We start from the raw sequence: 56,436 nt of genomic DNA, 5'->3' as shown, positions 1-56,436 counted from the left end.
ATCACCGGGGAAAGTGTGCAGATCTACCGCCGCGACGGCCACTCGAGGGTGTGCCTGGCCGCGGTGGAACCCACGTCGGGCCTGCGCGATACGGTCCCGGTGGGGGCCCGGCTGCCGCTCACCGCGGGCTCGGCCGCGAAAGTCCTGCTGGCCTGGGCCGATCCGGAACTCCAGCACGCCGTGCTGGCCGACGCGGTGTTCGGCGAACGGGCGCTGGCCGAGGTGCGCCGCCGCGGCTGGGCGCAGAGCGCCGCGGAGCGGGCCGCGGGGGTGGCCAGCGTGTCCGCGCCGGTCCGCGACTCGGCCGGGACCGTGGTGGCGGCGGTATCGGTCTCCGGGCCGATCGACCGGATGGGCCGGCGGCCCGGGGCCCGCTGGGCCGCCGATCTGGTGGCGGCGGCGGATGCCCTGCACAAGCGACTGTAACCTGTCCCACAGTCGGACATACGCCGTAAAGTACAGTCGGCCCATGGGAGCGAATCAACGCGCACAGATCACGATGTCCGAGGCCGAGATTCAGGATTTCCTCGCCGAGACCCGCATCCTCACGCTGTCCACGCTGGGCAAATCGGGCCTGTCCCACCTGACCGCGATGTGGTACGGCCTGGTGGACGGTGAGATCTGGCTGGAGACGAAGTCGAAGTCGCAGAAGGCGGTCAACCTCCGCCGCGATCCGCGGGTGACGGTACTGGTGGAGGCCGGTCACAGCTACGACCAGCTGCGCGGGGTGTCGATCGAGGGCCGCGCGGAGGTCATCGAGGATCCGGAGGCGCTGTTCCGGGTGGGGGTCAGCGTCTGGGAGCGCTACACCGCGCCCTACACCGAGGAGGCCCGGCCGCTGGTGGCGGCGATGCTCAACAAGCGGGTGGCGATCCGGATCGTGCCGGAGCGGACGCGCAGCTGGGACCACCGCAAGCTGGGCATGCCGGTGATGCCGCCGGGCGGCAGCACCTGGCCGCCGCGGGACTGAGCACGCGCTTCCGGCTCGAATACCGAATACGGAAAAGGCCCTCCGGCGAATGCCGGAGGGCCTTTTCGAGTAGTCCCGACGGGATTTGAACCCGCGCTACCGCCTTGAGAGGGCGGCGTCCTAGGCCGCTAGACGACGGGACCAGGATTTGGAGCGAACTCCAAAGCTGGGGTACCAGGACTCGAACCTAGAATGGCTGAACCAGAATCAGCTGTGTTGCCAATTACACCATACCCCAATGACCGGACCCTCGGCCGCCCCCTTGTGGGGGCTTCCGACCTCGTTCCCGGCCGAGGAGAAGAGTACCAAAGAGATCCCGGTGTTATACAAATCGCCTGGTGAAAGGCTGTATTTTCGGCCTCCGCTGCGCTCCGGCGGGTTCGCGGCCCCGAGTCTCGATCCTTCCCTCCTCCGCTGCTCCGCTTCGCTGCTCCGCTCCGGCGGTCCAGGATCGAGACGGGCCGCGAACACACGGGTCGAGCCTCCCGCGGTTCGCGGCCCGGTGGCCTACAGCGCGGCGGTCAGCACCGAGGCGGCGCGGAGACGGTCCATGGTGATCTCGCGGCCGAGCAGTTCCAGTGATTCGTACAGCGGTGGGCTGATGTGCGATCCGGTCACCGCGACTCGCACGGGTGCGAACGCCTTACGCGGTTTCAGGCCCAGATCGTCCACCAGCGCCGTTTTCAGCACATCTTCGAGGGCGGGGGCGGTCCACTCGGAAACGCCCTCCAGCGCCGCAATGGCGGCCTGCAACACCGGCGCCGCATCCGGCCCCAGATTCTTTTCCGCGGCCGCCGGGTCCACGGTGAACTCGGTTTCCGGGCGGAACAGGAACTTCAGCAGGTCCCAGGCATCCGCCAGCACCACGATCCGGGTCTGCACCAACTCGGCCGCGGCGGCGAAAACCTTCTCGTCCACCTCGGCGCCGATGCGCCCGTGCTCGGTGAGGTACTCACGCAGCCGGTGGGTGAAATCTCCCGGATCCAGCAAACGAATGTGCTCGGCGTTGAGAGCGTCCGCCTTCTTCTGGTCGAAGCGGGCGGGATTCGAATTTACTTTCGATATGTCGAACGCCTCGACCATCTCGGCCATGGAGAAGACGTCACGGTCGTCGGCGAGGCTCCAGCCGAGCAAAGCCAGGTAATTCAGCAAACCCTCAGGGATGAATCCGCGGTCGCGATGGACGAACAGATTCGACTCGGGATCACGCTTGGACAACTTCTTGTTGCCCTGTCCCATCACGAACGGCAGGTGACCGAACTGCGGGGTGAACTCGGAAACACCGATACGCTGCAACGCCTCGTGCAACGCGATCTGCCGCGGTGTGGAGGAGAGCAGATCCTCGCCGCGCAGCACGTGGGTTATCCGCATCATCGCGTCGTCGACCGGATTGACCAGCGTGTACAGCGGATCGCCGGTGCCGCGGGTGAGCGCGTAGTCCGGCACCACCCCGGCCTTGAAGGTGGTCTCGCCGCGCACCAGATCGTGCCAGGTGATATCGCGATCGGGCATCCGCAACCGGATCACCGCCGGGCGCCCCTCGGCCTTGTGGGCGGCTATCTGCTCCGCGGTGAGGTCGCGATCGAAGTTGTCGTAGCCCAGTTTCGGGTCGCGGCCGGCGGCCTTGTGCCGGGCCTCGACTTCCTCTGGAGTGGAGAAGGATTCGTAGGCCTCCCCCGCCTCCAGCAAGCGCCGCACCACATCCCGGTGGATGTCACGGCGCAGCGACTGCCGGTACGGGCCGTACCGGCCGCCGACCTCCGGGCCCTCGTCCCAGGTGAGGCCGAGCCAGCGCAGCGCGTCCAGCAGCGCCCGGTACGACTCCTCGGAATCCCGTGCGGCGTCGGTGTCTTCGATGCGGAAGACGAACGAGCCGCCGAAGTGGCGGGCGAAGGCCCAGTTGAACAGCGCCGTCCTGATCAAACCGACATGCGGGGTGCCGGTCGGTGACGGACAGAAGCGGACTCTCACGTCGGTCATGTCTGCCCTCCTCGATCAGCGTTTGGTGGCAACGGGATTGGTGAGGGTACCGATACCCTCGACCGTCACGGAAACGGTTTGCCCATCTTTCATCGGTCCTACACCTTCCGGGGTGCCGGTGAGGATCACATCACCGGGCAGCAACGTCATGACCGCGGATATCCATTCGATCTGTTTCGGAATGTCGTGCAGCAGAAGGGAGGTCCGGCTGCGCTGGCGGACCTCGCCGTCGAGTTCGGTGACCAGCTCGAGATCCGAGGGGTCCAGGTCGGTCTCGATCCAGGGGCCGAGCGGGCAGAAGGTGTCGTAGCCCTTGCCGCGGGTCCACTGGCCGTCGTGCCGCTGCTGGTCGCGCGCGGTGACGTCGTTGGCGACGGTGTACCCGAGGATCACCTCCTTCGCCCGCGCGGCCGGCACGTCCTTGCACGGGCGGCCGATCACCACCGCCAGCTCGCCCTCGTAGTCCACTCGAGACGAACTGGGCGGCAACAGGATCGGCGAGTTCGGATTGTTGATGGAGGTGCTCGGCTTGATGAAGATCACCGGATCCTCCGGCGCCTCCCCGCCCATCTCGCGGGCGTGCGCGGCGTAGTTCTTGCCGATGCAGACCACCTTGCTGGCAAGGATCGGCGCGAGCAGCCGGACGTCCGCCAGCGGCCAGCTGCGACCGGTGAACGTGGGCGTGCCGAAGGGGTGATCGGCGATTTCACGGGCGATCGTCTCGGCATCGGATCCCTCGATGCTGACGAACGCGAGCCCGTCGGGGCTGGCTACACGACCTAGACGCATGGCTCGCAGTCTATCCACCTGCCCCGATGCGCCGGACCACCCGGTCTGCGCGCCTGCCGCGGCGGTGGGCGGAAATCGGTTGCGGCGGGGGTGTACGGTGAGCAACGTGTTCAAGGAGTAAGACTTGAATCCCAATATATGAGATCTCGAGGTGAGGACATGACCGCCGTGACCCCGATCAGCGCGACCCGCCGGTGGAGCATGCTCGCCCTCGGAGTGTTCGCGCAGACCGCCAGCGCCGTGATCGTCAACGGCACCCCCTTCCTGCTGCCCGCCCTGACCGATCGCGGAATGCCCTTGGCCACAGCGGGTCTGCTGGTCTCGATGCCGACGGTCGGCCTGGTCTGCACCCTGATCGCCTGGGGCTACGCGGTCGACCGCTGGGGCGAGCGCGCCGCCCTGGTGATCGGCCCCGCGCTGACCTGCGCCGCCGCGATCGCGGCGGCCGCGGCCATGGCGGGCTACTCCGCCACCGGCGGGCACGTGCCGGCCTCGCGCTATGTCCTGCTGGGGGCGTTGCTGTTCCTGGCCGGACTGGGCGCCGCCAGCACCAACGGCGCCAGCGGCCGGGTGATCGTCGGCTGGTTCCCCGCCGATCAGCGCGGCCTGGCGATGGGCATCCGACAGACCGCCCAGCCGCTGGGCGTGGCGGTCGGCGCCCTGACGATCCCGGCCGTCGCTGCGGCACACGGGTTTTCCCTCGCCATCCTGATCCCCGCGGTGATGGCCGGGATCGCGACGGTGGGCTGCCTGCTGGGCATCACCGACCCGCCGCGGCCGGCGGCCGCGGCCGGTACCCGTCCCGCCAATCCCTATCGGGGCGACAGCACCCTGTGGCGCATCCACGCCGTCTCGGTCCTGCTGGTGGTCCCGCAGTACACGGTGTGGACCTTCGCACTGCTGTGGCTGCACCGCGACGTCCACCTGTCCCTGGCGGTGGCGGGCGCGGTGGTGACCGGCACCCAGATCCTGGGCGCGGCGGGCCGCATCGGCGCCGGCGCCTGGTCCGACCGGGTGGGCAGCCGCCTGCGGCCGCTGCGCACGGTGGCGATCGCCGCGGTGTTCTCGATGGCGGGCCTGGCCCTGACCGCCTGGTCGCACTGGTGGTGGGCGGCCCTGCCGATCCTGGCGCTGGCGTCGATGATCACCGTCGCCGACAACGGCCTGGCCTTCACCGCGGTCGCCGAGATCGCCGGACCCTATTGGAGCGGACGCGGTCTGGGCATCCAGAACACCGGCCAGAACCTGGCCGGAGCCGCCGTGGCCCCGGTGTTCGGCGCCCTGATCACCGCGGCGGGCTTCCCGTCCGCGTACCTGGCCGCCACCCTCGTCGCGATCGCCGCCATCCCACTGGTCCCGCTGGCCCGCACCCGCGTGCCCGCCGCGGCCTGAGGACACCGTCGCGTCCCGCTCCGCGTCGCCACGCGCGGCGCGGGACGCGACGGTTCCCCGGTGCCTTGGCTAACGTCGAGCGAGCACCGCAAGCGGATGCCACAAGTTCGCTGGCCCCCGAAATTCTTTGTTCCGGACCAGCGGATCGCGGACCCGCCCGGCCCGATTAGTCACGCCGGCGCAACAATTCCGAGATCAGATCGATTCAGATGCCTTCGAGTAGTGGGGAACTCGCCGACCGTCCACCGGCCGCCCGGTCACCCGAACCGTCGATGGTGTCCCAACCATGTTGGTATCGACCATATCCGGCACCCCCGACACGGAGGCCGGGCCCGCGGCCCGGGTGGATGCATCGACACACATACGGTTGGAGCTACAAACATATCCTGCCGCGGACACGCTACCGGATGCCTTGTCCGCCTTGCGCATCCCGCCGGGCTTCGATCCTCAACCGGGACAGTCATACCCGGACCGCATCACCGCGACCCGGACACGGGGTACGAAACCTACACCGAGATAAGGGCTTCAAGCCGCCCCGGCCGGACCGGATCAGAACTCGGCGAGACTCGCCGGATCGAAGCGCACCCGAAACGTCTTGTCCGCCTCGATCTCTGCGCCGAACGCCGCGCCCTTCCCCACCACCGGATCCCACCGATAGCCTGCCCCCTCCAGCACCGCCCGATGGATCCGCACTCCCGGATGCGACTCGATCATCCAGTACTGCGGGATGCCGAGTGCTGCATATTCACGGACCTTCCGCACCCGATCGGTGCGCTCACTACCGCTACCGGGTGAGATCACTTCCATCACGAGCAGGATCTCAACGCCCGGAATGAGTCTCGGCGATTCCTCGACGATCGATGCTCGCGCCACCTCTGACGGCACCACGAACACATCCGGCTTCCGCACCCCCGCGGGCGTACTCACTTCCCATTCGCCGCCGTCCAGCACCACTACCGGTCGCCCTGCCGTCGCATTCTCGATGGTCCGAGCCAGCCTCCGCCCGATCCAGTTGTGCCGAGCCCCCGCCGCCACCTCGATCAACCACCGTCCTCGAGTTCGAACCCCTTGCCGTCCTCCGGCAGTTCATGCAGATCCAGCACGGTGTAGGGCCCGAATCCAGCCGTGGAGATTGCCTGTTCCGGCGTCACAGTGCCTCCGATGTCGCGCTGTCGATCATCCGTCGAACCTGCCGAACAATACCCGGCAGGATGTGTATTCGATGCTATCCGAGCACGTCAGCGGTCCGTCCCGACCGCGCGGCCGGGGCCCGTTGCCGCCCTGTGCCGCCCGGCGGGTACGGTCCTAGCGCGTTTCGTGGTTCTTGCTCCGCTGTCGATCGATACAACGAGTAGGAGGGCGATGTCGAAGTTCATGCGCACGGGCCTGGTGGCCCTGGCGATCGCGTTTCCGATCCTGGGTGCGGCCCCCGCACAGGCCGACGAGCCGACGCTGATCATGCTCGGCGGTGCGGACGACAGTCGGACGATCACCGCCGCCACCGGTGATCTGGTACGGGTGCTGCTCGTCGCGGGGCACGATGAGGAGGGCAGTTGGGCCTGGTCGGACCCGGCCTCGTCCGATACGGGGGTGCTCCAGCGGCGGGCCGGGCGGCCGACTCGGGGCGGTACCGCGGAGTCGATCTTCACCGTGGTCGGGCCGGGGCGGGGCGAGCTGTTCAGCGCTCGCAGCTGCGTTCCGGATCCGGGGCGCGACTGCCCGGCCGATCCGGTGCCGTGGCAGGTCACCATCGTCGCGGAGTGACCGAAAGGCCCTGCCTCCGAATGTCGTTCGGGGGCAGGGCCATCAGGCGGCGGGTTCAGACCGCGGCGGCGATCCGGTCGCCCACGGCCACCGTGGAGGCGGCGCCGGTGCGCGAGGCCAGATCCTTCGCGACCGCAGATTCGATCCGGGTGGCGGCCTCGGTCTCACCGAGATGGTTGAGCAGCAGCGATACCGACAGGATCGCGGCGGTCGGGTCGGCCTTCGACTGACCGGCGATGTCCGGGGCGCTGCCGTGCACCGGCTCGAACATGCTCGGGTTGGTGCCGGAGGCGTCGATGTTGCCGGAGGCGGCCAGCCCGATGCCGCCGGACACGGCCGCGGCCAGGTCGGTGATGATGTCACCGAACAGGTTGTCGGTGACGATCACGTCGAACCGGCCCGGGTCGTTCACCATGTGGATGGTGGCGGCGTCGATGTGCTGGTAGCCCACCTGCACGTCCGGATATTCGGTGGCGACCTGGTCGACCGTGCGCTGCCACAGCGAGCCCGCGAAGGTCAGCACGTTGGTCTTGTGCACCAGGGTCAGCGACCGGCGCCGGGCCTGCGCCTTCTCGAAGGCGTACCGCACCACCCGCTCGATACCGAAGCGGGTGTTGGTGCTGACCTCGGTGGCCACCTCGTGCGGGGTGCCGACCCGGATCGCGCCGCCGGTACCGGTGTAGGGACCCTCGGTGCCCTCGCGCACCACCACGAAGTCGATGTCCGGGTTGCCGCTGAGGGGACTGGTCACGCCGGCGTACAGCTTCGACGGCCGCAGGTTCACATGGTGATCGAGCGCGAAGCGGGTGCGCAGCAACAAGCCACGCTCGAGCACGCCGCTGGGCACCGACGGATCGCCGATCGCGCCGAGCAGGATCGCGTCGTGCTGCCGCAACTCCGGCAGCACCGAATCGGGCAGGATCTCCCCGGTCGCGTGGTACCGCCGGGCGCCCAGGTCGTACTCGGTCTTCTCGACCCCCGGCACCACCACGTCCAGCACCTTCAGCGCCTCGGCGATGACCTCCGGACCGATACCGTCACCAGCGATGACAGCCAGCTTCATAGGACCAGTGCTCCATTCGTTCGTACGGCGAGGCCCACGCCTACGCCCTCCGGCGGATCCAGCGACCGGGGGTGGGCTGCCACGGCGGAGGACGTGTGGCCGTTCCGTCGCGGCGGGTGCACGGCCGCCGCCGTCCACCGTGGTGGGTGCGCGCCAGAGCCCGGTACTTCTCACGCACCCTATCCGGTCCGGCATCGGATGCCGTCAGCAGGGCGAACCGCTCCCGAATGGCGGGACGGACCGGATCAGGCGGGAATTCCCGCGATCCGGCACTGCCGCCGCACCTCGGCGGACTGCGCATCGGACCGATCGGCCACGCTCGCACACCAGGTGCGGGCCTGATCACCGCAGGCCCGCTGCACCCCGCCGCCCATCGAACTCGCGGATTCGACTGCGACACAACCATTCCCGGACCGGTTGTAATCCGGGGACCGATCGAACAACGTCCACGCCGCCAGCCCGGCGGCGACGATCACGGTGACCACCGCGGCCACCACGAGCAGCCGCCGCCGCTCCCGCGTGGACAACGGTTCCGTCGGCGGCGTCTTGCCCTGCATGACATCAATGATCGCCGCTACCCGTGCACCCGGCGGCGAGACGGCGAAATACGGTCCGCCGCAACGACACCGTCCCCACCCGCAGCCGGACCGGCACCAGACGAAGCCGCAGGTGTCCCAGCCACCGGTGCCCACATCGTCACCGAAGGCACAGCACAGCGCCCGAACCACCGACGGCCCACATCGTCACCTGAGGCACAGCACAGCGCCCGAACCACCGACGCCTACGTCATGACCGAAGGCCCGGTACCGCGAGCCACCGATACTCCGCGCCGCGACAGAACCCGCGGCGCACGACCCTCCGGCCGCGCGCCGCGTCCGGCTCAGCTCAGGTCGACCTGGGCGACCTTCACGGCGCCGACGACCTCGGCGATCGCGGCGCGGACCTCGGCCGACACGGGCTCGGCGACGCGCAGGACGACGGTCGCGCCCTCCTTGTCGACGTCCTGGGTCAGCTGCGCGGCCAGGATGTCGATCCCGGCCTCACCCAGCTTGGTGCCGATCTTGCCCAGCGCGCCCGGCCGGTCCTCGTAGTTGAGGATGGCCAGGTTCAGGCCCTCGGCGCGCATGTCGTAGTTGCGGCCGTTGATGTTCACGATCTTCTGCACCTGCTCGGGCTCGGTCAGCGCACCGGCCACGTTCAGGGTGCGGCCGTCGCCGAACACCGCGCGCAGGTCGACCAGGCTGCGGTGGCTCGGGCTCTCCGACACGGTGGTGACGGTGGCCTCGATGCCGCGCTCCTTGGCCATCGCCGGGGCGTTGACGAAGGTGACCTGATCCTCGACCAGCGCCGAGAAGATGCCGCGCAGAGCCGAGAGTTCCAGCACCGCAACATCTTCGGACGACAGCTCGCCGCGCACCTGGACCTCGATGCTGACCGGCAGCTCGTCGGACAGCCCACCGAGCAGCACGCCCTGCTTGCGCACGATCTCCAGCCACGGGGCGACCTCTTCGCCGACCGCGCCGCCGGTCACGTTCACCGCGCCCGGGACGAACTCCCCGGCCAGCGCCAGCAGCACCGACTTGGCGACATCGGTGCCCGCGCGGTCCTGCGCCTCGGAGGTCGACGCGCCCAGATGCGGGGTGACCACGACCTGCGGCAGGTCGAACAGCGGGCTGTCGGTGCACGGCTCGGTCTCGAACACGTCGATGCCCGCGGCCTGGACATGACCGGACTTGATGGACGCGGCCAGGGCGGCCTCGTCGATCAGGCCGCCACGCGCGGCGTTGACGATGATGACACCCGGCTTGGTCAGCGCCAGCTTCTCCGCCGACAGCAGGCCCTTGGTCTCCGGGGTCTTCGGCAGGTGCACCGAGATCAGGTCGGCGCGCTGCAACAGCTCGTCCAGCGACAGCAGCTCGATGCCGAGCTGGGCGGCACGCGCCGGCGACACGTAGGGGTCGTACGCGACGATCTTGGTCTCGAAGGCGGCCAGGCGGGCGGCGAACAGCTGGCCGATGCGGCCCAGGCCGACCACGCCGACGGTCTTGCCGAAGATCTCCACGCCGTTGAACTTGCTGCGCTGCCAGGTGTGCTCGCGCAGGGTGGCGTCGGCGGCCGGGATCTGCCGCGCGGCCGACAGCAGCAGCGACACCGCGTGCTCGGCGGCGGTGTGGATGTTGGAGGTCGGCGCGTTGACGACCATGACACCGCGCTCGGTGGCCGCGGGGACGTCGACGTTGTCGAGTCCGACACCGGCCCGCGCGACGATCTTCAGCTTGCGCCCGGCCTCGAGCACCTCGGCGTCGACCGTGGTGGCCGACCGCACCAGCAGCGCGTCGGCCTCGGGCACGGCGGCCAGCAGTTCGGGACGATTCGGTCCGTCGACCCAGCGAACCTCGACTCCGTCACCGAGCGCATCGACGGTCGACTGGGCGAGCTTGTCGGCGATCAGAACAACAGGACGGCCATTCTGGCTCACTGTGGGGCACTCCTGAGAAAGAGGGGATCGGCAGTTACCGCCGCCCAGCTTAATAGGCGAGTTCCGGGCGCTCGGTCCCACCCGCCAGCCGCACCCCGTTCATCGGGAACCCGCAGGCCAGTACCCCTTATAGGGGTTGACATCGCACTCCGTGCCGGTTTTTCGCATCCGGAGACCGGACCTGCCGGTGGAATGCGGGGGCCGTGAGATCGGCCACCCCGGACCGTCCGGCGATCATGGCGTACTGCACATGGTTTCGTGCCCGGCCGGGAACGCCGCGGTGAACGCATGAACCCGATACGTCGGCGGCGTGCCGAAGGCGCGAAACCTTCGCGAACAGCCGCATTCCGCCTGGATACCGCCGCTTTCCGCAGGGCATTTTCAAGGTATGCCCCTCGACCGGCGCACCTTCTCCACCCTGCTGGCCACCGGACTGACGGCCGTCTTCGCGGACACCGTCGTCCCACGCGCGCGGGCGGTGTCCGGCGATCCGGCGGCCCCGGACACGGCCCGCCACGACCCCGGCGACGCGGTGAACAAGGTGGCCGTGATCGGTATCGACGGCTGTCTCTACACCGAACTGCTGGCCGCGGTGACGCCGAATCTCCAGCGCCTGGCGGCCGAGGGCACCCTGAGCCGGTATTCGCTCGCACCGCACACCACCATCTCCTGCCCGTCCTGGTCGGCGGCGCTGACCGGTTTCTGGGACACCCGCACCGGCATCTGCGACAACGACGGCAGCTGCCGTCCCGAGGTCTTCGCGACCTACCCGACGGTCTTCCATCGCGTAAAAACCGCCGCCCCGCACCGCAGGACGGCGTCGGTGGCGACGTGGGACACGATCAGCACGATCGCCCGGACCGGCGACCCGCACGCGGATGTGATCATCACCGCGGGCGCCAACCGCTACGGCACCTACGGCTGCGAGGCCGATGTCGACACCGCGACCGCGGCCGCGACGGTCGCCGAGATCACCGCGGGCACCGATCTGGTGTTCACCCACTTCGACCAGGTCGACATCGCCGGGCACACGCTGCGCGCGGCCAATCCGCAGGCGTACCGGGACGCCATCAGCCGGGTGGACGTGCTGGTCGGCGGGATCGTGACCGCCGTCGACACCCGTGCGCAGACCCACGGCGAACGCTGGACCGTCCTCGTCACCACCGACCACGGCCACAAACCTCAGGGCGGCCACGGCGGCCAGACCGCCTACGAGACAGCCAGTTTCGTGATCGCCCGCGGACCGGATCTCCCGGCGGGCCGGCACCACAACGGCTTCTCGCTGATCGACCTGACCCCGACCGTCCTCGACCTGTTCGGCCTGCCGCCGGTCCCCGAGCTGGACGGAAAGTCCTTCCGCACAGGCGGTTCCGCCGACCCCTCCCAGCCGGTACCCGATACCCCGGTCATCGGCCACCCGGCCGATCCGGCCACCACCCGGCTCACGGGCCTGCCCGTCCCGATCGACACCGGCTGCGTGATCCGGACGGCCTGACCCTCACCCGGCCCGCATGTCGCCCGGCGCGGAACGGTCCTCCTCCGAGCGCATCTCGTACACCCGCTCCAGGAAGTCGCGGTGCGCCCGCAGGGTGGAGTCGAGCAGTTCCCGCCAGGTGCGGCGGTCGATGCGGGCGTCGCTCTCCAGCGAGGAGCGCGAGGCCGGGCGCAGCCGGTCGATGTGGTCGACGATGAACGTCAGTCGGCGGCGCGGGAATTGGACGCCGATGCGCGGATTCTCGGTGAGGAAGGTGTCCAGCGCGTAGAGATAGTTGATGGCGCGGTTGTACTCCTCGTCGGTGAGGTGGTAGTCCATCCGCTTGATCTCCACGATCCACAGCTCGCCGGAGTCGTGCAGCAGCACGAAATCCGGTTCCCGCTTCTCGCTGCCGATCGAGGTGGTGGTCAGCGTGACCCCGAATTTCTGTGCGTACCAGCGCTCGAAGGCGGCCCGGACCCGCTTCAGCGATTCGTTCATCCCCAGCGGCGTCCATTCCGGGGCCAACAGCCACGGCGCCCGCTCGATCAACTCCTGGAACGGCCGCTCCAGCGAACGCCGGTCGTCGACGAGCCGGTGCAGCCGGCCCAGCACCGCGACCCGCTCGCCGGCGATCTGGCCCAGTGAGTAGATCTCCGCGACCCGGGCCCGCTCGAACAGCGCCACCACCGCGTCCATCCGGGGATCGGTCTCGTCGGCGATCTCCTTCAGGGTCTCCAGCAGGCTGCGCTGCGGGCCGAGCGACAGCGCCAGCCGCACAATGCTTTCCACGTGGCCCGGATCGTCGAGCGCGGCCCGGTCCTTGTTGGCCACCAGGATTCGGGCGGCGTCGACCACCGAATCGCGGAACATCCGGTCGCCGGGCGCGATCGCGTCCAGCGTCTGATGGATGTGCGACTTCTCGACGAACTCGTCCCAGACCCGCCGCCGGACCGTCCGCTCCCCCATCCGGCCGATCTCCCGGATCAGCTCGTGTCCCCACACCGCGAGCGCCTCGCCGCGCGGCGAATTCCACATGATGTCCTGGCGATCGGAGCGGACCAGATCCTCGTCGTCGTCGAGCCAGTCGACGTGGATGGCGCCCACCAGATAGGACCGCAGCTTGAACTCGCCGGTGAATCCGGCCGGAATGCCGAAGTCCCGGGTCTGCGCGACGATCTTGCCGCGCGCGTACAGCCGCACCCCGGCCATCGCCTCGTCCCGATAGGGCTGTTTGGAGTAGGCGACCCAGCCGGACACCGGCAGTTGCCCGCGGCCGTAGCGCACCGGCCGCTCCGCGACGTCGATGCGGGTCTCCTCCATGACGTCGACGGGCAGATCGCTGAGGGTGAAGCTCTCGCCGTCGCCCCCGCTGTTGCGGACCTCGACCCGCCAGTCCGGGCGTTCGATACCGAAACGCGCGGCCAGCTGCCGGTTCAGTTCCGGCCCGGAGTTCACCCGCTTGCGGAAGAACTCGCGCAGGATCACCGTGGTGCCGCGCTCGGCGGCGAAGGTGCCGTCGAGCGGCCCGATCGTCGGGAAGTAGTCGCGCTCGGTATCGGAGAGCATGTCGTGCAGATCCATCACGATGTGCGATACCGGCCAGCCCGCGGCGGTCTCGTCGCCGGGTTCGCTGCCCGCCGTGATCACCTCGATGGTGCGGCAGATGCCGAAGGCCGCCAGCTTCCCGATTCCCTTGCGGCCCATGACCGGTCGCTGCCGCTCCCGGGACAGATCGGAGCCGGTGCGCACCCGCCGGTCGGAGCCGACCATCAGATAGTGCGCGTTCACCTCGCCGGCAGTCATGCCGTGGCCGTTGTCGCGGACCTGGATCTGGTACTGCGGTTCCTCGGCCACCCGGACGTTCCCGGCGAGGGTGACACCCCACGGCAGGATCACCTCGACCACGGTGGCGTCGGCGTCGTAGGAGTTGGCGATCAGTTCGGCCAGCACCGCCGAAACCCGGTCGTAGAGTTTGATTCCCAGTTTGTCGATCGCGAGCCGGCTGACACGCATCGTGTACTTGTGATCGACATGCACGTCGCTGTCCATGTTTTCAGGTCTCCGCCCCGGTCGGGCAGCCGACGCTCAGCTACCGCCGAGCGCCATCCTCGTCCGCCGCGTTGACCAGGGCCTGAACAGCAACCGACCAGCCCGTCACAACCCGATCCCGGCACTCGGCGGATATCTCGAAACGATCACCGACCGTCCGGGACGACCGGCGGAGATTTCACGCCGATCGCGAGAAAACCTGTCTCGACCGCGAATTCGCGGTCATTTCGGTGGAGATGCGGCGGGCCCCGCGCCGTGAGGTGCGGGGCCCGCCGACCAAGTCGTGTGGATCGCCTGTCAGGCGATCACGCGGACCGCCTGAGCCTGCGGGCCCTTCTGGCCCTGCCCGATCTCGAACTCCACGCGCTGTCCCTCATCGAGGGAGCGGAAACCCGACCCGGCCACGGCCGAGTAGTGGACGAACACGTCCGGACCGCCGTTTTCCTGAGCGATGAAGCCGAAGCCCTTCTCGCTGTTGAACCACTTCACTACGCCTTGCGCCATTTCATACCTTCTGTAGAGCGAGCCCGACCGACCAACCTTCCGGGCGGTCAGGTCCCGATGCACTCCAGACTGCCACGCCAGTGACCACATCCGCCACAACTCCCCTCACCAGTGGTGGTTGCCGCGGGGGTGCCCCCCACCGATCACCGCCCCCACCAGCACGTCGTGATCACTTCGTGATTGTCATTACTCGGCGCTGTGAAAATTCTCCGAGAATGCTGCGAGCGAGCTGCGGAGAATTGTTTCCCGAGAAATGCAACCGGCCCCGGGCCGAGTCCGCCCGGGTCCGGTCGGCAGCCACCGCAGTGGGCCGTCAGACCAGATCAGTGACCGAGAGAGCCCGTCCGGAAGGTGTTCGCCGGGCCACCGAAGGCCGCGCCCAGGGGTGTTGAACAGGCCGTTCGCGGCTGCGCTTCCGGTGTCGATGACAACGGGGATCATGAAATACCTTTCGATCGCGCTGCCCAGATGAACCGGCCGACGTTCCGTTATATCTCGGGTTGATAAACACTCGTTACCCGGAATTGCGGAGAGGTGACCGATGCTACACTATTGCCCGGATTGTGTGCTAGGACACACTACAGGTCGAGCATAACACTCACATCGACAGCCTCGGGGCCCGCCTTCGCCCGGCGGACCTCGAACCGCACCCGCTGCCCCGCCACCAGGGAACGGAAGCCCGCGCCGACGACCGCGGTGTACTCGACGAAGACGTCCGGACCGCCGTCGTCCGCGGCGATGAACCCGAAACCCTTCTTACTGTCGAACCACTTGACCGTGCCGTGTGCCATTCGTCCTTACCTCTCGCCGCCCGCTCGCCGCCGATCGAACAGGCGCACCCGGCGAACGATAGCCAGACATCCGCCCGCAGTCCAGACGAGCCGGGCGGCGCTATTCCCCAGTGGCGCGGGCCTTTACCGGTACCGCCGCTGCGCCTGTTTACCGGCCTCGTGCTCGGTGCTCCCGGCCAGATGCTCGGGCACCCCGACCTCCCACCACGCACCGGTCTCGGTCCAGGTCGCCGGCTGGGTGCGGACCACCACCACCGCGGGCCGGGAGCCGGTCCGCGCCGCGACCCTGGCCTGCGCGAACGCCTCGTGGAACCCGACCAGATCGTCGGCGGTGAAGACCGCGCAACCCAGCGCGTGCGCGTGCGCGGCGAAATCCACCCGCGGCGGCACGGCATGGTTGGAGCGGCAATCGGCGTAGAAATTGTTGAACGGCACCCCGCCCTGTTCCTGCTGCAACCGGGCGATCACCGCGTACCCGCCGTTGTCGCAGACGACCGCCACCAACGGGTGCCCCGCGAAGGCCGCGGAGAACAATTCGGAATTCGACATCAGATACGAGCCGTCGCCGAGCAGGGTCGTCACCAATCCGCGCCGATGCGCAATGGCCGCACCCCACGCACCCGCCACTTCGTATCCCATACAGGAGAAGCCGTATTCGACATCCATGGTGGGCTCGCCACCGGTGGCCCGCCAGCCGCCGACCACCTCGCCGGGCAGGCCACCGGCGGCGCTCATCACATAGTCACCGGAGCCGCTGAGATCGTTGACGGCGCCGACGATCTGGGCGTAGCTGGGCGCCCCGGCCGTGGGGGCGCGCAATTTGTCGACGTACCCGTCCCATTCGGCGCGCAGCACCGCGGCGCGGTCGGTCCACTGCCGGTCGGCCTCCCAGCCGTCGAGCAGACCACCCAGATCCTGTAGCGCCGCATCGGCATCCGCGACCACCGGCATGCAGCCGTGCTTCACCGCGTCGAATCCGGCCGCGTTGATACCGATCAACTGCGCCTCGGGCGCGAACATGGTCCACGACGCGGTGGTGAAGTCCTGCAACCGGGTTCCGACCGCGAGCACCAGATCCGCCTCACCGGCAAGGGTGTTCGCCGACGACGATCCGGTGATGCCCAGCGGCCCGGCGTACAGCGGGTGGTCGTGCGGCACCAGGGTGCGCCCGGCGGTGGTCTCGGCGATCGGAATCCCGTGCCACTGGGCGAATTCCAGCGCGCGCGGACCGGCCCCGGAGTAGCGCACGCCCCCGCCGAGCACCAGCAGCGGCCGCTCGGACTCCCGCAGCGCCGCCGCGGCCGTGGCCAGCCGGGTGCGGTCCGCCCGGGGCCGGGCGATGCTGTGCACCACCGGCTCGAACAGCGATTCCGGGAAGTCGAACACCTCCACCTGCACGTCCTGCGGCAGGGCCAGCGTCACCGGCCCGGCGTCGGCCGGATCGGTCAGCACCCGCGCCACCTGCGGCAGCGTGGCCAGCAACTGCTCGGGCCGGGTGATCCGGTCGAAATACCGGCTGACCGGGCGGAAGGCGTCGTTGGCGGTGACGGTGGCGTCCCCGAAGGTCTCCACCTGTTGCAGCACCGGATCCGGCGCCCGGCCGACGAAGGTGTCCCCCGGAAGCAGCAGCAGCGGTAGCCGATTCGCGTGCGCCACGCCGGCCGCGGTGACCATGTTCAGCGCACCCGGGCCGATCGAGGAGGTGGCCACCCCGACCTGACGGCGGTGCGCGGCCTTGGCCAGCCCGACCGCGGCCAGCGCCATGCCCTGTTCGGTGTGCCCGCGCCATACCGGGATCAGATCGCTGCGCTCCTGCAACGCGGTGCCCAGGCCCAGCACGTTGCCGTGCCCGAAGATCGCGAAAACCGCCGGGAACAACGGGACTTCACGTCCGTCCAGAGTCTCCGAGTGCTGGGCGATCAGCCAGGCCACCAGTGCTTGCGCAGTTGTCAGTTCCATCTCGATCGCCCCTCGTGCTCCGTAACGGGTTCAGTGAAATCGACAGTGAGGTCTCACCGCACCCGGCCGGTGTGGTCGGTGACCGGGCAGCGAGGATCGGTCGCCTCGCCGGCCCAGCTGCCGCGCACCCAGCCGTGGGCGGGATCGTCGCAGAAGGCCATCGAACGCTGCGGCGCGGGACCGGCCAGCACGTTCAGGTAGTACATCGGATAACCCGGCGCCGCGACACACGGGCCGTGGTAGCCGCGCGGGATCAGGAACACGTCGCCGTCACGGACGGCGACGTTCTCGTCCACCTCGCCGTCGGCGGTGTAGGTGCGGTGCAGGCCGAAACCCGCTGCCGACGGGGTGATTCCGTCGGGACCGGCGATGCGGAAGTAGTAGATCTCCTCGTTGACGACCTCGCACTCGGTCGCCCGATCGTGCTTGTGCGGTGGATACGACGACCAGTTCCCGTCCGGGGTGAGCAGCTCGCAGGCGTTGAGTCGGTCGGCGTGCTCCCACACCCCGGGCACCCCGAAGTTGGCGACCTGCCGGGTGGCCCGGCCCGCACCCCGGACCTCCACCGGAACCGCTTCGGCGGGACCGTATTTCGGCTCCAGACGCCGGGTGCACCGGGCCGCGGGCAGCGCGATCTCGGCGGCGGCCGCGGCGCTGAGCTCCACCTCGGCGTCGCGCGGCACGTACGCGAAATCCGTCACCCGCGTGAACACCGAATCGCGCCCGGCCAATTCGAACACCTGCCCGTCCACCCGTACCCTGCAACCACCGGCCAGCGGCAGCACGAACGCCTCGCTGTCACCAGTGTGCACGATGCGTTGCTGCCCGGCTGCCAATCGCAGCACCCGCAATCCGGTGTAGGTCCATCCGGCGCGCTGCGGAGTCAACAGCACCGGGTCGTCGCCGTCGGCCAGGGTACCGGCCGGTCGATGCCACGAACTCATACCGGCCTCGCCTCCCTGCTTCCGACCCGACTCCCCAGGACCCGCTGCGGCCTGGGCATTTCAGCGCTTCGGCGCGGCGCCACGCGCCGTGGGCACGGCGGCTGCGGCGTCCGCGCATTCCGACCGAGAGCGTACCCGTCGCACGGCCGGCCCGCCGTCGCACCGGCGCGGTGGCCGGGGTTTCGCCATGGCATCGCCACGGTTGCCGGATTCATCGCGAATCGAGCAGCCGGGCGGCCGCGGCGACCGCGCCCGCGACGTCACCGTCGGGTGGATAGAGCAGCCCGCGGCCGACCACCAGCCCGCGCACCACGTCGTGGCCGAGCGCACCACCCCAGGCGGCCAGATCGGCCGCCGGATCGCCCGACGGCGCACCGCCCAGCAGCAGTACCGGCAGCGTGGTCGAATCGAGGACCGAGATATCTTCCGGCGCCGGTATTTTCAGCCAGGTGTGGGCACTGGTGACTCCGAGCCCCGAGGCGACGGTGACCGCCCGCCGCAACGCGGCCGAATCCTTGTGCATCACCAGCGATCCCGCGGTGTCGCGCCGATACGGCAGCGGCTCCACCATCGCCATCAGCCCGTGCGCGGCCAGCTCCGAGACCGCGCGGGCGCAGGCGTGCAGGGTGGGAATCGTCCGGGCATCCGAATCCACCAGTCGCAGCAGCATTTTGCCGCCGTCGAGCCGGAACCGCACCAGCGATTCGGCGTCGTATCCGGTGAACCGGTCGTCGATCTCCCAGTCCGCGCCGGCCAGCCCGCCGCGGTTCATCGAGCCGATCACGATCTTGTCGTCCAGCGCACCGAGCAACAACAGCTCCTCGACCACGTCCGGCGATCCGAGCACCCCGTCGACCGCCGGATTGTGCAGCGCGATCAGCAAGCGTTCCAACAGGGTTCGCCGATCGGCCATCGCCGTCCGATCCGCGCCGACCCCCAGCGCCCCGCGCGCGGGATGGTCCGCGGCCACCAGGAACAGGGTGCCGCGCCCCGACAACAGCCGCGACCGCCGCCGCCGATCGTCGTAGGCCCGCCGCACCGCGGCCGGCTCCTCCACCCGTACCCGCAGCAGCTCCCGCCACCGCTCGTCGGTCAGATACACCACACCTCCCACACCTCGGTCACGCTCCCGCCTGTCGATTCCACCGTCCGCCTGTCATCCCGCGCAGCAGATCTCCGGATCGTCCCGCGCCCGCCCGCCGACAGCGCCTGCGCAGACACTGCGACGGTCAGTGCCCGCCGGACCACCCGGTCGCCCGCCGCCGCCCTGTCCGATAGCCAGGTCTGGCACTGCGTGCCCGCCGTATCCATCCGCCACTCGGCCTGCGCTGCGCCGACCGCACCCCGTACGGGCACCACAACCGTCATCGCACCGGACCACTCGATCGCACAGCAGGTCTGCTCAGTCGCACAGCAGGCCCTCGATCTCGGCGGCGGTGGGCATGGCGTCGGCGCACGCGAGCCGCGAAGCCACCAGTGCCCCGGCCGCATTCGCGTACGCGGCCAGCCGCTGCGGATCCCAGCCCGCGAGCAACCCGTGCACCAGCGCACCACCGAACCCGTCCCCCGCGCCGAGCCCGCACACCACCTCGACGCGGCACGGCGGCACCGTCCAGCGCTCGGATTCGGTGGCGATGAGCACGCCGTCGGCCCCGCGCTTGACCACCGCCAGCCGCACCCCGCGGCCCAGCAGCCGGTCGGCCGCCGCGTCCGGATCGGCGGTGCCGACGGCCACCTCCATCTCCGCCCGATTGCCGACCACCACGGTGACCTGCTCGATCATCGCGCCGATCTCGCGACGCGCGGTCGCGGCATCCGGCCAGAACATGGGCCGGTAGTCGATGTCGAGCACGGTGTGCCCGCGCCGATCCCGGCGGCGCAGCACCTCGTGCTGGGTGCCGCGCGCCGGTTCGACACTGACCCCGGTGCCGGTGACCCACAGCAACGGCACCTGCTCGACCACCTGCCACGGCACCTCGTCCGGAGTCAGCGTGAGATCCGGCGCGATCGGCGACCGATAGAACAGCAGCGGCGGATCCGCAGGCGGATTCAGCTCGCAGAACACCACGGGCGTCCGAAGATCCGGCGCGGTCGACACATACTGCGGCGAAACCCCGAACTCCCGCAACGCCGTTCGCACATAGTCGCCGAACCCGTCGGGCCCGACCTTGGTCAGCACGGCGGTGCGCCGCCCCAGCCGAGCGGCGGCGACCGCCACATTGGTCGCGGTGCCCCCCAGCGACTTCGCGAACGTCCGCACCCCCGCCAGCGGCACCCCGCTCTGCTCCGGATAAAGATCCACCCCGACCCGTCCGATCGTCAGCGCCTCCAGCCCGGCAGCACTCGCGTCCTCCCGCGCGGCAGCCGCCGTACTGCCCGGCACGGCAGCGCTCATGCCCTCCGACACCGCAGCAGCCGCCTCCTCTCGCACGGCAGCGCTCACACCCGCTGACACAGCAGCATCCGCGTCCTCCCGCACGGCGGCACCCATCCCCGGCAGCACACCGTCGCGCCCGACTTTCCCTGCGGCATCACGTGCGACCTGTTGTGGCACGGCAGCACCCGCGGCCGGCGGCGCAGCCTCGCTCACCCCCGCACCACCCGCTGCAATTCGTGCTGCAACGCTTCCAATTCTGCACCTCCGGCCATCTGCCGGGTCAGCTCGTTCACGTCGATCTCGGATTTCCGATAGGAGCCGAGCATCGCGCCGCGCTCCAGCAGCAGGAACCGATCGCCGACCGGATAGGCGTGGTGCGGATTGTGGGTGATCAGCACCACGCCCAGCCCACGGTCGCGCGCCTGCACCACGTAGCGCAACACCACCCCGGCCTGTTTCACACCCAGCGCGGCGGTCGGCTCGTCGAGGATCAGCACCTTCGCCCCGTAGTGGACAGCGCGGGCCACCGCCACACACTGCCGCTGCCCGCCGGACAGCGTGCCCACCGGCTGCTCCAGATCGGCGATCTCGATCCCCATGTCCGACAGCGCCTTCCGTGTGGTGCGCAGCGCACGGGCCCGGTCGAGCACCCGGACCGGCCCGATCCCCCGGGTCGGCTCGGCGCCGAGCACGAAGTTGCGCCACACACTCATCAGCGGAACCACCGCGAGATCCTGGTACACGGTGGCGATTCCGCGATCCAGCGCCTCCCGTGGCGACCCGAACCGCACCACCGCACCGTCGACCCGCAGCTCACCACGATCGTGCCGGTGCACCCCCGAGAGGATCTTGATCAGCGTCGACTTCCCCGCCCCGTTGTCGCCGAGCACACAGGTGACCTCGCCGGGCTCCACCACCATCGACACATCCCGCAGCGCCACCACACCGCCGTAACTCTTTCCGACACCAGAGGTCTCGATCAGCGCGCTCACCGACGCACCCTTTCCGCTCGCTTGGCGAAGGCGTTGTTCACCAGCACCGCCGCCAGCAACAGCACGCCGAGGAACAGCATGAACCAGTCGTTGTTCCAGCGCGCGAACACGATTCCCTGCCGCGCCATCCCGAAGATCAGCGCGCCGAGCGCCGCCCCGAGCACCGAGCCGTAACCACCGGTGAGCAGGCAGCCGCCCACCACGGCCGCGATGATGTACTGGAACTCCAGCCCCACACCCTGATTCGCCTGCACCCCCGCGAAGCGCAGCACATTCATCGAGCCGACGATCCAGCCCGCGCCCGCCGTCGTCATGAACAACAGGATCTTGGTGCGCACCGCCGGGACGCCGACCGCCCGCGCGGCGGACAGCGATCCGCCCACCGCGAAGGTCCAGTTGCCGAACCGGGTGCGCAGCAACACCACGGCCGCGATCGCGGTGAGCGCCAGCCACCACAGCACCGAGCACTGGTACGCGGTACCGCCGAGGTCGACGGTGGACGCGAACACCGAACCGGCCGAGGAGTATCCGGCCGCCGACCGCATCCCCGAGACCTGCACGGTGCCGGTGAGCTGCCGCGTCACGCCCAGGTTGATGCCTTGCAGCGCAAGGAATGTCCCGAGCGTGACGATGAAACTCGGCAGGCCCGTGCGCATCACGAGCCAGCCGTTGAGCGCCCCGACCGCCAGCGCGAACAGCAGCGACACCGCCAGCGCCGGCCACACGTTCCACCCGGCCCGCGTCGCCAGCAGCGCGGTGACCAGCGCGGTGGAGGCGGTCATCACCCCGGCGGACAGATCGAACTCGCCGCCGATCATGAGCAGCGCCACCGCCACCGCCATGATCCCGAGCGTCGAGGCGTCGTCGAGCCAGGTGGCCACGCCGAGAGCGCTGAGGAATCGGCCGGTGAACAGCGAGAAGAAGACGAAGACCAGCAGCGCGCCGAGCGCGGCCCCGATCTCCGGCCGCGCGAGCAGCCGGCGTGGCGACAGTCCGCGTCCGGTCCGCGACGGCGTGTCGGTGGTGGCGACGGCCATGATCGTCACGTCCTCCGGGTGCGTCAGCGGGTGCCCTGGCCGATGAGCTTGGCGATGGCCTCGACATTGCTCTTGTCCACGAACGCCGGACCCGTCTGCACCGGATTGCCGCCGCCGAGCGTATCGGCGTTCGACTTGTACAGCTGCAACATCACGATCGGCAGGTAGCCCTGCTCGTACTGCTGCTGGTCGATCGCGAACAGCAGGGTGCCCGCCCGCAGCGCGTCCACCACATCGCTGTTGAGGTCGAAGGTAGCGACCGCCGCCTTGGAGTGCGCCTCCCCGGCCGCCGCCACCGCCCGCGCGGCGATCTGCGAGTTCAGCGTGAGCACGGCATCGATGGCCGGATCGGATTCCAGCGCGCCCTTGATCCGGGCCTGCGCGTCGGTCGGATTGCCGATGTCGACCTGCAGGGTGGTGGTGGCGCCGAAGCCCTGGGTGGCCCCGGCGCAGCGCTGCGCGGCGCCGACATTGCCCGCCTCGTGGATCACGCAGAGCAGCTTGGTCTTTCCGGCGTCCTTCAGCCGCTTCCCGGCCTGCGTGCCGGCCAGTTCCTCACTCTGCCCGACGTGCCCGATGGCGCCGAACGCGGCACTGGAGGATTCGCCGGAATTGATGGTGACGACCGGGATCCCGGCGGCGACGGCATTGTGCACCGAGGTCTGCAACGCCTGCGGATTGGCCATCGACACCACCAGCCCGTCGACGTGCTGCGCCACCGCGTTGTCGATCAGCTCGGCCTGCTGCGCCGGATCACCCGAGGCCTGATAGTCGACGTGCACGCCGAGATTCTTGCCCGCCGCCTCGGCGCCGTTCTTGACGACGTTCCAGAACGCGTCGCCGGCGCTGCCGTGCGTGACCACCGCAACGGTGCCCAGCTTGCCCGCGGCCGCGGGCGCCGGCGTACCCGACTGCGCCGCAGGCGATTCGGAGGCGGGCCCGCTGCACGCGGCGAGCAGTGCGGCGGCCGCGATCCACGGCGCCAGGCGCCGCAGGCGGCGCGGGTGCGACTTCGTTGTCATGATTCCTGCTTCCTAGCGATATTCCAGTGGTCGGAGGCCACCGTGCCGCCGGTCCGGCGACAGATATCGCAGGCTGCGCTCGGCGTCACGACTCGGACCGGACGCCGGGTCACCGGGTGCCAGCGCCGTGTCCTGTTCGATCACGTACCAGCCGCGATATCCGGCGGCCGTGGTGGCCGCCACGATGGCGGCGATGTCGATATCGCCCTCGCCCAGCGGCGGATACAGTCCGGCCCGCACGGCCCGGCTGTATTCGATTCGGCCGGAACGGATCTCGTCGGCGACCGCGCGCCGGACATCCTTCAGGTGCAGATGCCCGATGCGGTCGGCGTACCGGCGGGCCAGCGCGACCGGATCGGCGCCGCCGATGAGCAGATGACCGGTGTCCAGGCAGAGGTCGACATCGCTGCCGGCCAGGAACCACTCCACCTCGTCCGCCGTCTCCACGTGCGTGCCGACATGCGGGTGCAGCACCGTGCGCAACCCGTGCGCCCCGGCCAGGTCGCGGACGGCGGCGGCACCGTCCAGCAGCGCCCGCCGGGCCGCCGCGTCGAGCGGGGTGCGGGAGTCGTACCCGGGTGTACCGGTGGCGGCGGCCAGCACCAGCACCTCGGCACCCGCGGCGGCGAACATTGCGGCGGTGTGCCCGGCCGTATCGAGCAACCGGGCCCGATCGCGGTGCAGCGGCAGCGCCAGGAATCCGCCCACCGCGCCGAGACCGTGCCGCCCGAGCAGGGCGCGCCGGGCGGCGGGATCCTCGGGCAGATACCCCGGCGGCCCGAATTCGGTGGCGGTGAAGCCGAGCGCCGCCATCTCGGCCAGCACGGTGTCGGCGTCGAGAACGTGCCCCCAGCCGGGAACCTCGCACACTCCCCAGGAGATCGGCGCGGCGGCGATGCGCAGCGGATGCGGCAACTCGATCATCGGAATCTCCGGCCTGTCGATGCCAACTGACATATCCCCGTCATTGGAGCGCTCCAACTATGTAACCTGGATCACGTCGATGTCAAGGGTCGGCGCGGGTTCGATGATATGCCCTCTACCTCGAATGATAGTTTCCTCCCTGGGAAAATGACGAGTATTTTCGTGGTTGATTTGTCCGATTGGAGCGCTCTATTGAGCGCCCCGGCGCGGACCGGTAGCGTGACCGCCGACGGCCGGCCACCGCAGCACACGAGAGGCATCCGATGACGCGACCGACGATGGAGGACGTGGCCACCCGGGCCGGCGTCTCCCGGGCGCTGGTGTCGCTGGTCATGCGCGGATCGCCGAAGGTCAGCGACCATCGCCGCCGCGCGGTGCTGACGGCCGCGGCGGAACTCGGCTATCAGCCGCACGCGATGGCCCGGTCGCTGGCCAGCCGCACCTCCAGCCTGATCGGCGTGCTGGTCTCCGATCTGCACAACGCCTTCTTCGCCGACGTGGTGGAGGGCATGGACTCCGCGGCCGCGGCGGCCGGGCTGGAGTTGATCCTCACCACCGGCCATCGCAACGCGGTGCGCGAGCGCGGCGCGCTGGACAATCTGCTCGGCTTCCGGCCCGGCGGGACCATCCTGCTGTCGCCGGTACTCCCGGCGGCGGCCATCCGCGCGGCGGCCGACCGCGGCCCGCTGGTGCTGGTGTCGCGCACCTCGAGCGCACCCACCGTCGACACCGTCAACGACGACGGGGAGACCGGTGTCGCCCTCGCGGTCGACCATCTGGTGTCGCTCGGGCATCGGCGGATCGTGCACCTCGACGGCGGCGCGGCCTTCACCGCGGCACCGCGGCGCAAGGGCTACCTGGCGGCGATGGCGCGGCACCGCCTGGAGCCCATGGTGATCGCCAGCGAGCACACCGACACCGCCGGCGTCGCCGCGGTGGCGACCCTGCTGAAGTTGTTCTCCCCCGGCACTTTTCCCACCGCCCTGGTGTGCGGCAACGACTTCAACGCCGTCGGGGCGATGTCGGCGCTGGAGGAGGCGGGACTGCGTGTCCCCCAGGATGTCTCGATCGTCGGCTACGACAACTCGTCGCTGGCGGCGCTGCGGCACGTATCGCTGACGACGATCGATCAGCCGCGGCTGGAGATCGGCCGGCTGGCCGTCGGCGCGCTGGTCGAACGGCTGCGCACCGGGCGCACCCGCCCGGTGCGGCACCGGGTCCCCCCGGCGCTGGTCACCCGCGCCACCACCGCGCCGCCCGCGCACTGATTTCGTTGCCCCGCAAGACTTCCCGAGTCGACCGACAGGAGCGCACATGACGATCACGCTGGGCCTCGCGGGTACGGGCCGCATCGGCACCGCGCACGCGCGCACCCTGACGAAGCTGCCCGGCGTCGGCACGGTGGTGGTCACCGACGTCGACACCGCGCGCGCCCGCGCCACCGCGGCCGACCTCGGCGTCGATGTCGCCCCCGACCTCGACGCCCTGCTCGCCGGCGGGATCGACGCCCTGGTGATCACCAGCGCCACCGATTCGCACCCGGAACTGATCGTCGCCGCCGTCGACCACGGCATCCCGGTGTTCTGCGAGAAGCCGGTCGCCGCCGACATCGACGGCACTCTCGCGGTGCTCCGGCACGTCGAACGGTCGCAGGTCCCGGTGCAGATCGGCTTCCAGCGCCGCTTCGACGCCGGGTACCGGGCGGCCCGCGCGGCGGTGACCGCCGGCGAACTGGGCTGGGTGCATTCGCTGCGCGCCACCACTCTCGACCCGGCGCCCCCGCCGGCGGCGTACCTGCCGCGCTCCGGCGGCATCTTCCGCGACTGCGGCGTGCACGATTTCGACATCCTCCGCTGGGTCAGCGGCCGCGAGGTGACGGAGGTCTTCGCCACCGGATCCAACCGCGGCGACCGGAGTTTCGCCGACGCCGGCGACGTCGACACGGCCGCGGTGCTGCTGCGACTCGACGACGACACCTTGGCGACGGTCTCGCTCGGCCGCTACAACGGCGCGGGCTACGACGTCCGGCTGGAGGTGCTCGGCGCGCACGGCAACGCGATCGTCGGCCTGGACGACCGGGCTCCACTGCGCTCGGTGGAACCGGGTGTCGCACCGGCGGACCGGCCCGCGTATGCGGGCTTCCTGGAACGGTTCCGCGAAGCCTACGCCGAGGAGCTGCGGGCCTTCCTCGCCGTCGCGGCCGGTGAACGTGACAACCCCTGCGGCCCGGCCGAGGCGCTGGAGGCGTTCTACATCGCCGAGGCGTGCGAGCTCTCCCGGCGGGAACACCGCCCGGTCCCGCTCGCCGAGGTCCGGCACTGAGTCGGTGCTGCGCCGATCCAGTGCGGCGCTGATCTGGGTGCTGCGCCGATCCAGTGCGGCGCTGACCTGGGTGCGGCGCTGACCTGGGTGCGGCGCCTGACCTGGGCGCTCCGATGATCCAGTGCCGACCCGGCGTCGCGGCGCTGAGTCGGTGCTGCGGCGCTGACCCGGCGGCACCGCGTCCAGGGGGGTACCACGCCGAGTCAGGCGTCGCCTTCCGGAGCCAGAACAGGTTGCAGCACAGGACGTCTCGCCAGCACACCGTCACCGGAGGAGATACCGCGCACCCGGCGGACCAGCCACGGCCACAGCACCGCCACGAACCACGCGAACTCCCGATAGGTCGCCCGGATCCGTCCCATGCGCAGCGGTTCCGCCAGCGGATCGGCCCAACTGTGGTCGGCACCGGCGAGTCCCAGCGCCTCGGCGGCGGCGAGGGCGAAACGCTCGTGCCCCAGCGTCGAACCGTGCACCCGGTCGGTGGCCCACACGCGGGGGTCGAGCATGGACCGCGCCCCGAACAGGTCGACCAGCCGCAGGTCGTAGCGCTCGGCGCAGAGCCGGATCCGCTCGTTCACCCGATCCACCCGCTCCCCGATGAACCGCGCCGCGGGAATGATCCGCCGGACATCGGGGAAGGTGGTCGTCACCACGATGGCTCCGGCCTCGACCAGGCGGGCGTACATCTTCTCCATCTCGTCCAGCGGCTCGTCCATCTCGGAGGTCAGCGCCATCACGTCGTTCATGCCGACACAGATGCCGACCAGATCCGGTCGCATCTCCAGCGCGAATTCGAGTTGCTCGTCACGGACCTCGGCGATCCGGCGGGCGCGCACGGCCAGATTCGCGTACAACAGCTCCGGATTGTCCTCGGCCAGCCGGAACGCGAGCCGGTCCGCCCAGCCCACGAGCCCGCGCCGGTCGTCCCCGTCCCACAACCCCTCCGTCTGACTGTCCCCCATCGCAACGAATCGACTGAACCGCATCCCAGCATTGTGTGCCGATTGCTGATCCATCGCGCAACCGTGATTCGAACCGAGGTTGTGCACCGGGAAACGTGCGGTTGAACACACTCGGTGCGGGCGCCGGGCACGCGGAGGCGTGCCTACCCGTCGGACCAGGGCTTTTCCGGTAAGTTCGACCGCGATCGACCCGCCTTGCCCCGGTCGGCGTATGCGACGGCGAGAGGAGATCCATGATCACCACCGTCAGCCGGATCACAGCGGCGGCGTTGCTGGCCATCGCGCCGCCGTTGCTCGGCGCGGGCCCCGCCGGCGCCGATCCGGCCGTCATCGGACTGCAAACCGGGGACGACGGCCGCACCATCATGGTGTCGCCCGGCGACGAGATCCACGTCCGGTTCTTCGCCCGCAAGCGAGAGCACGACCTCTGGACCTGGGACATCCCCGTCTCCAGCCGCCCCGATGTGCTGTACCAGACGCACAGCGCCACCGAATCCAACGGCGACAGCTCCGCCACCTACCGGGTGGTCGGCACCGGACTCGGCGACCTCACTGCGCACCGCCGCTGCGGCGTCGACGAGGGCTACACGTGCCCGCCGGTGAACCTGCCCTGGAAGGTGCTCGTCTTCGTGCGATGACCGGCGCTCGCCAGCAATGGGCATACCGCGCAGGTGATTTTCGGACATCGGCGTAGCAGATTCGTACCCATGACCATCGCCACCCGCCGGGCCGCGGCCCGAATCGCCGTCGCCACCGCACTTTTCGCCGCGCCGCTCGCGGCCTTCGCCACAGCGGCGGACGCCGCTGCGGTACCGCTCACCCCGGAGCCGTCGGTGTCCGGCCCGGCCGCCGACCTGGTGTGGCAGGAAGCCGGAAGGATGTGCCCGTCGTGGGGTTGCGGCCGCCCGCCGGGACATCCGGCGCCGCCGCAGCGGCCGTCGAGTGGCAGCGGTAGCGGCAGCAGCACGTATTAGCGGTCAGCCGGCGGCCCCGGTTCCCGCGATCACCTCCAATCCCGGCAGGTCGAGCTGCCCGCGGAAACCGTCGACCAGGTCGGCGCGCAGTCCGACGATCAGGATTCGTACCGACATGTCGTACGCCTCAGAGCCAGCCGTCGAGACCGGCGAGAAAGCCGTCGAAGTCTTCGTTGTGGACGACGTGACCGGTGTCGGGGACCGCGCGGACTTCGAAACCGCGCGTGGCCAATTCGGTTGCGCGCTCCGGTGCGACGGTGAGGCTGGGGTCGGCGAGCAGGAGCAGGGCGGGGACCGTCGGCGGCTTCGGGTCGTAGCCCGGGAAGCCGTCCACGATCGCCAGTGTGCCGGGGTCCCAGTGCGCCAGCGCATCCAGTTTGAGCCGGTGCAGATCCGGCGACCAGCGTGGGTTCGCCACCGCGATTTGTTCGAGGGTCCAGTTCCGCTGTGCCCGAAAGGCTTCGGCGATCGCCGGATGGCCAGGCGACCAGGCCGGATCCTCGTAGACCACCCGTTCGGGCCGTACCCGGTCGACCACGGTGGCGAGCACCAGGCCGCCCAGCGAATGGCCGAGGACAAGCTGCGGGGCGGGCGGAATCGCGGCGGCGACGGCGTCGGCCACCGTGTCGAGCCGATAGTCGGTCCAGCGCAGGCTGTCGCCATGGCCGGGCAGGTCCGGGGCGTAGACGTGGTATCCGCGCGCGGCCAGCTCCGGGCCGACCCGCCACCAACTGGTCGACGCCGCGGTGAGGCCGTGGATCAGCACGGCCGTCCGCTCGCCGTCACCCCATTCACGAATGTTCAGATCCGCCATCGGTTTCCCTTGCTCGAGATCGGTTCGGTCCGTCGTCGCGGGCGGCCGCCAGCAACGGCTCCAGCAGTCCCGGAAAGCGGGCCTCGAATTCGTTGCGGCGCAGTGTGATCCAGCGATGCCGGCCCTGCTGCCTGGTGCGGGTCAGACCGGCCTCCCGCAGCACCCGGAAGTGATGCGACATGCTGGCCGGGGTGATTCCGAAATCGAATGCGACACAGGGGTGTTCGGCGCCGTCGGCCAGCATGGTCACGATCCCGAGCCGCACCGGATCACCCAGCGCGTCCAGCACCGTGACCAGTTCCATGCCGTCGATCGCCGGATGGTTGAGGCCGCGCATTCGTGCAGTCTATTCGATAGTTAGCCAATCATCTAAGGATAGTGTTAAGTGTGACAGATTCGGTACAGTTCTGGGGCTAGGCCCAATACCAGTGACTTAAGGCTCGACCTGGTAGGCTGCGGTTCCGGGAGGTATGTGGATGCCGCGGCCTGGGCAGGTCAAGTTGGAGACCGATGAGCGGTTGTCGGATCGCATCGCGATCGGGTTGCTGACGAGGACCTTTCCGCCGGATTTGGTGGATCGTGTGGTGGACGAGTGTGGCCGGTCGGGGCAGCGGACCCGGTTGCTGCCGCCGCGGGTGGTGGTCTATTTCGTGCTGGCGATGTGCTTGTTCTCCGGTGAGGGTTACGAGGAGGTCGCGCGACTGCTGACCCACGGGCTGGCGTGGGCAAGGCGCTGGTCGGGGTCGTGGCAGGTGCCGACCACGGCGGCGATTTCGCGGGCGCGGGTGAAGCTGGGGCCGGCGCCGTTGAAGGCGTTGTTCGCCGAGGTCGCGCGGCCGATGGCGACGGAGTTGACCGCTGGGAGCTGGTATCGGGACTGGCGTGTGGTCGCGATCGACGGGACGACCTTCGATGTTCCCGACAGCGCCGGGAATGCCGGGTATTTCGGTCGCCCGAAGACCCATCGCACCCAGCGGTGCGCGTATCCGCAGGTGCGGATGGTGGCGTTGGCCGAGTGCGGCACTCATGCGATCACCGCTGCCGCGCTGGGGCCGTTCACGGTCTCTGAATCGGTGCTGGCCCGCCAGCTTTTCGGGCATCTGGGTGCGGGCGATCTGCTGCTGGCCGACCGGGGGTTCGCCGGTGTCGGGTTGTGGCGGGCCGCGTGTGCCGGCGGTGCGGATCTGTTGTGGCGCATTCGTTCTCACCTGATCCTTCCGGTGATCGAGGAGCTGGGCGACGGTTCGTATCTGTCGGAGATCGTCGAGGCGAAAGATCACCGCACACGCGCGGACCCGACCATCGTCCGGGTCGTCGAATACACCCTCGAGGGTCCCGGTTTCCCGGCCCAGCAAGCCCCGTACCGGCTGATCACCACCATCCTCGATCCCGACGCCGCGCCGGCGGCGGAACTGGCGGCCCTGTATCACGAAAGGTGGGAGATCGAGACCACACTCGATGAGCTCAAGACCCACCAGCGCGGCCCGGCGCAGGTGCTGCGATCCCGTTCCCCCGAGGGCGTCGAGCAGGAAATCTGGGGTCACCTGCTGGTCCACTACGCCATCCGCACCCTGATGCACGACACCGCCGATCACGCCCGCATCGACGCCGACCGGTTATCGTTCACCCGCAGCATCCGCCTCGCGCGCCGGCAGGTGACCGCGCAGGCGGCCTTTTCCCCCTGACCACCTCGCACAAGCACTCACCGGAGGCGTGCGGGAAATCGCCCGCCACCTGCTACCCGCCCGACACGGCCGAACCAACCCCCGCGTCGTCAAACGCAAGATGTCCAGCTTCAAGGTCAAACGCGACGAGCACCGCAAACCCGTTCCACGACAACCAGAACCACTCGACGCGGTCACCATCGCCCCGCACTGGCGCACCACACCGACCACCACAACGGCCAAGAACGCTACACGCAGACCAAAACCCTAAGTCACTGGTATTGGGGCTAACCTCGACTGGTATGAACATCGTTTCCAGTGGCCAGGACGGGATTCTGGCCTTCAATGTCTTCACTGTGCGGGCAGAGCGGCAGCAGGCGCTTGTCGACCTGATCGTGTCCGCGGGCGATCCCTCCGATATTCCTGGGCTGCGCAGCATGCAGATCTTGCGCAGTCTGGATGGCACGCAGGTGATCAACTGCATGCACTGGGAGTCGGTGGCAGCGTTGAAGACTGCTACTCGGACCGATCCTCGCATTCTCGGGGCCATGCGCCGGGTCGGGGAGTTGATCGAGAGTGCACAGCCCAACCACTATGAGATCGCTGCGGTGTTGAAGTAGGTGTAGTTGTGGTTTGGGCTTCGCGGGGGTGGGTTGTGGGGGTTGGTGTTCTCTTTTCTGCTCTGTCGGCGGAGGATCGAGTCGGGTTGAGGTTGGGCGGCTTGGTGACGGGGTGGGGTGTGCTGGGGGCGGCGGGAAACGGGGTGTCGGGCTCTGCCGGCCAGTTCTCCGGTCGGGTGGAGCGGACCGGCGTCGGGGTGGGGACACTGAGGGTTTTGCCTTCTCGGTGGTGACCGGCTGTGTTTTTGGCCTCCGCTTCGCTCCGGCGGGTTCTCGGCCCCTCAGTCTCGATTCTTCCCTCCTCCGCTCCTCCGCTTCGCTCCCCCGCTCCGTCAGTCCAGAATCGAGACGGGCCGAGAACATTCGGGGTATGCCTACTCGGGGGTGACCGGGCCCTCAGCGGGCGAGCCGAATGCCGGGGCTGCTCGGGGGTGACCGAATTGGAGAGCTGGGGCGTGAAACGAAGGCGAGTGAGGGTGAGCCTGCGGAACGGTGACCGCTACTGGGGGGTGAGCCGGAAGAGAACCCGAGGGGACCGGGCCTGCGGAACGGTGACCGCTACTGGGGGGAGCCGGGGAGAGAACGCGAGGGGGCTGGGCCTGCGGATCGGTGATGGGTTGGAGGGAACCGGGTGGCGGGCAGGAGGTTTGGGCGTGCGGATTGGTGGCCGGGCCGGGGGAGCCGGAGGTGGGCGCGAACGGGAGTATCCAGCCCTGCGGACCAGTGGCCGGGGCGAGCGGACCGCAGTTGGGCCGCGGATATCGGTGTGGTGTCTGTGTGTTGTGACCGCACTGGGTGAGGTGGGGCGCGGACAGGGCCGGGTCGCGAACCTGTGCACGGGAGGCTTGGACACCAGTTAGGCTGTTTGCTGACTATTTGCCCCCGGACAGGAGTCATCGATGCCGTCGCTCGCCACCTCGCTCGGCCGCCGGGTCCTGCCAGCGCTCGTCGTCGCGACGGCGGTCGGCGGTTGCTCCTCCGGCGGGAGTGGCGGCGGCACATCCAGCACGTCGAGTGGGGCCGGCGCGGCGGCCACGGCGTCGGCGACGAGCGCTGGGCCGACCAGCACCTTCAGCGGCGGCCGACTGTTCGATCCCTGCTCGGACCTCGGGGACAAGGCGCTGCGCAGCGCCGGTCTGGATCCGAAAACCAAGGCCGTCGACGAGACCCAGAGCGATGTATGGCTGGTCTGTCACTGGAAGCCGACCGATTCCGACAAGTATCTGGTCTCACTGCTGTCCACCAGCCGGACCCTCGCCCAGGGTCGCGACAACGCCACCGTCACCGACTATCAAGATGTGAAAATCGGCTCCCGCTCCGGTTTCACCGCCGTCGCCATCGACCCCGATCACCTGCGCTGCTACGCGGCCATGCCGGCGGCGCAGGGCATGTTCGAGGTGCTGGTGGTCTGGCGGGCCGACATCAAGGCGGGCAGCGGCGACCTGCCACCCTGCAAGCTGGCGGTCAAGTACGCCAGCGCGCTGGAGTCCGACCTGCCGAAGTAATCGGCCATGATGCGCGACCTGCGCGTCGATTCCGCCAACCGGAGTCTGCCTGGATACGTGGCGGCGACGCGTCCGGCGACGCCAACCGGGGTTTGCCCGGATGCGCGGCAACAACCTGCTCGGCGATGCCAACCAGGATCCTCCCCAGACACTCGGCAACAACCTGCTCGACGACACCGACCAGGATCTCCCCAGACACTCGGCAACAACGTCGTCCGGCGACGCCGAATCGGGTTTGCCCACATGTGTGGCGACCACGAGTTCGGCGGCTCAACAGGGCGTTCCAACCGGAATGCACAAGCGCGCGGCAGCAACGATTCTGCACAGCGGCGCCGACGGATCGGCCCTGGTACGGCGGCATCTGTGCGCTGGGAGCGTCGTCCGCTGCCGATCGAGATCGCCCTCGCATGCGACGACCCGCGTGGGGTGGTGCCAGCGGGATCACCTCTAACTCGCGGCGACGACCTGTTCGGCGACCCACGCCAGCGCGTCGGCGAACTGCGCTGTCGGGACTGGCAACCACAGCGAATATGCCGTTGCTCCGGCCGCGGCCAGCTCGCCGAGCTCGTCCAGCACACTTGCCGCGGTGGGCCGGGCGCCGCCGAGGTGATGTCCTGGGGCCTCGACCGCGGTATCGAATCCCGGTGGCACCAGGAACCCGCCGACGGTGACGGCCGGTTCGGGGCGGCCGGCCGCGTCGGCGAGGTCGCGGAGGCGAATGTGTGTCTCCCGCAAAGCTTTCGGGTCCAGACCGGAGCCGTGCCAGGCGTCACCGAAACGCACGGCTCGCCGCAGCGCGGCGGTACTGCCGCCGCCCACCCACACTTCGGGGCCGCCTGGTGTGCTCGGCGCCGCCGCGATCTTCACCGTCGCGGAATCCTTCTCCCACAGGGTGCGCAGGGTGGCGAGGTACTCGTCCGTACGACGGCCGCGCTCACCGAACGGCGACCCTACGGCCTCGAATTCACCAGCGTGCCAGCCCGTTCCGACACCGAGGGTGAATCGCCCACCGGAGAGCCGGTCCAGCGTGGCCGCCTGGTTGGCCAGCACGACCGGGTTGTACAGCGGCAGGATCAGCACGCTGGTCGCCAGCCGGATCCGCGAGGTCGCCCCGGCGATCACCGCCAGCATCGTCACCGGCTCCAGCGTCGGGCCCAGTTCGGTGTCGAGCAGGTGGCTGCCCGCGATCAGATGATCGAAGCCCAGCCGCTCGGCGAGCCGGGCGTGCTCGAGCACCCCGTCCAGTTCGGATTCCGTTGCCGCCCAGAGCCGATGCGGGGCGACGCCGATGCGCAGTCCGGTCACGGCCGGGGTCAACGCTCCCCCGGCGCCGGGCATTCCCGGGCCCGGTACGCTGCGACCGGCATCCATCGACAGCCGGCGCACACGCGTGGTGGACCGACTCACGGGCACCGTCGGACCGATGCGCGAATTCGAATGTCGCCACAACTCTTGCCCGGCAGCCCCGGACCGGCGACCATACCGTCATGAGTAAGGTAACCCTAAGTACCACTCTCCCGATATCCGCCGCCACCGCCCGCGCCCTGGCCGCCACCCCCGCGTTGTTCGCATACGTCGTCCACCCGATCCTCACGACCCCCGGCCTGACGCTGCCCGACCTGGTCGAACCCGGCGTCGAGGGCTCGGCCCGGCTCTGGTGGTTCGGTGTCGTGCCGTCCTGGCATCACCATCTCCGCCTGGTCCGGCTCACCCCCACCGAGATCTACACCAATGAATGGGGCGGTCCGGTCCGGATCTGGAACCACCGCCTGACCTTCGAACCGCTCACCGCGACCAGTTGCCGGTACACCGACGAGATCGAGACCGACGACGGCGTCCTCGGACTCGGCGCCCGGCTGTTCGTGCACGTCATGTTCCGCTGGCGGCACCGCCGGTGGCACGAGCTGGCCCGGGTGCTCGCCGACGGTGCCCTGGAGGTCCGTCCAGCCGCGTGATCCCGGGCCGGCCCGCGATCAGCCCGCCTCGACCTCCCGCTGCACGAATCCGCCGATCGCCCGGACGCTGTCGAGGAACTGCGCCGGGAACACGATGGTCGAGTTGTGCTCGGTGGAGATCTCGGACAGCACTTGCAGATTCCGCAATTGGAGGGCGATCGGGTGCGCGGCGATGACATCCGCCGCCTCGGCCAGTTTGGCCACCGACAACGCCTCGCCCTCCGCCGCGATGATCTTCGCCCGCTTCTCCCGCTCCGCCTCGGCCTCACGAGCCATGGCCCGCTTCAACGACTCCGGCAGCTCGATGTCCTTGAGCTCCACCATTTCCACCAGCACACCCCACTTCTCGGTGGTGGCGTCGAGAATGATCTTGATCTGCTCGTTCAGCCGCTCGGTCTCCGACAGCACCTGATCGAGCGTGGTGCGGCCGATCACGTTACGCACGGTGGTCTGCGCGATCTGATCGATGGCCTGCCGGACATCCTCGATCGCCACCAGTGACAGGGCCGCATCGACGCATCTGTAGTAGGCCACCGCGGCCAGCGCGATGGACACGTTGTCCCGCGTGATCACCTGCTGGGACGCGATCGGCATGGTCACCGTGCGCATGCTCACCTTCTCCATGCGATCGACGAACGGGAGCATGAACCGCAACCCCGGCTCCCGCACAGCCTGCACCTTCCCGAGCCGGAACACGACCCCCTTCTCGAACTGCCGCACGATCGCGACGATGTCATTGGTCACTGCTGCCGCCCTCTTTCCTCATCCGAACCGGCACCGCGCCCCTGCCCGGCAGGGGCGCGGCACAGCGTAATTGCCCGAATTGCCGCCCGCGACCCCTGGACCGAACCGCCACCGCACCTGTCGTCACGCATCGCGTCCCGGACCGGCAAGCACGTCCGGACCGGGCACTTCGCCTGTCCTTCCGAATTACGTCCGGCGCGGCGAACTCGTTCAGACCGAACGCCCGTCCGTCACTCCGTGGCGGAATTCTTCTCCGCCCCAGCGGCTTCGCCCGCGGCGGCATCTACTCCTCCGCCGACTCCACCCGCTCACCCTCCGCAGCCGACTTCCCGGACGGCTGCTGTCCGGCCGCGGGCTCTCCGGACGACTGCTGTCCGGCCGCGGGCTCTCCGACCGCGGGCAGCCCAGCCGACGGCTCCCGGGCCACCGGCTGCCCGGCCACCGCATCGACGGCCACCGGCTGCCCGGCCGCCGACTCCACGTGCTCAGCCTCCGACTCCGGCTCCCCGGACCCGGACTCTGCGGACCCCGGAGCATCGGGCACAGCTCTCCCGGACGGCTCCTCGGACGCACCCTCTGCCGTACGCCCCGGCGTCGCGAACTCCGGACCGGTCCTTCCCCTGAAGCGCCACCGCACTGCTCGCCGCACACCCCAGACAACGCCGGCCACAATCAGCAGGAACACGATCCACGGCAACGCATTACCGGTCGCCTTCAGCGCCGCCATCAGCGAATGCCAGCCCTTCACCACCCGGTCCCCATAGCTGTCCGGCTGCGACCCCGGCGGTTCGTCGGTGCTCAGCTCGATGGTCAGCGTCGACAACGCGATCTGCTCGTCCAGGTGCCGTTTCCGCGCGGTGAGGCTGTCCAGATCGCCCTGCCGCCCGGACAGCGCGTTCTCGGCGGCGATCAGATCCGCGGTACTGGCGGCGCTGGAGACCAAGGCGCGCAACCGATCCACCGAGGCCTGCAACGCCTTGATCCGGGCGTCGAGATCCTGCCACTGCATGGTGACGTCCTCGCGGTTGGTGGTCACGGTGGTGACCCGACCATCCGCTTTCAGCCCCGCCAGAAACGCGTCCGTCTTGTCGGTGGGCACCCGAACCGTCAGGGTGGCATGGGCTTTCACCGAGTCGGTTCCCGGCTGCTCGGAGCGGCTGTCGATCCGCCCGTCGACAGCGTGCACCTGATCGGCCACCTTCGCGGCCGCCCCGATCGGATCCGAGGTGGTGATGTCGACGCTGCCGGTGACCACCTCCTTGCGATCGACCGGCGCATCGGTGGACCCGTTGCCGCCACCCGGGGCAGGCGTCGCGGGCCCCTGCTCCCGCATGACCGGCGGCGCCCCGGGACCGGGCCCGATCGCGGAATCACTGTAATTACGTGTGGAATTACCACATCCGGTGAGCAGACCCAACCCCAGCAGGCCGGCCAACAGCACAGCGAGCATCCTCATGGACGCAGGGTAGCCGGACGAACCGGGAACAAAGGGTGCGAACCGAATTCCCGCCGAACACCTCACGACCGGCGGTCGCGGGCCCCGGCAACCGCTACACCAACCAGCTCTTGCGCTGGTAGTAGCGATCCATCTCGTCCTCTTCCTCCGGAGTCGGCTGCCGCGATGCGGCGGGCCGATCGGGCCGCCCCCGCACCTCGACCTCGCCGCGCGGCACCGGTTGCCGCAGCGCATCCATGATCTGCGCGCCTCGCAACCGCAGCCGCGGATCGGCCTCCAGCTCGGCAACCGCCTGCGCCACAGCAGTTCTGGACTCCGTCAACGCGGCAGCATGCAACCGCACGATCACCGCCACCAGCGTGTCCGGATCGAGCCGGCGACCGTGCTCGGTCAGCCGGATCGCACGCAGACCACCATCGGCACCGACTTCCACCGACACGGTTCCCCCGGCCGCAGTGGCAACAACGGGCCTGGTCACCGCATTTCGCAACCGCTCGATGGTTCCCGGGAGCGGATCCGTCTCGTCCATCAGCGGGTTCACCCCCTTCGTGATACCGCTGCCGGAAGCCTATAGTGGCCGCAGTCGGTGAGCCAGTCGGTCGGACAGGGGGGCACAGCCGTGAGATCACATCCGGGAGATGTTGTCCGCGTGGACAAATCAGCATGCCGCCGATTGGCCGACGGGCTCGGCACCGCGGGCCAGGACCTCCAGACGCTGGGCCGCGGCGGCGCGATCGCGGACACGTTGACCACCGGCCTGCCCGGCACGAAAACCCCGGCGGCATACCATCTTGCGGCCCGCGAAGCCGACCGATCGCTCACCGCGGTCGGCACCGCCCTGCTGGAGCTGGGCGGCGCCGTGGTGAGCGCGATAGTCGCTGTCACCGAACAGGATTCGGCAACCGCCGCGCACATCGCGAAACAGGCCACCCGATGAGCGACCACCTGACGATCCCGGACGTACTCGGCTGGAACCCCGAGGCCTTGACCGAACAAGCCCGCGAATGGCACCGGCAGGCCACCACTCTGGGACACATCCTGGACGACCGCAACCGCGCGGTGGACAGCTCACACGAATTCTTCCAGGGCTCCGGTGGCGACACCGCGCGCACCCGATTCACCGAGGTCCGCGACCGCGCCCGAAAAGTGCTGGAGGCGTTGCGACTGGGCAGCGACGCGGCCGGAATCGCAAGTATGAACTTCGCATCCGCGAAGGGCCTGGTCGAACGCCGCAAACACTCCGCGGAAGCCAAGGGCCTGCACATCGACGACGACGGCACCTGCCACCTCACCGAATCCACCAGAGTGGCGCTGTACCTCGCGGTCGGCGGCAACCGCGACAAGTACACCACCGCCCTCGCCGCCCTCCAGACCGACTGCGACGACGAGACCACCGTCCTGCGCAAGGTCCTCGACAACGCCGCTCTCGTGGACACGAACGCCGTCACCGCGATCGCGGCCGCCTTCGAGACCGTGCCGCCACCCGACTCCTTCGGCAACGCCACCACCCCGGCTGTCCAGCCCACCCCCCGACCGGAAAACGCCACCCCGGAACGAATCCGACATTGGTGGGACGCGCTCACCCCACAGCAACAACAGCGGGAGATCGACACCCACCCCGCCGACATCGGCAACCTCGACGGCCTCCCCGCAACCGTCCGAGACCGCGCCAACCGCACCATGATCCCACTCGAACACGACCGTCTCACCACGGAGCTGGAGGTAGCGGACGCGGCCCTGACCACCGACCCCTCCGACCTGAACGCCGTCCGCCGATCCACCGACCTCCGCAAACGCCTCGCCGACCTGGACGCGGTGGACCAGGCGACCAGGGACCATCCCGAAGCGAAACTGCTGCTCCTGGACCTGAAGACCGGACGACAAGGCCGAGCCGCCCTGGCTTTCGGCGACCCGGACACCGCCGACCACATCGCGGTCACCACACCGGGCATGAGTACGAATCTCCGAGACTCGCTGAACTCCAAGGTAACCGAAGCCATAGCCCTGAAGAGGCAAGCCGAGCGGCAATCGACGACTGCCCAGCAGGACCGATCGATCGCAACGATCGCCTGGCTCGGCTACGACCCGCCGCAGATGGACATCGGCGATATCGGTATGGCCGGCAACCAGAGTCGCGCCGAAGAAGGCGGTCGGCTGCTGGCGAGGTTCTACGACGGATTGGACGTCGCCGGCACGAAGAACGAGCCACACATCACCGCGCTCGGCCACTCGTACGGATCGCTGACCACCAGCCTCGCGCTACAGCAAGCGCACGGGCGCGGCGTCGACAACGCCGTCTTCTACGGCTCGCCGGGACTGGGCGGCCGTGTCCCGAACATCGAATCCCCGATAGGCGCCCATTTTCCGTTCGATCTGGGCCGATTCAACGACTCGGTGCAATCGGCCGCCGACCTCGGCCTGCCACCGGGCCACGTCTTCGAGATGACGAACCGGGCTGATCCGATCGCGACCCTCGGCAGTTTCGGGCGAAGCCCCGACTCGATACGGTGGATCACCCACCTCGCGACATCGGCGATCACGGTCGACGGCATCACCTACACCGAGGGAACAGGGCACTCAGCCTATCCGGATATGAGCCATCGATCCGGCTACAACCTTGCGGCAGTCGTCGCCGGACTCCCCGACAATGCGATCCACCCGGGCCGATGATCACGCCGAAATACGCGGCAATCGCCGCCGCGATCGTCATCGCGACGGCGACCGCCCTCTGGATAGGACACGGCCTGGTGAATTCGATCGACGAATCGAGCGGAAAGAAAACCGGACCCGAGGAGACCGCACAGGCGACCCGGCGCCTGCTGACACGCCCCAGCCTCGAGGAAGCCGAGAACCGGATGCGCGGCGCGGTTCAGCAGATCGGTGCGGTGGGCACCGAACTGATTCCCGGTCTCCAATGGTCGTGGAAGCGGGACCGAACCATCAACGGCTGCCCGCCTCCCTACGATCAGACCGACGGCCGGATCGTATATCTGCCTTTCCATGTCAGCGACCTGCCTGTCCCCCGACGACGTGTGGCCCCACTTCGTGGAACGCAGTCGAGCGATAGCGGCCGCCGCCACCGCGCCACCGGAGTCGATGCAGGACAGGCTGGGCCATCACGACATGTGGTTCAGCAACCCCGAAGACGGCACGATGATCCAGATCAGCAGCCAAGCAGTAGGCGTCATCGCGGGAACGGTCGGCTGCCATCTGCCCCAGGCGATGCTGACACCGCCAACCACCGCCCCGCACCCCACGTCGTAATCACAGCACATCGACAGCCGTGCACCGACCATCCGGCGTCACCACATCGGCCAGCACTCGATTCCCGTTCGGCCGCAACCTCATCGGATCCAGGACCTCAGCGAGACTGCCCGCCCGCTCACTCCCACTCACTCACGAGCTCATCGGCGACCCACTGCGCGACACCCACCGGATACGGCGCCGGCAAGCCCAGCACCACATGCTCGAACCCGGCCGCCACCGCCTCCCCGATCGCCGCCCGCGTACTTTCCGGCCGTTCATAGGAAACCGCCAGATGAATCGAGCGCACGATCGACGCCGGATCACGCCCGATCTCCGCGCAGAACCGATCCAGCATCGCACTGCGCGCCACGACATCGTCGATATCCCCACCGGGAATGTTCCAGATATCGGCATGCTTCGCGACCACCCGCAACGTCGCCACCGCCCGCCCACCGATCAGAATCGGCGGATACGGCCGCTGCACCGGCTTCGGATTGCAGTACGCCCCTGTCAGCCGAATCTGCTCACCGTGGAAATCGAACGGCTCGTCCGCGGTCCACAACCGCCGGATCACCGAACAGGCCTCGTCGAAACCCGCCACGGCAGCATCGGTGTCGTGGAACGGAATCCCGTTCGCCTCGTATTCTCGCCGAGCCAGCGGATGACTGGGCCGCGACCCCACCCCGATCCCGAATTCGAGCCGCCCACCCGAGACGATATCCACAGTGGCAGCCATCTTCGCCACCATCGCCGGCGGCCGAAACCGATTGCTGGTCACCAATAATCCCAACCGTAACCGCCGAGTCTGCGCCGCCAGCGCCGACAACAACGTCCACCCTTCGAAAATCGGCCCGAGCGGATCCCCCGCGATCGGCAGCAGATGATCGAACAACCACGCATGCTCGATCTGCGGCACCGCATCCGCCTCCAGCCACACCCGCCGAATATCCTCGTACCCGACCTGCATCGGCGCCGTGGCGATCCCGAACCGCGTCATCGTCCCACCACCATCGGCCGCCGCCGCAACCCCGCGTCGAGCAACGCCGGCGGCGCATCGTGTTTCTCCTCCGGCGCCAGATCAACACCGGGAGCGACGATCTCGTCGATCGCATCGAGCACATCCGGAGACAGCACGGTATCCGCCGCCGCCAGCTGAGACTGCAAGTGCGCCGACGTCCGAGGCCCGATGATCGCACCGGTCACCCCCGGATGCGCGGTCACGAATCCCAGCGCCAACTGGATCATCGTCAACCCCGCACCCTCCGCCACCTTCGCCAGCCGCTCCACCGCATCCAGTTTGGCCCGATTGGCAGCCACCCCGAGATCGAACCGCTGTGGCATGAAAGCCGCCCGGTTGGTGCCGATCTCACGCCCCGCCCGCACGGCCCCCGACAACCACCCCGAAGCCAGCGGGCTCCACACCAGCACCCCCATCCCGTATTCCTGGGTCACCGGCAGCACATGCGTCTCGATCCCCCGCTGCAAGATCGAATAAGGCGGCTGCTCGGTGACGAACCGCCCGAGCCGCAGCTCCCGAGCCGCCCACTGCCCCTGCACAATTCGATATGCCGGATAGGTGGACGACCCGAAATACCGAATCTTCCCCGCTCGCTGCAAGTCGGTCAACGCCGACAGCGTCTCCTCGTCCCCGGTCTCCGGATCCCACCGATGCACCTGATAGAGATCGATATGGTCCACCCCCAACCGCCGCAGACTGTCCTCCACCGCGGTCGTCAACCACCGCCGCGACCCACCCCGCCGGTCCCTGGACGCCCCCATCGGCAACCCCGCCTTGGTGGCCAGCACGACGTCGTCCCGTCGCCCCGCGACGGCCTTCCCGACCATCTCCTCCGACTCCCCCTGGCTGTAGTGATCAGCGGTATCGATCAGAGTGATCCCCCCTTCCAGCGCAGCGTCGACCATCGCGGTCGCCTCGTCCTGCGTGACCTTCCCCAGCCGCCCGAAGTTCATCGCCCCGAGAACCAGGCCGCTGACCTGCACCCCTGTACGTCCCAATGTCCGATATTGCATGAGTGTGCCTCCGTCCACGAGGCGGCGCCTGGCGCCACCCCCTCCAGCTCTGGCATCCTGAACAAGCGGAACCATGTTCCGATAACCACCATACGGAACAATGTTCCGCTTGCCAACCGATGGAGGTCCCGACCCCGTGCCCGACCCCGACTCACCCCCGAAGAAACGCGCCGACGCCCGCCGCAACCAGAAATCCCTCCTGGACGCCGCCGCCGCAACCTTCGTGGCCGCCGGCGTCCACGCCCCCGTCCGCGACATAGCCGCCAAGGCCGGCGTCGGCCTGGGCACGATCTACCGCCATTTCCCCACCCGCGCCGACCTGATAGTCGCCGTCTACCGCCACCAGGTCGAGGCCTGCGCCGAAGCCGCCCCCGCCCTCCTGGCCGAAAGCCCCACGCCCCACACCGCCCTGTCCCGTTGGATCAACCTCTTCGTCGACTTCCTGGTCACGAAACACGGCCTGGCCGAAGCCCTCCAGTCCGACGACCCCACCTTCCAATCCCTGCACACCTATTTCCTGGACCGCCTGACCCCCGCCTGCACCGAACTCCTCACCGCAGCAACAACATCCGGCGAAATAGACGCCGACATCACCGCCTACGAACTGATGCGCGGCGTAGGCAACCTCTGCATCGGCGCCACCACCCCCGACTACGACGCCCGCCGCCTGGCGAACCTGCTGATAGCCGGACTACGCCGCCCCTGAACGCCGCACCCCGGCCACCCTGTCAGGCCAGGCAGAACAAACAGTGCACCACAGCATCCTCACCGAGTTTGCCCGCATCCGCCGCGATGATCCCGAGCGCCCCGGTCAACGTCAGCAGCTTGTTGATCCCGATGTTCTCGACGATCCGATTCTGCTCGGCGTGCACGATCCCCGCCTTGAAATCCCCGTGCCAGTCCGCCGTCAACGTCAGCGCAGGCTGCTGCTGATACGGCCCGTTCCACTGCGCCCGAGCCGGAAACCGCTTACGCACCTGCGTCACCTGTGGATTGTGCGGGTCGACGATGGCACTCTGCAACAGCAACCCGTCGTTGTTCTCCAAACACTGCCCGAAAGCCGAGTAGAAAATCACACTCACCTTCGCCGGCACAATCGTCTCGCCATTGAAGTCCGCCCCGCCGTGCGCGGCAATGATGTAGGTGACCACGGTGGCCCCTCCCGATCTTGTTGGAACAGTTCACGCAACGCGGTCGCGCAACGTCCCCGAGCCCGTCGAGTGTGACCCGGAACCCGCTGCGGCGACATCGAATTCCCCCACCGAGACCGGATCCCGCCGACACCCGCCCACCCAGCCCGGTCACGACGAGACCACCCAACCAACAACCACCGCAAACTTGTCCCAAGCGCTCAAATATGCTGATAGCGGCGTTTTTTCGCTGGCGTGTCCCCCTCCGGGCAATATCATGGGAACATGCGTTCGAGCACCGAAACCGTCAGCGACCCCACCGCGGAAGCCGCCCTCCGCGCGCTGGAGATCGCCGCCGCCCAGGTGTCGACGATGCCCACCCACGCCATGACCAACCGCGACCGCCTCACGCTCCTGCGCCGCGTCGAGACAGTAACTCGCATGCTCCCCGCCGCCGCTCTGGAGTGGACAGCCCAGATGGCCGAGCAATGGTCCAACACCGAATTCGCCGCCAACAACCTGGTCGACACCCTCGCCGACACCCTGCGCATCACCCCCGCCGAAGCCCGCGCCCGCTGGCGCGCCGCCGACGACCTCGCCCACCACACCGGCATCACCGGCGAGACCATAGCCCCACCACTGCCCGCCACGGCCACAGCCCACGCCGAAGGAGCACTCGCCCCCGCCCACGTGAAGATCATCCGCGACGTCATCGCCCACCTGCCGGCCGCCGTCGACCCCGATACCCGCTCCGACACCGAAACAATGCTCGCCGACCAAGCCCGCGAACTCCGTCCCGACCAATTACGCAAGGTCGCCGACAAGCTGGAAGCCCTGATCAACCCCGACGGCACCTTCACCGACACCGACCGCGCCCGCCGCCGAGCCTTCACCATGAGCCGCCAGGGCCCGGACCTGATGACGAAATGCACGGTAACCGCCGACCCCGAACTCCGCGCCTACCTGGAAGCAGTCTTCGCCAAATACGCCAAGCCCGGAACCCTGAACCCCGAAGACTCCACCCCCATAGTCGAAGACCCGAACGAGGAAGTCGCACAACGCGACACCCGCACCGCCCCCCAACGCCAACACGACGCGGTGAAAGCACTCCTCCGCGACAGCATCGCCTCCGGCCGCCTCGGCCAACACCGCGGCCTCCCGGTCACCGTCGTCGTCTCCATGACCCTGGACGAACTCGAAGACGCCACCAGCCAAGCAGTATTCACAGACCCCACAGTCCCCCTCTCCGGCCCACCGGTAGCCACCGGCGGCGGAGCCATGATCTCCATCGGCGACGCCCTCCGCCTGGCCTCCCACGCCCACCACTACCTCGCCCTCTTCGACCACACCACCGGCCGCCCCCTCTACCTCGGCCGCACCAAGCGAATCGCCACCCCCGACCAGCGAATCGTCCTGCACTCCCGCGACATCGGCTGTACCTTCCCCGGCTGCACCAAACCCGGCTACCTCTGCCAAGTCCACCATCGCACCGAATGGGCCAACGGCGGCACCACCGACGCCGACCAGTTGACCTTCGTCTGCGAACCCCACCACCGCCAGGCTGGAGCGGGCGATGCCGAGTGGGAGACCACGACCGCCGCAGCCGGACATCCCGATGCTGGACGCACACAATGGATCCCACCGGTCCACCTCGATCCCTCCCGGCGCCCGAGAGTCAACCGGTACCACCATCCCGGTGAGTACCTCACGTGCACAAGAGATTCGGTGAGCAGTAGGCCGGGCTGACCGGCTCCGCCGCCGTGCCAACCGCCCCGCCACCGACGGAGGCGGGTAGCGGTGCAGGACCGCCCAACCCTGCTCAGGCCGGCGGTGTTTCACCACGGCACTTCATCCATCGGGATCGTCAGTCCTTGCGCGTGTGCATCTGCCGCTCGGCCAGGGAACGGTTCCCACCAAGCCGCCGGGATTCACGCCGCCGATCCCAAGCCCGCTTGACTATCACGAGGGCGAACCCGAATACGAGACTGGATGGCAGTGCGATCTCGCCGTAGTGGCTGTTGCTCCTGATCCTCCATAGCAGCATCAACGCTCCAACAACGAGCACGACTCCTACGGCAACAGCCATGACCACGGTTTCGACCATCCGCCTGAGCTCTTGCATCAGTCGCACGGTCCGGTCGTTTTCCTCGTCGGAGGAAACGGCGTCACCGAGGCCACGGCTGATGACGGCCTTCCAGGTCTTCGGGTCCGCACGCGCGGAGCCGTTGGGCGAATCAGCCAACAGTCGCGCAGACCTCGACGGAGGACGGGCACGACGACTCCCTGTTCGATTTGCAGGCCCGCTCATCGGTACATCACCGGACGCCAGCAGTGTCAGGGTTTTCAGCGATGAGCGCCCGCTCGACCACCGCGTCGGCATCTGCACGGCGATCCTGCTTGTTGAGCGACCAAACGATCCGAAGCACGTCACGCTCAGGCCGACGGCCCACGTAGCCGATGATCGTGTCGACAACATCGAGCAGACCCAGATCTCGGCAGGCCACCACTGCGGCAGCAGCCTCGGCAGGAGCAGCCTCGATACTAATGTGACGGATGAGTCCGTTGGCGCGCTCGAAGTTGCCGCTGGAGATGTAATCTCTCAGGTCAGCAGCAGGCGGCCAGACCAAATCCCAGGCTTCTTCGTTGCGCCGGTCCCCCTCGCTCGACCGGACCGGCGGAACGCCGGGCGGCACGGAGACAGTCGCCTCGACAGAGTGTGTGCCCGGCGAGGCCGGCCCAGCCTCGCTGGACACGTGATCGGCTGCGGTCGCTGGACCCACACACATTCCCGCAGAGCGCCTGCGGCGTGGCGATGAAGCCAGTGGTGAGAGTTCGTTGCAGAGCTTGCTCAACTCCTCCCACGAGAGGGTCATCCGCTCCGCGCCCACAGTGTCCCGAACGAAGTCATACAGAGCCCTGAGAGGCGCTTCCCTGGGTGCACGGACACGCAGTCCATTCACCAAGTCGGACAGCACAGACCTGCTGAGATGTGCATTGCCGCCGGAGATATTCCGGCGACCGAGGGCTTCGATGATCGCTCGTTGCGAGAGTCCTGTCAGGTCGATCAACCCCCGCAGCGCCTCCGCGAGATCGCGTCGCTGAGGCGGCAAATCGGGATCCAAAGGCTGAAACTGCCCAGCCTGGGGAAACTTTCCATCGTGCCGTGACAAGCGGTTCGCTCCGATCGAAGTGCCCGGATAGATGGTCGCGGTGAAACGGCTTCCATCTAACCCGAGAAATCCGAATTTCGCCATGCGAATCGCACTGCGGCCGTTCCGAATATTCACATAGAAGGGCTTGGCATTATACAGCACTTATGTTGCGAGTGTGGCGATTTCGGGTTAATCCCGTCGGTCACCCTGTCCTGGTTCGCGCCGCACCTGTCCCGACCCCGACACGGACGAACCGCAGAATCCAGGACAGCATCAACACGGAACCAGGACAGGGGCAGCGCTTTTCAGGTCAGAGGAGCTGCTGTTTAGTCGATGTCAGATGCTGACCGTGTGCAGAAGGCCCTTCACAGGACCACCTTCTTCCTGCACAGAGTGGCCAGCAATCACCGTTACAACGACCAGAGAGGCGCAAATCCACCATGTTCTCGCCATCCTGGCAAGACGATCGACTCGGCACCATGAAGCGCGTAGCGCTGTGGCTGGTGCAGGAGATCGGCGTCGGTGAGGTATTCACGAAGACTCAACTGCGCGAGGCTTTTCCCGAGACTTCGCAGATCGATCGCCGGATGCGCGATCTCAGAGACTTCGACTGGCGAATCGACACGAATCGCGAGGACCCGTCTCTGGGATCACACGAGCAACGGTTCGTCAGTCGCGGCATCTCCGTCTGGGAGCCTGGCAAGTCCACGAGAAAGACCGGCGCAACAGTCACCGCCGCCGAGCGGCATGCGATCATGATGCGGGACGGTCACAAGTGCCGATCCTGCGGGATCGGCCCCGGAGAGATGTACACCGGCACTGTCATCGCCTCACAACTCGATGTCGCCCGCCGACCTGTCAAGATGCCCGGTGGTGAGACCGTCGTGCAGTTGGTGATCGAGTGCAACCGCTGCCGTGTCGGGAACCGTGAGCTGATCGCCGACCTGGACAATGTCCTGTCACGCATCGGCGACCTGCCGACCTACGAGAAGCAGATGCTGGCCAGCTGGATCGAGCGGGACTCCCGTAATTTCAGCGAAGCCGAAGAACTGTGGGCAGCCTATCGAACGCTACCCTCCGATGCGCGGGACAAGGTCCGTGAGGCGCTGGCTTGACCCGAGGGGAATGACATCCGGCTTCTCGTCTCCACTCAACCTGTGAGGAATCCTTCGACATGTTCACCAACTTCGGCACCCCACCGAACTCCGCCGAAACCAGAGCACTCGTAGAGCAGCGCCTGAATGACCTGCGTGAAAACAGCGGGGTCGCAGAGACTCTGACCGTCGAGTGGCGTGGTACTCCTCTTCATATCCAGGTGATCGATATGCCACTCGACGCCTTGTATTACAACCCCGGTACACACCGCATCAGAGCACAACGCAGTCTCGACACGAGCCGCGATACCCTTCTAGTTTCCGATCCATGGACCTCGGAAAGTCAAGACTATCTGTCCCATCTGCTGACCATACGACCCTCGGAACCGACGCGACGCGATCCGGACTTCGACAAGCTGAAGGACAACCTCGAAGAATACAAGCAGAATGAGCCGGGTCTGATCACCCGGGAGGGCATCCTCGTCAATGGCAACACCCGTTGCGCCGCACTTCGCGAGCTCAAGAGCACCACAACCATGCGAGTGGGTGTCCTGCCCGCGTCGTGTGACTGGGAAGATATCAATGCGCTCGAGCTGTCCTTGCAGCTTCGCCCCGACGAGCGGCGCGACTACTCGTACATCAATCGATTGCTCGCCATCGAGGAGCAACGGGATCAGCTGCACCGCGAGGTGCCGGCGATAGCCAAGGTCTTCCGCACGACCACAAAGATCTGCGAGCGCGACTTCTGGGTCTTGGCCGAGCTACGGGATCTGATCCGGCGCAGCACCACTGTTCATGGCGTGTCACTGCGGCTCATGGACTTCGAGCAAGCCCAGGAGAAACTCGCCGAACTCTATCGAGCCTACAGTGAGGAGTCGAAGAAGAACAAGGAACGAGCCGACCTGCTCAAAGAGGCCCGGTTCACCGCCATCGCACTGGATTTCGCAAAGACCGATGTCCGGTTTATCGAAGCCGATTTCCAGTCCCGGTATCTGGACAAGAACCTGATCGAGGAGTTCGGGGCACCCGTGGCCAACGTACAGTCGACCGTCACGATCCCGGGGCTGAACCGGTCTGTCAAGGCAGCCGGCGCTGATGTTGCGACTGCTCGAGCGATCACCGAAAAGCTGCTTCAGGCAAAGGCTGTCGAGGCGGCAACCGAGACCGCCACTCCGGCAGACCAGTCCGCGGCTGCGAAAGTGATCTCGCAATACAAGAGCGCGTTCGGCGAAGCCATCACCGTCGCCGGACGGGATGCCATGCTGCGGAAGAAGCGGCTGGCGGCTCCGGATCGAATCGCCGCAGCATGCAAGGATCTGGAGCAGTCCATCACGGATTTGGTGTTGTCCAGGGGGAATTCCAGCCTCGATCAAGAGGCATTCGACGACGCCCTCGGTCAACTCCACACAGTACTGGGCCAACTGGCTGTCGAAGCCCAACGCACTGTCGATCTGCCCGGCGACGGGCTCAACTGGCTTGTTGCCGCAGTGAACGTCCGGAAGTAGGTCCGTTGTGAGTCATCCCGAGAACGTAGCGTCGCTCAAGCTGGGGCTCGACATAACACGTACCCGCGTCGAGTTGCGTACCTTGCCCATGTACCAGAGCGACTTTGCGCAGCTCACGGCACGTCTCAGTACAACTGGTCAGCGCAGCGCGCTATCCGCTGAAATCGATCTCGACGAACTCCTGGCGAATCTCACCGAGCTGGCCAGCTGGGTCCACCCCGGTGTCGACTGGGATGCAGAACTTGCGACGCTCGTCGAAGGAGTGCTCGATGACGCTGAAATGGTGCAACGCAGCCTCGCGAGCACGGCACGGACGGGCTCGGCCGCCAGCACCGTTCAGCCGGAGGATGTCACCGAGTTGCTCGGTCCAGAGTGGGCCGGCAATCTGACCGCTTTCCAACAGCGTGACATCGCGCAGCTTCTTTCGCTCCGTCACGGCGCCAATTTCAGCGTTCCCGGTGCCGGCAAGACCCGTGTCGCGCTCGCTGTCTATGCCGCGATGCGGCGGCGCGGAGAGGCGCAGCGGCTTCTGGTCGTCGGGCCGAAGTCTGCACACGAATCGTGGGAGCACGAGAATTCCGTTTGCTTCGGCGAACCACTGCATGTCGCAGTGGCGGGGCGGGAAGACAACCCTCTGGCCGAGATGCGTCTCGTGAACTACGAACGACTGGACCGGTCATTGAGCAGCTTGGCCTCATGGCTCCGATCGGGACCAGCCATGATCGTGCTGGATGAGGCGCATCGAATGAAGCTGGGGGCCAGAGGCGCTTACGGTTCCGCTTGTCTGGCGCTCGGGCCACTTGCACGCCGGCGGTTGATCCTGACCGGTACACCGGCCCCCAATGGGGCGAAAGATCTCGAAAGTCTCTTCTCATTCGTCTGGCCCGGTCATGGTAGGCGGGCCGTGACAGAAGCTGTAGGTGGTGGCAATCTGGCTTACGCCAGCTCTGCGCTGCGCCCGCTGTTCACCCGAACCACCAAGCGTGAGCTCGGACTACCGCCCTTCGAGCCGAAGGTTCGGTATCTCGATATGCCACCGCTGCACTCCGAGATCTACGAGGCGCTGAAGGGCAACTTCTCGGCCCGGGCAGAAGGTTCACGTGAGGGAATCGAATCACTCGGCAAAGCCATGCTGCGCCTGCTGATGGCCGCGATCAGCCCGGCGTTGCTGCTGGAAGGCAACAGTCGGTACGAGCCCTTGGAGTACCGGCTGCCACCACTCGAACCGGCAGCAGGCGATTCTCTCCTGGACCTGCTCCGGAACCTGCCTGGCTACGAACTGTCGCCGAAGTACCAAGAAACCCTGAAGATCGTCGCGGACAACACCGCGCGGGGACGTAAAACGTTGGTATGGACGACCTTCGTGCGGAGCCTCGCCACCCTGGAGAAACTGCTCGAAGGCTACAATCCCGCCACTGTCTACGGTGGAACTCTCGATCGTGACGAGCAACTGCGACGCTTCCGCGAGGACCCCGACTGCCATGTGCTGATCTCCAACCCGGCCACGCTGGGCGAAGGTATCAGCCTCCATCAGGTTTGCCACGATGCCGTTTACGTCGACCGCGACTTCATGGCCGGTCGATTCCTGCAAAGCCTGGACCGTATTCATCGTCTCGGGCTTGCACCCGGAACCGAAACTCGCGTAACGGTGCTGGCGACCCGCAACACAATCGACGAGGTGGTGCGGCTTCGGCTCGACGAGAAGCTCGAATTCATGGGCCAAATTCTCGATGACCCCGAGGTACAGCAGCTCGCCGACCTTCAAGAGGAACCCGCACTGGGTATCGGAATGGACACCGCAGACGTACAGGCACTGTTACGGCATTTGAGCACTTCCGGCAATTCGTAGAGTGGCAAATCGGCAAAGAGAATTCCAGTTCAACTACCAGAGCGTTCGGAGAATCGGTGTCATTCGACATATCATGGCCAGAGCACAATCCGATCGAGATCGAACGCAAAGCGTCCCCGGCCGTTGCGCAAGTCGCTTCCGAGATATATCGGCTGGACCCATCGGGGGAAGTATTTGCAGCCGTCCTCCGAGATACCCTGGACCAGTTGTACGACGGTCAGCGCACCGGGCGCTGGAATTTTGATCAGCTCTTCAAGACCGAAAAAACACATATGGGAACACTGGTCGAAATTAATCTCCAGCGTGAATTCAGATTCCCCGACGGCATAGTCACCGACTATCACATAGCGGGCATAGACGTCGATTGCAAATACTCGATGAGGATGGGCGGCTGGGAACTTCCACCCGAAGTAATCGGACATGTCGCACTGCTGGTTCACGCCGATGATCGGACAGCATCCTGGCAGGCCGGGCTAGCACAGATCGAAGAACAATTCCTCAATCAAGGTAAGAATCGCGATTCCAAGAAAACTCTTTCGAAATACGGCCGGAGTCGGATCCACTGGCTGTGGGGCGGCCACCGAAGCATGGCCCCGAATCTTTTCATCGATCTGGACCCCGAACTACGTTCCAGAATCTTCGCCGCCAAAGCGAAGAGAGGCACCCACCACGGCCAAGCTCGAGTGAACGAGCTGTTCAGGCTGGTGCAGGGCCGAGTAATTCGCCGCGCCGAATTGGCGACCGTCGCACAGCAGGATGACCCGATGAAACGTGCGCGAGACAATCAAGGAGCTCGCGGGGATCTTCGGAGAGAAGGAATACTGGTATTGGGTCACAAGAAGACGCACTCTGCAATAGCCAGGGGTCTTGGATTACCCGTACCACGTATCGGGGAGTTCGTTTCTGTTCGCATAGCGCCTGCATCCCCCGATCAAGAAGATCTCACAGTGGAGATCAACGGAAGTACATGGCGCCGCGCCCGTCCGGAAGATCCGGAAATCACGGCCCCCGATCTTCCGAAGTAATATTCACGCCGATCGGCAAGCCTTCCTCATGGTCGCGGGTCTAGCTGGACAGCCTTTGCCGGATCACAGAGGCGCACTGGTCGATCCGCTCGGGGGAGGGCAAGTGCACATTTCCGAACGTACGCTGCACCGGCATCTCGAACCTAACCACATGAAAGTGGGGCTGATCCGAGAAATAATCCTGCGTCCCAGTCTTTCGGCCATGACTTCCGGCCTTGTATTGATTATTTCCGATGTACAACTCCAGTAGGATATTTTCACACCATGCATCGACCCGGAAAAGCGCATCGGCCAGCGGGTGAAACCTCATCGGCAAACCACGTTCGCGCAACTCGTTGATGACGTGAGCCTCGCGCAGGAACGAGTAGTAGAAGTTCCCGACTCGCCAGCGCATCGCTTCATACGCCTCATGATAGGTGAACCCGGCCGCCTGCGCCTCTCTGTTCTTCACCTTTGCCGGTATCCATAACAGCGGTACGGTCCGGTCTTGCTGACACCATTCGTAAAAATCTTGCCATCGATACAAGCGATTCTCCTCTTCCAGCATGAAGTGAAATATATGCGTGAATGCAAAATCCGGGAACCAATCCCTGATCAACGCGACCCGTTCGGCGTCCACCTTCTTGATATCGCCCAGTGGATGCTCGGTACGCAGGTGCGGAACATTCTGGGGGCGAATCGCATACAACGCCTCCGTCACATGCGCCAGTACCCTGTCGGCTACATGCTGGTAGCCGTCACGATTCGCCCACCAATCCAGCTCACTCTTGGCAAGCTTTCCCGCGGAAGTGAAGTGCTGTATCACTTCGGCACTTGTGGTCTTGTCCATGGCTTATCCGTGCCCCCGGCTCCTTGGGCTTGTCGGTGATCATCACCACTCTAAGACGGACGTCCGACAAGTTTGGAGCGTGCAGGCGCCTTGGCACCCCGGCCGACCGACCACGGCACGGACAGCCAGGCTCAACGCCGCAATCAGTGGATGCGACCTGCCATCGAATTTCGCGCAAGGCCGAACATCTCAGCAATTTGATCTAGTATCGCTCACATGTTCGGAGCCGCTTGCCAACACCCTGGTCACCCTGGCGACCGCGCTGTCCAGGCTCTCGTGTTCCCACAGGCGGACAACTTGCCAGCCGGCGCCAGTCAGCGCCGCATCTGCGGCCCGGTCACGTTCGACGTTTCGTCTAAGCTTCGGCGTCCAATACCACTCATTGGTTGTGGGCTGTCGGCCATGCTCCGGGCAGACGTGCCAGAAGCAGCCGTCAACGAAAACAGCCACCTTCCGCGCCGTGAAGACAATGTCCGGGCGGACCTTCATCGATCCCAGGTCGAGTCTGAGGTCCTTGCGGTATCTGTATCCAAGCCGATGCAGCGCCCTGCGCAGCACGACTTCAGGCTTCGTGTCAGATCGACGGTTGGCCTGCATGTTTCGGGAACGGCCCTCGTTGAGAGGAGCGGGATAGAGCCCCTGAGCATGGGCTTTCTTCCGGGCTTCTGCACTTCGACTCTCGATCATGGCTATCCCAGTCCATCGCAGGCAAATGTCGTGCGGGAAGATACCCCTCGCGTCTGTATCCACACACCCCGGCCTCCGCAACGAAAGGTAGTCGCGTGACCCGCGTCCCTACGACCGAGGCCGGTACGGGCACTCTCCAGCAAACACTCAGCCTGGGGTGCATCGGCTATGGGCCGGGCTCCACCTCTGCGCAGAGGAATCCTGGCACAGCCGGTACTCATCTGACCATTCCATGGTCCCGGGTCTCCTCATCGGGGAACAGACCGCGAAGACCTGACCACGTAACCATTGCTTGCACAACACATCTGCTGCGCTGCATCGATGAGGAGAGGGTATGACCCGCGCAAGGACATCCAGGAATGCGCCGACCATATCAGTGCCTGAGTTCACATCGATCGAGATCTGCGCTGGAGCAGGCGGGCAGGCCGTCGGATTGCATCAGGCAGGATTCGGGCATTTGGCCCTTGTCGAGATCGATGAGCATGCTGTCGAAACACTCAAGCTGAACATAGAAAATCAGAAACTGGGTGCGTGGGAAAGTGAACATTGCGACATCCTCTCTGCCGATGTCAAAAAATTTGACCCTTTTCGAGATCTGCGCAAGAGCGGAAACCAGCTGAAGCCCGGGGAGCTGGATCTCCTTGCCGGGGGGGTACCGTGTCCCCCATTTTCCCGTGCCGGAAAACAGTTGGGCAAGCTCGATGAACGCGACCTGTTCCCACGCATGCTCGAACTTGTCAAAATGCTTCAACCTCGTGCAGTAATGATTGAGAATGTCCGCGGGATCATGGATCCAAAGTTCTCATCGTATCGCGACTGGATACAAGCCAAACTCCAAGGTGGAACCTACCGCGGCGACGACGATCAAGTAATGCGCGAAGATGGCTTGGGATACACGGTATGTAAATGGGGAGTTCTGGAAGCCAGTGATTTCGGAGTACCTCAGCTTCGACCCCGCGCCATCCTCGTTGCATTCCGGGATGATGTTCTCGAAGATATCAAATATGAGTGGCCGGCTGCCACGCACGAGGATCACATCAGTGTTGCGCAAAGCTTGAAGAAGTCGATGCTGGAGCGATACAAGCCCTACTTCGAGGGAATCAATTCGGAGCGAGCCCGAGAAGCATTCGAAAACTGGCACAAGAAGGCTAGAGCACGGGATATCGAGCTGAAAGAGAAAGGTGGAGGGATTGCACCTACTCTCGTTGGCGGTTCGAAGAAGCATGGCGGTGCGGATCTCGGGCCCAGCCGGGCCAAAGCGGCATGGAAGCAGCTCGGCATTTGCGGTCTTGGCGTTGCCAACGACCCGGAGACATGCAGACTGAAACAAACCGAAGGCCGGGATCTCTTTGGGACCGACGGCCCGATGCTTACTGTCCGGCAGGCCGCTATAATCCAGGGATTTCCCTCAGAATGGGATTTCTCCGGGGGGAAGACCGCTCAGTACCGGCAAGTGGGCAACGCTTTCCCGCCACCTGTTGCGAAAGCGGTAGGCATGTCGATCATCGACGTGCTCAAAGCGGCCGATGAGCGTGACGAGAAGCAGCCACCTGCGGAGTGCACAATATCGAAAGACGACCACAGCCAACTACAGCTTTTCCCCTCCGAGGCGGAGTGCAAATCTGCCGGGGGTCGTGTGAGCAGGTCAAGAAGGCGGCAGGCTGTCGGTCTCGTCGGCCAATAGAGCACTCAGGTAGTTTGGCCGTGGCTGCCCGGCAGACAACCTCTCTCCAGTCGAACAACGAAATCGCAACAAGCTCAGGTGATCCCGGGATGAGGCAAGCATTGATCTCATCACACTGCACATCCGACACCGATTGACTCAGACAGCGGACGTATCCGAACTGAATAAAGGTTGCGCTCCGATGGCAATTGGATCCAGCACGCCTGTGAACACCTGCTGTGATTTCCTCCGCACGGTCTCAACCTTGCGGCGCGGTCAGCCGAAATACCCACTAACGCAATGGCGGCCTGCCCCGAATCCCGGGACAGGCCGCCACGTTTACAGCCGAAAACCCTACGCAGTCTCGGTGATCGGCCGATCCACCCAGCTCATCAGCCCACGCAGCTTCGCGCCGGTGACCTCGATCGGGTGCTCCGCGTTCTTCTTGCGCAGCCCCTCCAACTCCTTGTTGCCGCCCTCGACGTTGGCGACCAGGTGCTTCACGAAGGTGCCATCCTGGATGTCGCGGAGGATATCCTTCATGCGCTCCTTGGTACCGGCGTCGATGACGCGGGGGCCGGAGAGGTAGCCGCCGAACTCCGCGGTGTCGGAGACCGAGTAGTTCATGCGGGCGATGCCGCCCTCGTACATGAGGTCGACGATCAGCTTCAGCTCGTGCAGGACCTCGAAGTAGGC

55 protein-coding genes, 2 tRNA genes and 1 pseudogene (2 of these 58 cut by a window edge) are annotated in these 56,436 nt (G+C 67.2%); 24 read left to right on the top strand and 34 right to left on the bottom strand.

Annotated elements, in window-relative coordinates; genetic code table 11:
- Together LBW94_RS16755 and LBW94_RS16750 are read left to right on the top strand one after the other, a co-directional pair.
- Window positions 1-426, top strand: the 3' portion of a protein-coding gene (locus LBW94_RS16755) for an IclR family transcriptional regulator (RefSeq protein WP_225061848.1). The gene continues 276 nt to the left of window position 1, outside the view; the window shows 426 of its 702 coding nt (coding positions 277-702); its start codon lies off the left edge, out of view; its stop codon occupies window positions 424-426.
- 43 nt (window positions 427-469) lie between these two features.
- Window positions 470-970 carry a PPOX class F420-dependent oxidoreductase gene (locus tag LBW94_RS16750; protein ID WP_225061849.1) on the top strand — a complete coding sequence of 167 codons (501 nt, stop codon included), beginning with the start codon at window positions 470-472 and terminating at the stop codon, window positions 968-970.
- A 70-nt stretch (window positions 971-1,040) separates the two neighbouring features.
- On the opposite strand, the gene LBW94_RS16745 is transcribed toward LBW94_RS16750, so the two are convergent.
- The 4 genes from LBW94_RS16745 to LBW94_RS16730 all read right to left on the bottom strand — a co-directional run bounded on the left by LBW94_RS16745 (window position 1,041) and on the right by LBW94_RS16730 (window position 3,739).
- Window positions 1,041-1,113, bottom strand: a tRNA-Glu gene (locus LBW94_RS16745).
- A 23-nt stretch (window positions 1,114-1,136) separates the two neighbouring features.
- Window positions 1,137-1,208: transfer RNA gene (locus LBW94_RS16740), tRNA-Gln, on the bottom strand.
- A gap of 269 nt (window positions 1,209-1,477) precedes the next feature.
- Window positions 1,478-2,950, bottom strand: coding sequence for a glutamate--tRNA ligase (gene gltX, locus LBW94_RS16735; RefSeq protein ID WP_225061850.1), 1,473 nt, complete (start codon window positions 2,948-2,950; stop codon window positions 1,478-1,480).
- Between the two features lie 15 nt (window positions 2,951-2,965).
- Complete coding sequence (locus LBW94_RS16730) at window positions 2,966-3,739, bottom strand: fumarylacetoacetate hydrolase family protein (RefSeq protein WP_225061877.1); 774 nt, start codon at window positions 3,737-3,739, stop codon at window positions 2,966-2,968.
- A 159-nt stretch (window positions 3,740-3,898) separates the two neighbouring features.
- Here LBW94_RS16730 and LBW94_RS16725 point away from each other — a divergent pair, with 159 nt between their 5' ends.
- On the top strand, window positions 3,899-5,131 hold the full coding sequence (locus LBW94_RS16725; RefSeq protein ID WP_225061851.1) for an MFS transporter: 1,233 nt from the start codon (window positions 3,899-3,901) through the stop codon (window positions 5,129-5,131).
- 549 nt (window positions 5,132-5,680) lie between these two features.
- On the opposite strand, the gene LBW94_RS16720 is transcribed toward LBW94_RS16725, so the two are convergent.
- Window positions 5,681-6,166, bottom strand: coding sequence for a Uma2 family endonuclease (locus tag LBW94_RS16720; RefSeq protein WP_225061878.1), 486 nt, complete (start codon window positions 6,164-6,166; stop codon window positions 5,681-5,683).
- 327 nt (window positions 6,167-6,493) lie between these two features.
- On the opposite strand from LBW94_RS16720, the gene LBW94_RS16715 reads away from it, so the two are divergent.
- Window positions 6,494-6,895, top strand: coding sequence for a hypothetical protein (locus LBW94_RS16715; RefSeq protein WP_225061852.1), 402 nt, complete (start codon window positions 6,494-6,496; stop codon window positions 6,893-6,895).
- Window positions 6,896-6,950: 55 nt separating this feature from the next.
- On the opposite strand, the gene LBW94_RS16710 is transcribed toward LBW94_RS16715, so the two are convergent.
- The 3 genes from LBW94_RS16710 to serA form a co-directional block, all read right to left on the bottom strand.
- Window positions 6,951-7,958 (bottom strand): 3-isopropylmalate dehydrogenase, encoded by a 1,008-nt coding sequence (locus LBW94_RS16710; protein WP_225061853.1) that lies wholly within the window; start codon window positions 7,956-7,958, stop codon window positions 6,951-6,953.
- Between the two features lie 245 nt (window positions 7,959-8,203).
- Window positions 8,204-8,515, bottom strand: a complete 312-nt coding sequence (locus tag LBW94_RS16705) for a hypothetical protein (RefSeq protein ID WP_225061854.1) — start codon at window positions 8,513-8,515, stop codon at window positions 8,204-8,206.
- 323 nt (window positions 8,516-8,838) lie between these two features.
- Window positions 8,839-10,437 (bottom strand): phosphoglycerate dehydrogenase, encoded by a 1,599-nt coding sequence (gene serA / locus LBW94_RS16700; protein ID WP_225061855.1) that lies wholly within the window; start codon window positions 10,435-10,437, stop codon window positions 8,839-8,841.
- A 388-nt stretch (window positions 10,438-10,825) separates the two neighbouring features.
- Here serA and LBW94_RS16695 point away from each other — a divergent pair, with 388 nt between their 5' ends.
- Window positions 10,826-11,932 carry an alkaline phosphatase family protein gene (locus tag LBW94_RS16695; protein WP_225061856.1) on the top strand — a complete coding sequence of 369 codons (1,107 nt, stop codon included), beginning with the start codon at window positions 10,826-10,828 and terminating at the stop codon, window positions 11,930-11,932.
- Between the two features lie 3 nt (window positions 11,933-11,935).
- On the opposite strand, the gene LBW94_RS16690 is transcribed toward LBW94_RS16695, so the two are convergent.
- The 11 genes from LBW94_RS16690 to LBW94_RS16640 form a co-directional block, all read right to left on the bottom strand.
- Window positions 11,936-13,963 carry an ATP-binding protein gene (locus LBW94_RS16690; RefSeq protein WP_225061857.1) on the bottom strand — a complete coding sequence of 676 codons (2,028 nt, stop codon included), beginning with the start codon at window positions 13,961-13,963 and terminating at the stop codon, window positions 11,936-11,938.
- Between the two features lie 297 nt (window positions 13,964-14,260).
- Window positions 14,261-14,467 carry a cold-shock protein gene (locus LBW94_RS16685; RefSeq protein ID WP_225061858.1) on the bottom strand — a complete coding sequence of 69 codons (207 nt, stop codon included), beginning with the start codon at window positions 14,465-14,467 and terminating at the stop codon, window positions 14,261-14,263.
- Window positions 14,468-15,045: 578 nt separating this feature from the next.
- The gene (locus LBW94_RS16680) at window positions 15,046-15,258 is read right to left on the bottom strand and encodes a cold-shock protein (protein WP_225061859.1); all 213 of its coding nucleotides are present in this window, start codon (window positions 15,256-15,258) and stop codon (window positions 15,046-15,048) included.
- 123 nt (window positions 15,259-15,381) lie between these two features.
- On the bottom strand, window positions 15,382-17,217 hold the full coding sequence (gene iolD, locus LBW94_RS16675) for a 3D-(3,5/4)-trihydroxycyclohexane-1,2-dione acylhydrolase (decyclizing) (protein ID WP_225061860.1): 1,836 nt from the start codon (window positions 17,215-17,217) through the stop codon (window positions 15,382-15,384).
- A 53-nt stretch (window positions 17,218-17,270) separates the two neighbouring features.
- Window positions 17,271-18,161 carry a 5-deoxy-glucuronate isomerase gene (gene iolB / locus LBW94_RS16670; protein ID WP_225061861.1) on the bottom strand — a complete coding sequence of 297 codons (891 nt, stop codon included), beginning with the start codon at window positions 18,159-18,161 and terminating at the stop codon, window positions 17,271-17,273.
- 211 nt (window positions 18,162-18,372) lie between these two features.
- Window positions 18,373-19,266, bottom strand: coding sequence for an aldolase (locus LBW94_RS16665; RefSeq protein WP_225061862.1), 894 nt, complete (start codon window positions 19,264-19,266; stop codon window positions 18,373-18,375).
- Window positions 19,267-19,563: 297 nt separating this feature from the next.
- Window positions 19,564-20,556, bottom strand: a complete 993-nt coding sequence (gene iolC, locus LBW94_RS16660; protein ID WP_225061863.1) for a 5-dehydro-2-deoxygluconokinase — start codon at window positions 20,554-20,556, stop codon at window positions 19,564-19,566.
- Window positions 20,557-20,747: 191 nt separating this feature from the next.
- Window positions 20,748-21,530 carry an ATP-binding cassette domain-containing protein gene (locus LBW94_RS16655; protein WP_225061864.1) on the bottom strand — a complete coding sequence of 261 codons (783 nt, stop codon included), beginning with the start codon at window positions 21,528-21,530 and terminating at the stop codon, window positions 20,748-20,750.
- Window positions 21,527-22,567: an ABC transporter permease gene (locus tag LBW94_RS16650; RefSeq protein ID WP_225061879.1), complete on the bottom strand. Its 1,041-nt coding sequence runs from the start codon at window positions 22,565-22,567 to the stop codon at window positions 21,527-21,529. The genes LBW94_RS16655 and LBW94_RS16650 overlap by 4 nt, the downstream gene beginning before the upstream one ends.
- A gap of 23 nt (window positions 22,568-22,590) precedes the next feature.
- Window positions 22,591-23,589: a sugar ABC transporter substrate-binding protein gene (locus LBW94_RS16645; RefSeq protein WP_225061865.1), complete on the bottom strand. Its 999-nt coding sequence runs from the start codon at window positions 23,587-23,589 to the stop codon at window positions 22,591-22,593.
- Window positions 23,590-23,601: 12 nt separating this feature from the next.
- On the bottom strand, window positions 23,602-24,513 hold the full coding sequence (locus LBW94_RS16640; protein ID WP_225061866.1) for a sugar phosphate isomerase/epimerase family protein: 912 nt from the start codon (window positions 24,511-24,513) through the stop codon (window positions 23,602-23,604).
- Between the two features lie 263 nt (window positions 24,514-24,776).
- On the opposite strand from LBW94_RS16640, the gene LBW94_RS16635 reads away from it, so the two are divergent.
- Window positions 24,777-25,781 carry a LacI family DNA-binding transcriptional regulator gene (locus tag LBW94_RS16635; protein ID WP_225061867.1) on the top strand — a complete coding sequence of 335 codons (1,005 nt, stop codon included), beginning with the start codon at window positions 24,777-24,779 and terminating at the stop codon, window positions 25,779-25,781.
- A gap of 46 nt (window positions 25,782-25,827) precedes the next feature.
- Window positions 25,828-26,835, top strand: a complete 1,008-nt coding sequence (locus LBW94_RS16630) for a Gfo/Idh/MocA family oxidoreductase (protein WP_225061868.1) — start codon at window positions 25,828-25,830, stop codon at window positions 26,833-26,835.
- A gap of 203 nt (window positions 26,836-27,038) precedes the next feature.
- Here the strand turns inward: LBW94_RS16630 and LBW94_RS16625 are convergent, their stop codons facing one another.
- On the bottom strand, window positions 27,039-27,821 hold the full coding sequence (locus LBW94_RS16625; protein WP_225061869.1) for an SGNH/GDSL hydrolase family protein: 783 nt from the start codon (window positions 27,819-27,821) through the stop codon (window positions 27,039-27,041).
- 209 nt (window positions 27,822-28,030) lie between these two features.
- Between LBW94_RS16625 and LBW94_RS16620 the strand changes: the two genes are divergently transcribed.
- Both LBW94_RS16620 and LBW94_RS16615 read left to right on the top strand, forming a co-directional pair.
- Complete coding sequence (locus LBW94_RS16620) at window positions 28,031-28,435, top strand: hypothetical protein (protein ID WP_225061870.1); 405 nt, start codon at window positions 28,031-28,033, stop codon at window positions 28,433-28,435.
- Between the two features lie 69 nt (window positions 28,436-28,504).
- Window positions 28,505-28,771 (top strand): hypothetical protein, encoded by a 267-nt coding sequence (locus tag LBW94_RS16615; RefSeq protein WP_225061871.1) that lies wholly within the window; start codon window positions 28,505-28,507, stop codon window positions 28,769-28,771.
- 127 nt (window positions 28,772-28,898) lie between these two features.
- Here LBW94_RS16615 and LBW94_RS16610 read toward each other — a convergent pair whose 3' ends face one another.
- Window positions 28,899-29,585, bottom strand: a complete 687-nt coding sequence (locus LBW94_RS16610; protein ID WP_225061872.1) for an alpha/beta fold hydrolase — start codon at window positions 29,583-29,585, stop codon at window positions 28,899-28,901.
- Window positions 29,563-29,922 (bottom strand): ArsR/SmtB family transcription factor, encoded by a 360-nt coding sequence (locus LBW94_RS16605; RefSeq protein WP_225061873.1) that lies wholly within the window; start codon window positions 29,920-29,922, stop codon window positions 29,563-29,565. The genes LBW94_RS16610 and LBW94_RS16605 overlap by 23 nt, the downstream gene beginning before the upstream one ends.
- A 139-nt stretch (window positions 29,923-30,061) precedes the next feature.
- On the opposite strand from LBW94_RS16605, the gene LBW94_RS16600 reads away from it, so the two are divergent.
- The 3 genes from LBW94_RS16600 to LBW94_RS16590 all read left to right on the top strand — a co-directional run bounded on the left by LBW94_RS16600 (window position 30,062) and on the right by LBW94_RS16590 (window position 33,374).
- Complete coding sequence (locus LBW94_RS16600) at window positions 30,062-31,270, top strand: IS4 family transposase (RefSeq protein ID WP_266271303.1); 1,209 nt, start codon at window positions 30,062-30,064, stop codon at window positions 31,268-31,270.
- A 281-nt stretch (window positions 31,271-31,551) separates the two neighbouring features.
- Window positions 31,552-31,869: an antibiotic biosynthesis monooxygenase family protein gene (locus LBW94_RS16595; RefSeq protein WP_225061962.1), complete on the top strand. Its 318-nt coding sequence runs from the start codon at window positions 31,552-31,554 to the stop codon at window positions 31,867-31,869.
- A gap of 899 nt (window positions 31,870-32,768) precedes the next feature.
- Window positions 32,769-33,374: a DUF3558 domain-containing protein gene (locus tag LBW94_RS16590; RefSeq protein WP_225061961.1), complete on the top strand. Its 606-nt coding sequence runs from the start codon at window positions 32,769-32,771 to the stop codon at window positions 33,372-33,374.
- Window positions 33,375-33,821: 447 nt separating this feature from the next.
- Here LBW94_RS16590 and LBW94_RS16585 read toward each other — a convergent pair whose 3' ends face one another.
- Entirely contained in the window at window positions 33,822-34,781 is a 960-nt protein-coding gene (locus LBW94_RS16585; protein WP_225061960.1) for a TIGR03619 family F420-dependent LLM class oxidoreductase, read from the bottom strand.
- An 80-nt stretch (window positions 34,782-34,861) separates the two neighbouring features.
- Here LBW94_RS16585 and LBW94_RS16580 point away from each other — a divergent pair, with 80 nt between their 5' ends.
- Window positions 34,862-35,329 (top strand): hypothetical protein, encoded by a 468-nt coding sequence (locus tag LBW94_RS16580; RefSeq protein WP_225061959.1) that lies wholly within the window; start codon window positions 34,862-34,864, stop codon window positions 35,327-35,329.
- 18 nt (window positions 35,330-35,347) lie between these two features.
- Here LBW94_RS16580 and LBW94_RS16575 read toward each other — a convergent pair whose 3' ends face one another.
- The 3 genes from LBW94_RS16575 to LBW94_RS16565 all read right to left on the bottom strand — a co-directional run bounded on the left by LBW94_RS16575 (window position 35,348) and on the right by LBW94_RS16565 (window position 37,962).
- Window positions 35,348-36,073: a slipin family protein gene (locus LBW94_RS16575; RefSeq protein WP_225061958.1), complete on the bottom strand. Its 726-nt coding sequence runs from the start codon at window positions 36,071-36,073 to the stop codon at window positions 35,348-35,350.
- 283 nt (window positions 36,074-36,356) lie between these two features.
- The gene (locus LBW94_RS16570; protein ID WP_225061957.1) at window positions 36,357-37,529 is read right to left on the bottom strand and encodes a DUF4349 domain-containing protein; all 1,173 of its coding nucleotides are present in this window, start codon (window positions 37,527-37,529) and stop codon (window positions 36,357-36,359) included.
- Window positions 37,530-37,623: 94 nt separating this feature from the next.
- Window positions 37,624-37,962 (bottom strand): hypothetical protein, encoded by a 339-nt coding sequence (locus LBW94_RS16565; RefSeq protein ID WP_225061956.1) that lies wholly within the window; start codon window positions 37,960-37,962, stop codon window positions 37,624-37,626.
- A 216-nt stretch (window positions 37,963-38,178) separates the two neighbouring features.
- Between LBW94_RS16565 and LBW94_RS16560 the strand changes: the two genes are divergently transcribed.
- The 4 genes and pseudogenes from LBW94_RS16560 to LBW94_RS16550 all read left to right on the top strand — a co-directional run bounded on the left by LBW94_RS16560 (window position 38,179) and on the right by LBW94_RS16550 (window position 40,793).
- Entirely contained in the window at window positions 38,179-38,466 is a 288-nt protein-coding gene (locus tag LBW94_RS16560) for a hypothetical protein (RefSeq protein ID WP_225061955.1), read from the top strand.
- Window positions 38,463-40,199: an alpha/beta hydrolase gene (locus LBW94_RS16555; RefSeq protein WP_225061954.1), complete on the top strand. Its 1,737-nt coding sequence runs from the start codon at window positions 38,463-38,465 to the stop codon at window positions 40,197-40,199. The genes LBW94_RS16560 and LBW94_RS16555 overlap by 4 nt, the downstream gene beginning before the upstream one ends.
- Window positions 40,196-40,498 (top strand): annotated as a pseudogene (locus LBW94_RS44435) (LppA family lipoprotein); the annotation flags it as partial. The gene LBW94_RS16555 and the pseudogene LBW94_RS44435, both read left to right, overlap by 4 nt.
- A gap of 31 nt (window positions 40,499-40,529) precedes the next feature.
- Entirely contained in the window at window positions 40,530-40,793 is a 264-nt protein-coding gene (locus LBW94_RS16550; protein WP_255635172.1) for an LppA family lipoprotein, read from the top strand.
- Window positions 40,794-40,911: 118 nt separating this feature from the next.
- Here the strand turns inward: LBW94_RS16550 and LBW94_RS16545 are convergent, their stop codons facing one another.
- Together LBW94_RS16545 and LBW94_RS16540 are read right to left on the bottom strand one after the other, a co-directional pair.
- Window positions 40,912-41,772 carry an LLM class flavin-dependent oxidoreductase gene (locus tag LBW94_RS16545; protein WP_225061953.1) on the bottom strand — a complete coding sequence of 287 codons (861 nt, stop codon included), beginning with the start codon at window positions 41,770-41,772 and terminating at the stop codon, window positions 40,912-40,914.
- Complete coding sequence (locus tag LBW94_RS16540) at window positions 41,769-42,806, bottom strand: aldo/keto reductase (protein ID WP_225061952.1); 1,038 nt, start codon at window positions 42,804-42,806, stop codon at window positions 41,769-41,771. The genes LBW94_RS16545 and LBW94_RS16540 overlap by 4 nt, the downstream gene beginning before the upstream one ends.
- Before the next feature lie 136 nt (window positions 42,807-42,942).
- Between LBW94_RS16540 and LBW94_RS16535 the strand changes: the two genes are divergently transcribed.
- The gene (locus tag LBW94_RS16535; protein ID WP_225061951.1) at window positions 42,943-43,512 is read left to right on the top strand and encodes a TetR/AcrR family transcriptional regulator; all 570 of its coding nucleotides are present in this window, start codon (window positions 42,943-42,945) and stop codon (window positions 43,510-43,512) included.
- Window positions 43,513-43,534: 22 nt separating this feature from the next.
- Here LBW94_RS16535 and LBW94_RS16530 read toward each other — a convergent pair whose 3' ends face one another.
- Window positions 43,535-43,957, bottom strand: a complete 423-nt coding sequence (locus LBW94_RS16530) for a putative adhesin (RefSeq protein WP_225061950.1) — start codon at window positions 43,955-43,957, stop codon at window positions 43,535-43,537.
- A gap of 264 nt (window positions 43,958-44,221) precedes the next feature.
- Between LBW94_RS16530 and LBW94_RS16525 the strand changes: the two genes are divergently transcribed.
- Complete coding sequence (locus LBW94_RS16525; protein WP_225061949.1) at window positions 44,222-45,682, top strand: HNH endonuclease signature motif containing protein; 1,461 nt, start codon at window positions 44,222-44,224, stop codon at window positions 45,680-45,682.
- A 118-nt stretch (window positions 45,683-45,800) separates the two neighbouring features.
- Here LBW94_RS16525 and LBW94_RS16520 read toward each other — a convergent pair whose 3' ends face one another.
- Both LBW94_RS16520 and LBW94_RS16515 read right to left on the bottom strand, forming a co-directional pair.
- Entirely contained in the window at window positions 45,801-46,178 is a 378-nt protein-coding gene (locus LBW94_RS16520) for a hypothetical protein (protein WP_225061948.1), read from the bottom strand.
- Window positions 46,179-46,251: 73 nt separating this feature from the next.
- Window positions 46,252-47,250, bottom strand: coding sequence for a hypothetical protein (locus LBW94_RS16515; protein ID WP_225061947.1), 999 nt, complete (start codon window positions 47,248-47,250; stop codon window positions 46,252-46,254).
- Between the two features lie 317 nt (window positions 47,251-47,567).
- On the opposite strand from LBW94_RS16515, the gene LBW94_RS16510 reads away from it, so the two are divergent.
- The 4 genes from LBW94_RS16510 to LBW94_RS16495 are packed head-to-tail and all read left to right on the top strand — an operon-like array spanning window position 47,568 to window position 52,561.
- Entirely contained in the window at window positions 47,568-48,203 is a 636-nt protein-coding gene (locus LBW94_RS16510; RefSeq protein ID WP_225061946.1) for a hypothetical protein, read from the top strand.
- A gap of 59 nt (window positions 48,204-48,262) precedes the next feature.
- Window positions 48,263-49,687 (top strand): transcriptional regulator, encoded by a 1,425-nt coding sequence (locus tag LBW94_RS16505; protein ID WP_225061945.1) that lies wholly within the window; start codon window positions 48,263-48,265, stop codon window positions 49,685-49,687.
- Window positions 49,688-49,694: 7 nt separating this feature from the next.
- Complete coding sequence (locus tag LBW94_RS16500) at window positions 49,695-51,536, top strand: DEAD/DEAH box helicase (RefSeq protein ID WP_225061944.1); 1,842 nt, start codon at window positions 49,695-49,697, stop codon at window positions 51,534-51,536.
- A 56-nt stretch (window positions 51,537-51,592) separates the two neighbouring features.
- Window positions 51,593-52,561 (top strand): NaeI family type II restriction endonuclease, encoded by a 969-nt coding sequence (locus LBW94_RS16495; RefSeq protein WP_225061943.1) that lies wholly within the window; start codon window positions 51,593-51,595, stop codon window positions 52,559-52,561.
- Between the two features lie 40 nt (window positions 52,562-52,601).
- On the opposite strand, the gene LBW94_RS16490 is transcribed toward LBW94_RS16495, so the two are convergent.
- Together LBW94_RS16490 and LBW94_RS16485 are read right to left on the bottom strand one after the other, a co-directional pair.
- Window positions 52,602-53,390, bottom strand: a complete 789-nt coding sequence (locus LBW94_RS16490) for a hypothetical protein (RefSeq protein WP_225061942.1) — start codon at window positions 53,388-53,390, stop codon at window positions 52,602-52,604.
- A 189-nt stretch (window positions 53,391-53,579) separates the two neighbouring features.
- Window positions 53,580-54,077 (bottom strand): very short patch repair endonuclease, encoded by a 498-nt coding sequence (locus LBW94_RS16485; RefSeq protein ID WP_225061941.1) that lies wholly within the window; start codon window positions 54,075-54,077, stop codon window positions 53,580-53,582.
- A 334-nt stretch (window positions 54,078-54,411) separates the two neighbouring features.
- Here LBW94_RS16485 and LBW94_RS16480 point away from each other — a divergent pair, with 334 nt between their 5' ends.
- Window positions 54,412-55,761: a DNA cytosine methyltransferase gene (locus LBW94_RS16480; RefSeq protein WP_225061940.1), complete on the top strand. Its 1,350-nt coding sequence runs from the start codon at window positions 54,412-54,414 to the stop codon at window positions 55,759-55,761.
- A gap of 333 nt (window positions 55,762-56,094) precedes the next feature.
- Here LBW94_RS16480 and ilvC read toward each other — a convergent pair whose 3' ends face one another.
- Window positions 56,095-56,436 carry the 3' end of a ketol-acid reductoisomerase gene (ilvC, locus tag LBW94_RS16475; RefSeq protein ID WP_225061963.1) on the bottom strand. Its footprint extends 660 nt past the window's final position, so 342 of the gene's 1,002 nt are visible here — the last part of the coding sequence; its start codon lies off the right edge, out of view — the gene reads right to left on this strand; its stop codon occupies window positions 56,095-56,097.

The organism is Nocardia sp. alder85J (assembly GCF_020176955.2).
Taxonomy (GTDB): Bacteria; Actinomycetota; Actinomycetes; order Mycobacteriales; family Mycobacteriaceae; genus Nocardia.
This window is presented reverse-complemented; position numbering and strand designations above follow the sequence as displayed.

Bases quoted from the DNA above. Each gene is read 5' to 3' on its own strand.
- LBW94_RS16750 (WP_225061849.1), top strand. From the start codon at position 470: ATGGGAGCGAATCAACGCGCACAGATCACGATGTCCGAGGCCGAGATT.
- gltX (WP_225061850.1), bottom strand. From the start codon at position 2,950: ATGACCGACGTGAGAGTCCGCTTCTGTCCGTCACCGACCGGCACCCCG.
- LBW94_RS16730 (WP_225061877.1), bottom strand. From the start codon at position 3,739: ATGCGTCTAGGTCGTGTAGCCAGCCCCGACGGGCTCGCGTTCGTCAGC.
- LBW94_RS16725 (WP_225061851.1), top strand. From the start codon at position 3,899: ATGACCGCCGTGACCCCGATCAGCGCGACCCGCCGGTGGAGCATGCTC.
- LBW94_RS16715 (WP_225061852.1), top strand. From the start codon at position 6,494: ATGTCGAAGTTCATGCGCACGGGCCTGGTGGCCCTGGCGATCGCGTTT.
- LBW94_RS16710 (WP_225061853.1), bottom strand. From the start codon at position 7,958: ATGAAGCTGGCTGTCATCGCTGGTGACGGTATCGGTCCGGAGGTCATC.
- LBW94_RS16705 (WP_225061854.1), bottom strand. From the start codon at position 8,515: ATGCAGGGCAAGACGCCGCCGACGGAACCGTTGTCCACGCGGGAGCGG.
- LBW94_RS16695 (WP_225061856.1), top strand. From the start codon at position 10,826: ATGCCCCTCGACCGGCGCACCTTCTCCACCCTGCTGGCCACCGGACTG.
- LBW94_RS16690 (WP_225061857.1), bottom strand. From the start codon at position 13,963: ATGGACAGCGACGTGCATGTCGATCACAAGTACACGATGCGTGTCAGC.
- LBW94_RS16685 (WP_225061858.1), bottom strand. From the start codon at position 14,467: ATGGCGCAAGGCGTAGTGAAGTGGTTCAACAGCGAGAAGGGCTTCGGC.
- LBW94_RS16680 (WP_225061859.1), bottom strand. From the start codon at position 15,258: ATGGCACACGGCACGGTCAAGTGGTTCGACAGTAAGAAGGGTTTCGGG.
- iolD (WP_225061860.1), bottom strand. From the start codon at position 17,217: ATGGAACTGACAACTGCGCAAGCACTGGTGGCCTGGCTGATCGCCCAG.
- iolB (WP_225061861.1), bottom strand. From the start codon at position 18,161: ATGAGTTCGTGGCATCGACCGGCCGGTACCCTGGCCGACGGCGACGAC.
- iolC (WP_225061863.1), bottom strand. From the start codon at position 20,556: ATGAGCGCTGCCGTGCCGGGCAGTACGGCGGCTGCCGCGCGGGAGGAC.
- LBW94_RS16650 (WP_225061879.1), bottom strand. From the start codon at position 22,567: ATGGCCGTCGCCACCACCGACACGCCGTCGCGGACCGGACGCGGACTG.
- LBW94_RS16645 (WP_225061865.1), bottom strand. From the start codon at position 23,589: ATGACAACGAAGTCGCACCCGCGCCGCCTGCGGCGCCTGGCGCCGTGG.
- LBW94_RS16640 (WP_225061866.1), bottom strand. From the start codon at position 24,513: ATGATCGAGTTGCCGCATCCGCTGCGCATCGCCGCCGCGCCGATCTCC.
- LBW94_RS16635 (WP_225061867.1), top strand. From the start codon at position 24,777: ATGACGCGACCGACGATGGAGGACGTGGCCACCCGGGCCGGCGTCTCC.
- LBW94_RS16630 (WP_225061868.1), top strand. From the start codon at position 25,828: ATGACGATCACGCTGGGCCTCGCGGGTACGGGCCGCATCGGCACCGCG.
- LBW94_RS16625 (WP_225061869.1), bottom strand. From the start codon at position 27,821: ATGCGGTTCAGTCGATTCGTTGCGATGGGGGACAGTCAGACGGAGGGG.
- LBW94_RS16620 (WP_225061870.1), top strand. From the start codon at position 28,031: ATGATCACCACCGTCAGCCGGATCACAGCGGCGGCGTTGCTGGCCATC.
- LBW94_RS16615 (WP_225061871.1), top strand. From the start codon at position 28,505: ATGACCATCGCCACCCGCCGGGCCGCGGCCCGAATCGCCGTCGCCACC.
- LBW94_RS16610 (WP_225061872.1), bottom strand. From the start codon at position 29,585: ATGGCGGATCTGAACATTCGTGAATGGGGTGACGGCGAGCGGACGGCC.
- LBW94_RS16605 (WP_225061873.1), bottom strand. From the start codon at position 29,922: ATGCGCGGCCTCAACCATCCGGCGATCGACGGCATGGAACTGGTCACG.
- LBW94_RS16600 (WP_266271303.1), top strand. From the start codon at position 30,062: ATGCCGCGGCCTGGGCAGGTCAAGTTGGAGACCGATGAGCGGTTGTCG.
- LBW94_RS16595 (WP_225061962.1), top strand. From the start codon at position 31,552: ATGAACATCGTTTCCAGTGGCCAGGACGGGATTCTGGCCTTCAATGTC.
- LBW94_RS16590 (WP_225061961.1), top strand. From the start codon at position 32,769: ATGCCGTCGCTCGCCACCTCGCTCGGCCGCCGGGTCCTGCCAGCGCTC.
- LBW94_RS16580 (WP_225061959.1), top strand. From the start codon at position 34,862: ATGAGTAAGGTAACCCTAAGTACCACTCTCCCGATATCCGCCGCCACC.
- LBW94_RS16570 (WP_225061957.1), bottom strand. From the start codon at position 37,529: ATGAGGATGCTCGCTGTGCTGTTGGCCGGCCTGCTGGGGTTGGGTCTG.
- LBW94_RS16555 (WP_225061954.1), top strand. From the start codon at position 38,463: ATGAGCGACCACCTGACGATCCCGGACGTACTCGGCTGGAACCCCGAG.
- LBW94_RS16550 (WP_255635172.1), top strand. From the start codon at position 40,530: ATGTCAGCGACCTGCCTGTCCCCCGACGACGTGTGGCCCCACTTCGTG.
- LBW94_RS16545 (WP_225061953.1), bottom strand. From the start codon at position 41,772: ATGACGCGGTTCGGGATCGCCACGGCGCCGATGCAGGTCGGGTACGAG.
- LBW94_RS16540 (WP_225061952.1), bottom strand. From the start codon at position 42,806: ATGCAATATCGGACATTGGGACGTACAGGGGTGCAGGTCAGCGGCCTG.
- LBW94_RS16525 (WP_225061949.1), top strand. From the start codon at position 44,222: ATGCGTTCGAGCACCGAAACCGTCAGCGACCCCACCGCGGAAGCCGCC.
- LBW94_RS16510 (WP_225061946.1), top strand. From the start codon at position 47,568: ATGAAGCGCGTAGCGCTGTGGCTGGTGCAGGAGATCGGCGTCGGTGAG.
- LBW94_RS16505 (WP_225061945.1), top strand. From the start codon at position 48,263: ATGTTCACCAACTTCGGCACCCCACCGAACTCCGCCGAAACCAGAGCA.
- LBW94_RS16490 (WP_225061942.1), bottom strand. From the start codon at position 53,390: ATGGACAAGACCACAAGTGCCGAAGTGATACAGCACTTCACTTCCGCG.
- LBW94_RS16485 (WP_225061941.1), bottom strand. From the start codon at position 54,077: ATGATCGAGAGTCGAAGTGCAGAAGCCCGGAAGAAAGCCCATGCTCAG.
- LBW94_RS16480 (WP_225061940.1), top strand. From the start codon at position 54,412: ATGACCCGCGCAAGGACATCCAGGAATGCGCCGACCATATCAGTGCCT.